This is a genomic window from Streptomyces roseofulvus (genome assembly GCF_039534915.1).
GTDB classification, from domain to species: Bacteria; Actinomycetota; Actinomycetes; order Streptomycetales; family Streptomycetaceae; genus Streptomyces; species Streptomyces roseofulvus.
This window is the reverse complement of record NZ_BAAAWE010000001.1, coordinates 8,059,393-8,117,063: the sequence shown is the minus strand read 5'-3', so window position 1 is coordinate 8,117,063 and position 57,671 is coordinate 8,059,393. Positions and strand designations below refer to the sequence as shown.

General features: G+C 70.8%; 42 protein-coding genes and 7 pseudogenes (1 of these 49 running past the window's edge). 13 read left to right on the top strand and 36 right to left on the bottom strand.

What is annotated here, in order from left to right; translation table 11 throughout:
- Positions 1-232: 232 nt before the first annotated feature.
- Positions 233-586: a galactose oxidase early set domain-containing protein gene (locus ABFY03_RS37430; protein ID WP_346172163.1), complete on the bottom strand. Its 354-nt coding sequence runs from the start codon at positions 584-586 to the stop codon at positions 233-235.
- A 639-nt stretch (positions 587-1,225) separates the two neighbouring features.
- Between ABFY03_RS37430 and ABFY03_RS37425 the strand changes: the two genes are divergently transcribed.
- The 3 genes from ABFY03_RS37425 (at position 1,226) to ABFY03_RS37415 (ending at position 4,592) form a co-directional block, all read left to right on the top strand.
- A complete protein-coding gene (locus tag ABFY03_RS37425; protein WP_346172162.1) occupies positions 1,226-1,765 on the top strand; it encodes an SUKH-4 family immunity protein in 540 nt (179 codons plus the stop codon).
- Positions 1,766-2,675: 910 nt separating this feature from the next.
- Entirely contained in the window at positions 2,676-3,848 is a 1,173-nt protein-coding gene (locus tag ABFY03_RS37420) for a hypothetical protein (RefSeq protein WP_346172161.1), read from the top strand.
- A 189-nt stretch (positions 3,849-4,037) separates the two neighbouring features.
- Positions 4,038-4,592 carry a hypothetical protein gene (locus ABFY03_RS37415; RefSeq protein ID WP_346172160.1) on the top strand — a complete coding sequence of 185 codons (555 nt, stop codon included), beginning with the start codon at positions 4,038-4,040 and terminating at the stop codon, positions 4,590-4,592.
- A gap of 56 nt (positions 4,593-4,648) precedes the next feature.
- On the opposite strand, the pseudogene ABFY03_RS37410 reads toward ABFY03_RS37415, so the two are convergent.
- Positions 4,649-5,146, bottom strand: a pseudogene (locus tag ABFY03_RS37410) (integrase core domain-containing protein); the annotation flags it as partial.
- Between the two features lie 42 nt (positions 5,147-5,188).
- Between ABFY03_RS37410 and ABFY03_RS37405 the strand changes: the two are divergent.
- Positions 5,189-5,392, top strand: a pseudogene (locus ABFY03_RS37405) (SDR family oxidoreductase); the annotation flags it as partial.
- A 56-nt stretch (positions 5,393-5,448) separates the two neighbouring features.
- On the opposite strand, the pseudogene ABFY03_RS37400 reads toward ABFY03_RS37405, so the two are convergent.
- From ABFY03_RS37400 to ABFY03_RS37365, 8 genes and pseudogenes are all read right to left on the bottom strand, one after another.
- Positions 5,449-5,628, bottom strand: a pseudogene (locus tag ABFY03_RS37400) (transposase family protein); the annotation flags it as partial.
- Positions 5,629-5,733: 105 nt separating this feature from the next.
- Positions 5,734-6,573, bottom strand: a complete 840-nt coding sequence (locus ABFY03_RS37395) for a hypothetical protein (RefSeq protein WP_346172159.1) — start codon at positions 6,571-6,573, stop codon at positions 5,734-5,736.
- 361 nt (positions 6,574-6,934) lie between these two features.
- Positions 6,935-7,294, bottom strand: a complete 360-nt coding sequence (locus tag ABFY03_RS37390; protein WP_346172158.1) for a hypothetical protein — start codon at positions 7,292-7,294, stop codon at positions 6,935-6,937.
- Positions 7,291-7,845, bottom strand: a complete 555-nt coding sequence (tpg, locus tag ABFY03_RS37385) for a telomere-protecting terminal protein Tpg (protein ID WP_346172372.1) — start codon at positions 7,843-7,845, stop codon at positions 7,291-7,293. Before tpg ends, ABFY03_RS37390 begins: the two co-directional genes overlap by 4 nt.
- A gap of 10 nt (positions 7,846-7,855) precedes the next feature.
- Positions 7,856-10,108, bottom strand: a complete 2,253-nt coding sequence (gene tap / locus ABFY03_RS37380; protein WP_346172157.1) for a telomere-associated protein Tap — start codon at positions 10,106-10,108, stop codon at positions 7,856-7,858.
- A 1,024-nt stretch (positions 10,109-11,132) separates the two neighbouring features.
- Positions 11,133-11,447, bottom strand: coding sequence for a hypothetical protein (locus ABFY03_RS37375; protein WP_346172156.1), 315 nt, complete (start codon positions 11,445-11,447; stop codon positions 11,133-11,135).
- Between the two features lie 404 nt (positions 11,448-11,851).
- Entirely contained in the window at positions 11,852-12,502 is a 651-nt protein-coding gene (locus ABFY03_RS37370; RefSeq protein WP_346171347.1) for a fasciclin domain-containing protein, read from the bottom strand.
- An 87-nt stretch (positions 12,503-12,589) separates the two neighbouring features.
- Positions 12,590-14,173 carry a molybdopterin-dependent oxidoreductase gene (locus ABFY03_RS37365; RefSeq protein WP_346172155.1) on the bottom strand — a complete coding sequence of 528 codons (1,584 nt, stop codon included), beginning with the start codon at positions 14,171-14,173 and terminating at the stop codon, positions 12,590-12,592.
- Between the two features lie 372 nt (positions 14,174-14,545).
- On the opposite strand from ABFY03_RS37365, the gene sigK reads away from it, so the two are divergent.
- The 3 genes and pseudogenes from sigK to ABFY03_RS37350 form a co-directional block, all read left to right on the top strand.
- Positions 14,546-15,148: an ECF RNA polymerase sigma factor SigK gene (sigK, locus tag ABFY03_RS37360; protein WP_346172154.1), complete on the top strand. Its 603-nt coding sequence runs from the start codon at positions 14,546-14,548 to the stop codon at positions 15,146-15,148.
- Positions 15,145-15,894, top strand: coding sequence for an anti-sigma factor (locus tag ABFY03_RS37355; RefSeq protein WP_346172153.1), 750 nt, complete (start codon positions 15,145-15,147; stop codon positions 15,892-15,894). The genes sigK and ABFY03_RS37355 overlap by 4 nt, the downstream gene beginning before the upstream one ends.
- A 117-nt stretch (positions 15,895-16,011) precedes the next feature.
- A pseudogene (locus ABFY03_RS37350) lies at positions 16,012-16,405 on the top strand (transposase family protein); the annotation flags it as partial.
- Between the two features lie 89 nt (positions 16,406-16,494).
- Here ABFY03_RS37350 and ABFY03_RS37345 read toward each other — a convergent pair.
- Both ABFY03_RS37345 and ABFY03_RS37340 read right to left on the bottom strand, forming a co-directional pair.
- On the bottom strand, positions 16,495-17,895 hold the full coding sequence (locus ABFY03_RS37345) for an SMI1/KNR4 family protein (protein ID WP_346172152.1): 1,401 nt from the start codon (positions 17,893-17,895) through the stop codon (positions 16,495-16,497).
- 302 nt (positions 17,896-18,197) lie between these two features.
- A complete protein-coding gene (locus ABFY03_RS37340) occupies positions 18,198-18,407 on the bottom strand; it encodes a hypothetical protein (protein WP_346172151.1) in 210 nt (69 codons plus the stop codon).
- A 1,184-nt stretch (positions 18,408-19,591) separates the two neighbouring features.
- On the opposite strand from ABFY03_RS37340, the gene fxsT reads away from it, so the two are divergent.
- Positions 19,592-21,862 carry an FxSxx-COOH system tetratricopeptide repeat protein gene (gene fxsT, locus ABFY03_RS37335; RefSeq protein WP_346172150.1) on the top strand — a complete coding sequence of 757 codons (2,271 nt, stop codon included), beginning with the start codon at positions 19,592-19,594 and terminating at the stop codon, positions 21,860-21,862.
- A 60-nt stretch (positions 21,863-21,922) separates the two neighbouring features.
- Here the strand turns inward: fxsT and ABFY03_RS38015 are convergent, their stop codons facing one another.
- Positions 21,923-22,147 carry a cyanobactin maturation protease PatG family protein gene (locus ABFY03_RS38015; RefSeq protein ID WP_386723663.1) on the bottom strand — a complete coding sequence of 75 codons (225 nt, stop codon included), beginning with the start codon at positions 22,145-22,147 and terminating at the stop codon, positions 21,923-21,925.
- A gap of 151 nt (positions 22,148-22,298) precedes the next feature.
- Between ABFY03_RS38015 and ABFY03_RS37330 the strand changes: the two genes are divergently transcribed.
- Positions 22,299-23,177 (top strand): MurR/RpiR family transcriptional regulator, encoded by an 879-nt coding sequence (locus ABFY03_RS37330; RefSeq protein WP_319007586.1) that lies wholly within the window; start codon positions 22,299-22,301, stop codon positions 23,175-23,177.
- An 86-nt stretch (positions 23,178-23,263) separates the two neighbouring features.
- Here the strand turns inward: ABFY03_RS37330 and ABFY03_RS37325 are convergent, their stop codons facing one another.
- From ABFY03_RS37325 to ABFY03_RS37305, 5 genes are all read right to left on the bottom strand, one after another.
- Entirely contained in the window at positions 23,264-24,559 is a 1,296-nt protein-coding gene (locus ABFY03_RS37325) for a cyanophycinase (protein ID WP_346172149.1), read from the bottom strand.
- A gap of 224 nt (positions 24,560-24,783) precedes the next feature.
- The gene (locus tag ABFY03_RS37320; protein ID WP_319007588.1) at positions 24,784-26,001 is read right to left on the bottom strand and encodes a M20 family metallopeptidase; all 1,218 of its coding nucleotides are present in this window, start codon (positions 25,999-26,001) and stop codon (positions 24,784-24,786) included.
- Positions 25,998-26,750: an amino acid ABC transporter ATP-binding protein gene (locus ABFY03_RS37315; RefSeq protein WP_319007605.1), complete on the bottom strand. Its 753-nt coding sequence runs from the start codon at positions 26,748-26,750 to the stop codon at positions 25,998-26,000. Before ABFY03_RS37315 ends, ABFY03_RS37320 begins: the two co-directional genes overlap by 4 nt.
- Before the next feature lie 8 nt (positions 26,751-26,758).
- Positions 26,759-27,724 (bottom strand): amino acid ABC transporter permease, encoded by a 966-nt coding sequence (locus ABFY03_RS37310; protein WP_346172148.1) that lies wholly within the window; start codon positions 27,722-27,724, stop codon positions 26,759-26,761.
- A 2-nt stretch (positions 27,725-27,726) separates the two neighbouring features.
- Positions 27,727-28,668 carry an ABC transporter substrate-binding protein gene (locus tag ABFY03_RS37305; RefSeq protein ID WP_319007590.1) on the bottom strand — a complete coding sequence of 314 codons (942 nt, stop codon included), beginning with the start codon at positions 28,666-28,668 and terminating at the stop codon, positions 27,727-27,729.
- 309 nt (positions 28,669-28,977) lie between these two features.
- Between ABFY03_RS37305 and ABFY03_RS37300 the strand changes: the two genes are divergently transcribed.
- Entirely contained in the window at positions 28,978-30,411 is a 1,434-nt protein-coding gene (locus tag ABFY03_RS37300; RefSeq protein ID WP_346172147.1) for a pre-peptidase C-terminal domain-containing protein, read from the top strand.
- Between the two features lie 172 nt (positions 30,412-30,583).
- On the opposite strand, the gene ABFY03_RS37295 is transcribed toward ABFY03_RS37300, so the two are convergent.
- From ABFY03_RS37295 to ABFY03_RS37230, 15 genes and pseudogenes are all read right to left on the bottom strand, one after another.
- Positions 30,584-31,972: an aspartate ammonia-lyase gene (locus tag ABFY03_RS37295; protein WP_319007592.1), complete on the bottom strand. Its 1,389-nt coding sequence runs from the start codon at positions 31,970-31,972 to the stop codon at positions 30,584-30,586.
- Positions 31,973-32,709: 737 nt separating this feature from the next.
- Complete coding sequence (locus tag ABFY03_RS37290; protein ID WP_319007593.1) at positions 32,710-33,414, bottom strand: class F sortase; 705 nt, start codon at positions 33,412-33,414, stop codon at positions 32,710-32,712.
- 96 nt (positions 33,415-33,510) lie between these two features.
- Positions 33,511-34,350, bottom strand: a complete 840-nt coding sequence (locus ABFY03_RS37285; protein WP_346172146.1) for a DUF4397 domain-containing protein — start codon at positions 34,348-34,350, stop codon at positions 33,511-33,513.
- Between the two features lie 1,129 nt (positions 34,351-35,479).
- On the bottom strand, positions 35,480-36,463 hold the full coding sequence (locus ABFY03_RS37280) for a phosphotransferase family protein (protein WP_319007595.1): 984 nt from the start codon (positions 36,461-36,463) through the stop codon (positions 35,480-35,482).
- Positions 36,464-36,539: 76 nt separating this feature from the next.
- Complete coding sequence (locus ABFY03_RS37275) at positions 36,540-37,025, bottom strand: hypothetical protein (protein ID WP_319007596.1); 486 nt, start codon at positions 37,023-37,025, stop codon at positions 36,540-36,542.
- Positions 37,026-37,372: 347 nt separating this feature from the next.
- Positions 37,373-38,149 (bottom strand): hypothetical protein, encoded by a 777-nt coding sequence (locus ABFY03_RS37270; protein ID WP_346172371.1) that lies wholly within the window; start codon positions 38,147-38,149, stop codon positions 37,373-37,375.
- A 172-nt stretch (positions 38,150-38,321) separates the two neighbouring features.
- Positions 38,322-41,081 (bottom strand): helix-turn-helix transcriptional regulator, encoded by a 2,760-nt coding sequence (locus tag ABFY03_RS37265; RefSeq protein WP_346172145.1) that lies wholly within the window; start codon positions 41,079-41,081, stop codon positions 38,322-38,324.
- 304 nt (positions 41,082-41,385) lie between these two features.
- Positions 41,386-42,318, bottom strand: a complete 933-nt coding sequence (locus ABFY03_RS37260) for an NADP-dependent oxidoreductase (protein WP_319007599.1) — start codon at positions 42,316-42,318, stop codon at positions 41,386-41,388.
- Between the two features lie 136 nt (positions 42,319-42,454).
- Positions 42,455-43,438: an alpha/beta hydrolase gene (locus ABFY03_RS37255; protein WP_346172144.1), complete on the bottom strand. Its 984-nt coding sequence runs from the start codon at positions 43,436-43,438 to the stop codon at positions 42,455-42,457.
- Between the two features lie 215 nt (positions 43,439-43,653).
- Positions 43,654-44,307 carry a hydrolase gene (locus ABFY03_RS37250; protein WP_346172143.1) on the bottom strand — a complete coding sequence of 218 codons (654 nt, stop codon included), beginning with the start codon at positions 44,305-44,307 and terminating at the stop codon, positions 43,654-43,656.
- 447 nt (positions 44,308-44,754) lie between these two features.
- Positions 44,755-45,939 carry a PP2C family protein-serine/threonine phosphatase gene (locus ABFY03_RS37245; protein WP_346172142.1) on the bottom strand — a complete coding sequence of 395 codons (1,185 nt, stop codon included), beginning with the start codon at positions 45,937-45,939 and terminating at the stop codon, positions 44,755-44,757.
- A gap of 726 nt (positions 45,940-46,665) precedes the next feature.
- Positions 46,666-46,857: pseudogene (locus ABFY03_RS37240) on the bottom strand (ATP-binding protein); the annotation flags it as partial.
- A 119-nt stretch (positions 46,858-46,976) separates the two neighbouring features.
- Positions 46,977-47,888 (bottom strand): discoidin domain-containing protein, encoded by a 912-nt coding sequence (locus ABFY03_RS38010; RefSeq protein ID WP_428838210.1) that lies wholly within the window; start codon positions 47,886-47,888, stop codon positions 46,977-46,979.
- A pseudogene (locus ABFY03_RS38005) lies at positions 47,871-48,653 on the bottom strand (Tat pathway signal sequence domain protein); the annotation flags it as partial. The gene ABFY03_RS38010 and the pseudogene ABFY03_RS38005, both read right to left, overlap by 18 nt.
- A 1,175-nt stretch (positions 48,654-49,828) precedes the next feature.
- Entirely contained in the window at positions 49,829-50,032 is a 204-nt protein-coding gene (locus tag ABFY03_RS37230) for an EF-hand domain-containing protein (RefSeq protein WP_189954746.1), read from the bottom strand.
- A gap of 297 nt (positions 50,033-50,329) precedes the next feature.
- Here ABFY03_RS37230 and ABFY03_RS37225 point away from each other — a divergent pair, with 297 nt between their 5' ends.
- Both ABFY03_RS37225 and ABFY03_RS38000 read left to right on the top strand, forming a co-directional pair.
- Positions 50,330-51,133 (top strand): hypothetical protein, encoded by an 804-nt coding sequence (locus ABFY03_RS37225; RefSeq protein ID WP_346172140.1) that lies wholly within the window; start codon positions 50,330-50,332, stop codon positions 51,131-51,133.
- A 381-nt stretch (positions 51,134-51,514) separates the two neighbouring features.
- Positions 51,515-52,086, top strand: a pseudogene (locus ABFY03_RS38000) (transposase); the annotation flags it as partial.
- 29 nt (positions 52,087-52,115) lie between these two features.
- Here the strand turns inward: ABFY03_RS38000 and ABFY03_RS37215 are convergent.
- On the bottom strand, positions 52,116-53,042 hold the full coding sequence (locus ABFY03_RS37215) for an NADP-dependent oxidoreductase (RefSeq protein WP_346172139.1): 927 nt from the start codon (positions 53,040-53,042) through the stop codon (positions 52,116-52,118).
- Positions 53,043-53,373: 331 nt separating this feature from the next.
- Entirely contained in the window at positions 53,374-53,766 is a 393-nt protein-coding gene (locus ABFY03_RS37210) for a RidA family protein (protein WP_386723604.1), read from the bottom strand.
- A gap of 1,129 nt (positions 53,767-54,895) precedes the next feature.
- On the opposite strand from ABFY03_RS37210, the gene ABFY03_RS37205 reads away from it, so the two are divergent.
- Positions 54,896-57,004, top strand: coding sequence for a GAF domain-containing SpoIIE family protein phosphatase (locus ABFY03_RS37205; protein WP_346172137.1), 2,109 nt, complete (start codon positions 54,896-54,898; stop codon positions 57,002-57,004).
- 252 nt (positions 57,005-57,256) lie between these two features.
- Here the strand turns inward: ABFY03_RS37205 and ABFY03_RS37200 are convergent, their stop codons facing one another.
- A protein-coding gene (locus tag ABFY03_RS37200) for a MerR family transcriptional regulator (protein ID WP_319007988.1) crosses the window boundary here: on the bottom strand, positions 57,257-57,671 show its 3' portion. Its footprint extends 59 nt past the window's final position; only the last 415 of its 474 coding nucleotides appear in the window; the start codon falls outside the window, past its right edge; it ends in the stop codon at positions 57,257-57,259.

Below are 57,671 nucleotides of genomic sequence, written 5' to 3'. Positions count from 1 at the left end.
GCCTGCCGCCCGGGCCGCGGGGCCCGGCTCGGCGCGAGCGCCCCGGCTGGCCAGGCGGTCCCGCACCTGAACCGGACGGAAGTCCTCGAACCTGGGAACGAGCACTCTAGCGCCGTAAAGTGACTGGGTTTTACCCCGAGGTGAACGAAGAATGATCAAGCCGCCCATAGCCGCTGTTCGGCCGTCATGCCGTTCGGCCGTCATGCCGTCCGGCCGTCACACGGTTCTGCCGTCATCCCGCCGCGGGGTCAGTGACGGTGATCAAGCGGGCGGTGCTGGGCACCCCCTGGGCGTCCAGGGCGAAGAGCACGTACGTGCCCGGCAGGACCACACCCTTGTCGGCCGGGAGGGACACCGTGTACGCGCCAGTGCCCGCGGGCGCGGAGGTCAGCGGGACGCGCCGCTGGTCGTTGTCCGTGGAGTGGGTCGCGGCCGCGGGCCGCATCAGGACGAAGGAGGCGACCGGGCCGCCGGTGGTGACGGTCAGCGCGGTGCCGGCCCCGGCGCGGGGTGGTACGCCGCCGGTGATGGCGGGCCGCGGTCTGGACGAGCCGTCGGCGTTGAGCAGGTACGGCGGTGTGAACACCGACCCGTCGACGCGGTTGGTGGCGACAGACGCAGCAGAACCCGAGAACTGCCCCGGCCTCCCTGACAGACGATCTTCATCGTGGACACCGGCCCCCGACCAGCGCGAGCACGACAGCATGCCCGCACACCGCCCCCGCGATCTGCAACTTCACGATGCACACCGCTCAATGCAGTTGCCTTTGCTTCTCGGGAGAGCTGTCTCCCTGCTACGCCCGCTGGCTGGCCTTCCCTTAGGCCGGCTCTGCGCCGGTCCCCGGCATGGAGCAAAGGTCTTTGTTGCCAGTGCAGGGCAAAGACGGCTGAAGCGTGTCCTGCCAGGGTGTGACGCATGAGCGAGAGCAAGCCGGCGAGAGGAACGAAGTGGGTTCTGCGGACGCCGATCGTCCTGGTCGGGGCGTTCGCGCGATGGGCGGGGTGCCGGCGAGTTTGGATGCATGGGAGGAAGCCAGAATCGGCCTTGGCTTCGACGGCGGACCAGGGAGGTTCGTCGCTACGGCCCGCAAACCTCGCCGCAGAGTTCCAGATGTTCCTCACGAGCACGATCGGATAGCTGAGCCGCCACGTGAGACAACCTCTTAAAGAAGCTGCACGGCAAGTGATGGAACGCACGACAGGATGAGATGGCGTGATTTTTTCCGTGACCCCCCAGCAGATGATCGACTCGTACGGGCTACAGAACATCATCTATTTCCCTCAGTCTTCTGCCGTCGAGTTCCACGCACCGTCTGCCACGCTCCTGAGCACTGCGGGACTCCCGCACTCCGAGGTTTTCACCTCCAAGGAAACGGTTCCGGACCCTCACCCGGGAACGGACTCCATCACACTGGGAAGCCGCTTCCGCCACCTCGGTATCCCGTGCCCCGACGAGAGCCGGGGATGGTGGACGCTCGGGTACCTATTCGAGTCCCTCTTGGCAGTAGACCCTAAGACCGGCAAGGTCTACTCCTTCCCTGAAGGGGAACCGGGGTACACCAATCTCCACCGGGACGTGGACTCTCTCCTGTTCGCGCTTGTCGAGTTCCGTAGACTCGAAGTGGATCACGATAACGAAGTTGATCCCGAAGAACTCTCTGCGCGCTTCAAGCAGGTGGTGGGCGCGTTCGATCCCACCCCCTTCGCCGACGAGAATTCGCAGTGGAACCTGTCACTGGAGGAGCTGCGGAACGGAATTTGGTAGGACGACTGGGATCTTTCGGTTTCTTATCAGCGCGGCACCTGAACAGGTACCGTCACAGTGAAATCGCAACGGCCTTCGATGTGGAGGTCGCACTGGCAGCGCCCGGCATTTTCATAACACGCTTCCTCAGAGCGGTAGTTGGTGACTCCGCGGGCGAAAACTCCACTACCGCCCTCCCGGAAGCCGCACCCCACCGGGGAATCTCCCACGGTCACGGTGGGGCGGCGTACAGGACCGTCGTCCCATCAGGCGGCGCGCCGATCCGCGAATCCCGCCGAGCGGGGGCCGGCGCGCAACCCGTCGGCCATGACACCCGCCCCGTATCACTCGCGCGAAGCCTGCCTCCGCTCAGCGCCGGAACCCGGCGCTCAGCTCCTCCAGCAGCCCTCAACCCGTACGGTGCTCGCCATGGGTGCCACGGCGCCGCCGAGCAGGCGGGCGACCGACCGGGAAGGTGCACCCGCCCGGCGGGCGTCCTGGTCCGCGGGCGACCCAGGAGCCGCACAGCAAAGGATCGACGGCCTCGGCCCAGCAGTACTCCATCGCCCGTGGTAGGGCCGTCCGGCGGCCGCGCTCCAAATCGCAGCGGCTCCAGCGCGCAAGGCGCACACGCCGCGCCTGGCTGTGCGGTGTGGAGGTCCGAGCGGACACGGGCGCCGCCGCCCGCACTGGCGAGCGCCTCCTGGAGGCGGTGCAGCCCGTCGGTTGCGAGACCGGGGGCGTCGTGCGGTTCAAGTGTGGCCCGGTGGACATGCCTTGGCGGCTGCCCTGCCGGGTCCTTCCGGATGCCCGGCATCGCGTGGCTCATAAATGAAGCTTATGCGCTCATAGGTCGGATAGGTCTAGGTAGGGATGCTTACGCGACATAACTTCCCTGTGTACGCGACTGCTTCACACGATCGAGGAAACCGTGCGTCTCAAGAAGATGGCTCTCGCCGCCACGGCCGGGATGGTGGCCCCCATGGCCCTTCTGGCCACACCAGCCACCGCCGAGGAGAACCCCCCGGGTCTCGCGACGGCAGACGGGGGCCTGAGCCAGGGCGTGGCCTCCGGCGAGGATGAGAAGCCTCGTCCCGCTGCAGCACGCGAGGAGGAACCGGATGCCCTTGCGGCAGGACCGGAGCCGGAGCCCTCCGGTCCTGCCCAAGCTCAGGAAGGTGATGCGAGGCAGGAGCAGCCGTCGGAGGTACGGCAGGATGCTGCAGCCTCGGCCGCCTCCCCCACTCCCCAGGCGCCGGTTCTGCGGGGCGAACGAGGCCGTAAGGGCCCGCCCCTCAGTATCGGAGCCTGGCCGCTCGAATCGGAGCCCGGCGAGTGGGGTGAGTACGCACTCACCCTGGACAACTCCAAGGGCGTCGTCGGCGAAGACAGCGCCTACGACCTCTCCTTGACCATCACCCCCGGAAGTGCGCCGGAAGGCGAGTTGCGCGAGGGTGACTGCGCGTTGCAGTTCTTCCGTGATGGCGCGTGGCATGACGTCGAGCTCACCTACCAGCCGGACGGCCGTGGCGCTCTGCGGGTGACCTTCCCGGAGCACAGCCTCCCGGCTGAGTTGGTCACCTTCAAGTTTCGTTTCCGCTTCAGCAAGAGCACTTCTCTGTCGCATGCAACGGTCAATAACGCGGTTCTCTGCTACGTGCGCGAAACCGGGAGACCATTTTCCCTGGCCCACAGGGCGTTCCGGACGAAGATCGTGCACCCCGGAAACGGCGAAGGCCCCGGAAGCGGCGAAGATCCCGGAAACAGCGAAAACCCCGGAAACGGCAGCGAGGATGGGGATGGCCCTGGGAACGGCAGCATTGACTCGGGTGGGACGGGGAGTCAGGGCGCGGCTGATGGCTCGGATCCCGTGCCTGGTGAAGGGGCTGCCCCATCGGTAGGTGACGCCCAGGCCGTGAGGGCCGCGGACGCCGAAGCCGGCGGGCAGCAAGGTACCGGGCCCGAGGACGCGCTGGCACGGACCGGCTCCGACGCCGCTACCCGCTGGACGCTGGGCGTCGGCGGTACCGCTCTTGCCGTGGGGGCGGCCTTGGTTGCGGGAACGGGGCGCCACCGCCGCCGTCAGGCCTCTGAGCGCATGTAAACAGCCTCGCCCTGCCCTGTGAGCAAGCCATCGACGGCACCCAGGTCACAGGGCAGGGCCAGTGGTGTGCTGCCCGCTGCCCAAGCAGTCAGTTCCAGCGCTCCACACAGGAGAAACAGTCCCAACTGCCCCGGTAGGGATGCAGAAGAACGGGACACGAGCCGGAATCACAGATGAAGGATCGAGTGAATGTTCGACAGATGGGGTGTGTGGGATGCGCTTCCGGAAAGCGAGCGGCGGCGGTGGTCGCTGGAGCCGTTCCAGCGTGTGGGCCCGCTACGTTTCGGGATGCGGCCCGAGGAGGTCACCGCGGCGCTCGGCGGCATCGCGAGCGACGACCCCTGGCACCACACGCGTGCGGCGCTGCCGCCGGAGCGGTGCGCCGCGGTCAGCGGGGAGTGCGGGGCGCTGGGGCTCACGATCTACTACGGCCTGGAGGAGCGGCTGCGGGGCATAGCGGTGGACGCCCTGCGAGGCCCTCAGGTCTATGCCGACAACGTCGCGCTGGTCGGCCGTGTGCCCTCGGAGCTCGAGCAGTGGATCGTCCACCGCGCCGAGAACCGCGAGCCCTTCTCCGAGCTGTTCTACGCAGACCTCGGTCTACCCGGATCACGGAGCCTCGGCGTGGTGATCTGCGTTCAACGCGCAGGGGACCGCCTGCTCACCCGACCGGTATTCCTCCCCGCCGAAGCCATGGATGCACCGGCCGGCTCCCTCCCCCCGGAGGCCTGGGGGACCCACTGAGCCGGAAGAAGCCGGCATACGTCTCCAGCTGCGCCGGCGAGCGGCGGGCCCACGGCCTAGGTGTATTGACCTGCAGTGTTGTTGACGCGGTTGATGGGTGGGTGTCCGTCGAGTGCGGTGTGGCAGCGGTGGTGGTTGTAGGTGTGGAGGAAGTCTGCCGGGGCGGCTGTCCGTTCGTCGTTCGAGGTGTAGGGCCGTAGGTAGGCCCACTCGTCGAGCAGGGTGCGGTTGAAGCGTTCGACCTTGCCGTTGGTCTGCGGCCGGTAGGGCCGGATCTTCTTGTGACGGATGCCGGCCGCGGTCAGGGTCTGGGTGAAGAGCTTGGACTTGTAGCAGGCGCTGTTGTCGGTCAGGACCCGCTCGACGGTGATGCCGAGGCCGGTGAAGAACGCGTTCGCGCGCTGCCAGAAGGCGATGGCGGTGTGCTGGCGCTCGTCGGGCAGGACCTCGCTGTAGGCCAGGCGGGAGTGGTCGTCGACGGCCGAGTGGATGTAGCTGTAGCCGATCATTGGTGTGCAGCTCTTGCGCTCGGTGGTGGTGGCCTGGCGGTTGCGGTCGCCGGCCGTCCTGCCGACGGTCCGCCAGCCGTGCCGCCGGGCGTGACCGCCAACGTGATCAACCCCGGACCGATCGACACCGGCTGGATGTCCGAGGAGATCCGCGAGCACTGCATTGGCCACACCCCGCTCGGCCGTCTCGGCACCCCGCAGGCCACCGCCCACCTCGTGGGCTTCCTGTGCTCCAGAGAAGGCGAGTGGGTCAACTGCCAGCTGCTGAAGAGCAACGGCGGCATCGCCTAAAGGGTGTTGCAGAAGGTCCGCTTCGGGCAGGCCGGAGGGGTGTTTGACCTGTCGGTTCACCCGGTACGGGCGAGGTTGTGCATGGCGGCGACGGCCTGGACGGCATGGTGGAGGCCGTCGCCTCTTTGACGGCAGTCGCGCAGGATCTTCCAGTTCTTCATCCGGGCAAACGTGTGCTCGACACGGGCCCTGACCCGTCGGTGCTCGGCGTTGTGCTCCTCCTGCCCGCGTAGGAGGGAATGCCCAGAACTGAGCCAGGCAGTCCTGCCGTACCTGCTCCTGGTGCGGCCGCGAAACGTTCCTCGAGCGTCGCCCGCCAGACCACCCCGCCGAGGCGTTCGTCAGGCTCGTTCAATTCCGCTGGCGTCCCTCAGGGTCCCCCGTTGGCCGTCCTGGGTCTGAACCTCCAGCATGTCGCCTCGCTGCGCCAGAGCGAGGTACCAGATCCCGGGTTCAAGGATTGCGGGTACTCCGTGATCAACGACCATCACACGTTGCTCGGGTACAGCGAACCAAAAGGGATCCGGTGAAGAGTGAGCCAGTGGAGCCGGGGCGGGGTACACACGGGGTGTCGTCTGGACTTGCGCCGTAGCCTGCGGCATCGGCTGCGCCGGATATCCGTAGCCCCTGCCGAACACCTCAGGAATGTCCGAACCTCGGATGTGGACGATCTGGCTGTACATCAGCCGGTTGAGGTCGGCTGCTGCCCCCTCAACAAGTTCAGCGAGCTCTGCCGGAGTCTTGTCGAGTGGCTGGCCGGCCTCCTTCTGCAGGAGCATCTTTCGGATCAGCGTGCTGCCCTCCGTGAGGGATGTGCGGACACTCGCCAGGGGCTGGATGTCGACGAGTTGGACTTCACTGGCGGCCATCCGAAAGAAGGCGGCATTCAGTTCGGCCAGAAGTGCGCGAAGGGTGCTGTCGAAGACGCTGATGTCGATCGCCCGGTCGGCCTCCAGATCCTGAATGACGTGCCCGAGGAAGAGCGCACAGGACCTGGAGGCCGTGCGTGTGGCTGCTGCCGTCTCAAGTGCCTGCACTTTGGCCTGCGCCTGCCTGTCCAGGGAGGCTCTTTGTTCGTTCGACCTCCGAGTGGAGCGCTGGACGAGTGCGGCACCCACTGCGGTGATGGCGGCGCCTCCGAGGACACCAACCACTCCGACGATCACTTCTAAGGCAGCCATCCAGGCATTCTGAGCGGCACGCCCCGCGGCGACAAGAGGATCCAGGGCAACGAAGCAGCCAAACGCCGGCGGCGGTCAAGTGCCGTGGGGCACGCCTTCGAGTAGCGATCTCGCGCCCACCGAACAGGTCAATCGGCTGGGTAGTCGCTACGGGAACGCAGCGTGCAGCGGACGCGAACGAGCGGCCCACCCACCTCGTTGCCCACAGCAACCGACCGAGGAACGGGTCATCACCATCGGGTCATCCGGGAGAGCAGCACTAGCCGATCTCACATCTCCTCACCAAGGCATTCGCCCTAGCGGGGGAAGGCGGCATCGCAGGTGTTCCAGGCGAGCCACTGCGACGCGTGCGGGACAGGACTCAGCCGGTGACGGCAGACAGGGGCCACTCGCCTTCCGTTTCCTTCGGGACGGATGGGGGGCTCTCGGCTCGGCACTGGGCGAGACCCCGGACCGAGGCGGCTTGTCCTCGCTGGTGCTGCCGGGCATCGGCCATGGACGCCAGGACGGTACAGACAGCGGAGACCGCGTCGGCCCATCCCCGCTCGTACTCCTCACGTCGACCTCCGGGAGCAGCGTCCGCCTCCTCGACGACCCGCAGCTCGTCACCGATGCCGGTGGCCGCGAGCACACCGAGCAGCTCCGCTTGCGCGCTGATGCCGCGAGTGGCATGGCCGCGCATCCGATGCCGGTCGGCCTGCGCGTCCCCGGGATCGGTCACAGGTCGAACTCGATGTGCTCGACGCCGAGCATGCGGACTTCTTCCAGGCTCGCCGCGCGGGTGCCGTGCTGCTGGAAGTACACGTCCTTCAGCGCGTCCGCGACGGCCTGGCGCATCTGCCGCTCGCCGCCGCGCTCCTGGGCGTCGAAGAGGCGGCCGGCGTGGTGCGGCGGCAGAGCGAGAGTGAGGTGACGCTCGCGGGCCTCGTCGGTCGTGCCGGCCGGGGCGGCGTAGCCGAGCTGGGCGCGGACGTCGATCATCACACCCTGGCTGGTCGCGGCCGTCTGCTTCGCCTTCGCCCGCACCTTCGGCTGCCATCGTTTGCGGACTTCGCCGGCCATGCGCGCGGCGAGGTCCGGGCGGGGCTTTTTGATCTGGTCCTTCACGTACCGCTCGACGGTGCGTTGGGAGATGCCGAGGAGCTGGGCGACGGCTTTGGTGCCTTTCATCTGCTTGACGAGGAAGCGCATCTGCGCGCCCGCGGACTGTGGCGGTTTACGGGTGAACGCCTTCTGGAGCATGTGGTCCAGGGCCTCGCCGACCGACCTGATCACCATGGGTCTACTCCCCCGTGTCCGGGCCGGCGGCGCCGGACTTGATGTAGCGGGCCAGGTTCAGCAGCGGCGCCTGGGCCTGCTCGCGCAGCTGCTCCGCCCACAGCGGCGACTGGGTGCCCTCGTGCTTGACCATGCCCGGGGACACCCCGATCCGGAACGAGCCGGGAATCGTCTTGCCGTCGGCGGTATACGGGAGGGCGTCGAGCGGGGAGGGGCCGTCGGCGGCGTACACCGCGCAGTCGGACAGGACCGCGACCGGGTAGGCGCCGGTGGCGGCCGCGAGGGCGACCATCTTGCGGTGCATGCCGATACGGGCGCGGGAGATGACGGCGGCGCGGATGTCGGGGCGCCAGGTCGGGCGCGCCAGCGCGGGCCACGGCTGGCCCGGGCGCCAGCCTCCGCCTCGGGCCTTCTCCTGGAGCTTGCCGATCCCGCCCTTCACCGTGTTCTTGATCGCGCCCAGCACGATCGCCGCCTCGGGGTCGCGGGTCTTGTAGCCGTCCATCGCGGCCAGGAACTCGGCCGGCGGCAGCTTGTCGGCAACGCCGAGGTCGCCCATGGTCGTCATGTAGGCGTCGCGCAGGCGCTGGTACCAGCCGTCCAGGTAGCGGCCGGCGTCCGGGCGGAGCCACGCCTCCAGCGGCTGGACCTGGTAGCCGAGTTCGACGGCGTAGGCGACGGTCGGGGTCGCGTACCAGGCGGGGCCTGCGGGGGCCTCGCCGGTGGGGGTGAAGGGGCTGGGCAGCAGGTCGCCGCGCAGGTCGACCCACTTCTTGCCGACCATGACGCGGCCGAGGTCGACGTGCGAGAGGTCGACCAGCCACGAGCCGGGCACCGCCGCATCGAAGGCAGGGTTGGTGGTGTGGACGGGTGGCTTGGCCAGACCGACCGGCAGGCCGTTCGCGGCGGCGGCGAAAGCCATGTTGACGTCGATGCCCACCAGATGCGGCTTCAGGCACTCCTCGTCGGTGAGTTCCCGCGCCCAGTCGTACGCCTCCTCGAAGAGACGCTCTTCGGGGCCGCGGACATGGAAACGGGGCAGGTGCGCGAGGACAGGGTGGCCGTCGATCGCCTCGCACGGCGCCGGATCCAGCGGTTCCTTGCCGAGCGAGCCGGGGTTGTAGGCGCTGTGCCGGCGGCCCTCGGCGTCCGGCGCCGAGGCGCGGGTCGGCGGGTGCAGCGCCGTCATGAGCTCCAGGCCGGTCACGGCCGTGGACCCGCGCGGGGTCATGACGCGGGAGGCGTACAGGCCCAGCGTCCGAGCCAGATCCTCCGGCGGCAGGTCGGCGGCATGGCCCCACGAACGGGCGTCCAGCGCCCGCCAGGACGGGATGCACAGCTGGACGCAGGCCCGCTGTCCGCCCTGAGCCGGGCGGTAGATCCTCGCCCAGGGGCCGAAACCGCGCCGGGTCAGCTGCCACTGCGCCCCGGCCAGTTCCTCCAGGACCGGGTGGTCGGCGGGCAGCCGGCCCGCGTCCCTCTCGTCGTCGGACAGCTCGACCGGCAGGCCGAAGAACTCCAGCGCCGCCGGGGCCAGAGCAAGCAGCGGATCCGCATCCCGGCCCCAGGGATCCAACCGCGGCGCGCCCAGACGCGCCTCGGTCAGCGTCCACTCCACCAGGGCCGGCAGGGTCCGGGCCGGGACGTCGAGGACCAGACCACCGGTGCAGTACGCGGAGACCTGACCGTCGGCTTCTGCGTCGATGACGGCGAGCGGCCCGTTCGCGAACCGCGGATCCACAGCCGCGGACCGCTGGGCAGCCGCAGCCGGACGACCACGCCCGGTGGCCGCGCGTACAGCGGGAGGCTTCGGCGCCGATACCGGGCGCGATGCGCTCGGCCGCGGAGGGGCCGGGGAGGGGCCCGGAGCAGCAGCCGCCACCGCCCGGGCCGCAGCGGGCGCGGGGACGGGCGTCGCCGTGGCCGGCCGCTCCTCGATGGCAGGAGCGGGGGTCTCGGTGGCCGGCCGCTCCTCGACGGAAGCGGGGGCAGGGGTGGGGGCGGGGTACTTCTTCGCCCAGCCCTCCAGCAGCGCCAGATAGGGGCCACGGCGAGGCGGACGGGGCTCGCTGCGGCCGGCCTCCCAGTTCTTCACCGTCTGCGGAGTCGTCTCCAGAGCACGCGCGAGCGCGGCCTGCGTGACACCGGCCGCTTCACGCAGCCGCGCCCGCTCAGCAGGCTCAGGGAACGCCGGACCTCCGGCCAGCAGCTCCTCCACCGCCCTGAACAGAGCCTCTTCCTGCAGGTCCTTCTTCACGCTCCACCTCCAGGGAAACCCTACCAATCTTTACCCCAGATTTATTGTCAGATTTGCGGCGTGTATAGCGAAAGAAGCGTTCAAAGCGCACTGCCCGCAAATCCAGTTGACCAGCGACCTCGCGCGGGGTGCGGCGGAGAGCAGACGGCCGGTGTGGCGGCGTACCTGCGGAGGCCGGACGGCCGCCTCCTGCTCACCGCTCGGTGGCAAGCACAGCCCCAACGCGCTATCAGGTTCCCTATCAGCAGACCCATTCACCTGGGAAATCAGCGGTCTGGCCCATCAGGTCCAAGGCCTCGCTCACCATGAGGAGTCCCGCTCACCACGACCCCGCGAACGCGTCCGCGGTGCCGTGCAGCGGCGCTAATCTCGCCCGTCCGCGCTCTTCCCGCCCGCTGACGGTGGCCGCATGAACGCCCTCCCGCCTCACGCGGCTCTCTCGCCGGTCACCCGTCGTGCGACTTCCGCTCGCCCGCTTGTTTTCGTCGCTCGATCGGTGGCTCCCGATCTCGCAGAAGAGGATCCGCTTGAGCGGTCGTCTCCTACGGCTCGGCCGAGTACGTGATCCAGGGCACGCGGACGGGATCTCGGGGGACCAGTTGCCGGGCCCCTCGTTGATGCCGAGGACTGGACTGGCCTGACCGCCTACGCCGGCCTCGGCCATACCGGAGTCCGGGTCGTGCACGGCCTCTGGGAACGCCGCACGCCCGACGCCATCGCCTCACCCCTGGCACCGATGCCGTGGCCTGGGCTGGCCGGCTGCTCAGGGCTGTGACCTGCGGTGGTAAGCGCGGTGGTAGGTAGCGTCCGACGGTGGCGAGTGCCCGTCCAGGTCCGTTTTGGTGCCTGGTGCAGCGGTCGGCTCCGCGAGGGCGAAGGCGATGTCGGTCGGCACAGTGGCGGCTGGGGGTGCCGTCGGGGGGGCGGTAGATGTGGCATGCCGGGCACAGGGGCCATCCGGCGTACTCGGCGCACAGGTCGATGCCGGCCTCCGGCGGTCGTCCGCACTCGGTGCACTCCGCCATCACCCGCCGGTGCGTCTCTTGCGCGGCGGCACTGCGCTGCGTCTCGTTCTGCTCGGAACGTAGGTGGGGGCGGCGGGCAGGGCGGTGCGGCGGGCGGAGATGACGGCGCCGGCGCTGATGCGAACCGGGCCCTCGAACGGGGCGGTATGCGCGGCGAGAAGGGTGTCTGCGGTCCAGGTGGTGTGGGTGAGCAGGGCGTCGAGGCGGCGGGCCTGGTCGGCCAGCGGCCGGCCCGCCAAGGCGAGGGCGGGCGCCTGGGCGCCGAGGCGGTACAGGACGTCGAGACCGGCCGTCCTCACCGGTCGCTCCCCCACGGGCTGTTCCTGCCGCTCTTCCGCGGCCGGTTCTCCTCCCGTACCCGCTGCGGTCCTTCGTCCGTCCGTCCTTCCGTCCCGCCATCCGTCTTCCCTCTGCCCTCTCCTGCCTGAGGGGAGGGACGGACGTGGACCCGATGGCTGAGCGGCTCACGTTCGGGGCAGCCCCGCGCGAGCCGGGAGCTCAGAAGCCTCTCGGGCGTGCTTCTCCTCGTCCACCCGGGGCGCAGAAGTCGCTCCGCGCCCAGAGGGCCCACGGTGGCGCCGGCGGCGCGGGTCGTCAGGTGCGCCCCTGCCGCGTCCAGGATTCTGATTCTGCTGGGCCGGGGCATGCCGATGGCCCTGCGCCCGTCCGCGAAGGACGGGTGCAGGGCCGCTGTGGCTTGCGGACCGTGCGCGAAGCCTTACTTGGGCATGAGGACGGTGTCGATGATGTAGACGTTGGCGTTGGCGGTCTTCACGTTGCCGCAGACCACGTTGGCGGTGTCGTTGACCTTGTAGGACTCACCGGAGCCGGTGGTGGTGATCATGCCCTTCTGGAGGGTCTCGAAGGAGCCGTTCTCCAGCTGCTTCGGCGTGAGCTTCTGGCCGACGACGTGGTAGGTGAGGATCTTGGTGAGGGTGGCCTTGTCGGCGAGGACCTTGTCGAGGTCGGCCTTGGGGATCTTGGCGAAGGCGTCGTTCGTCGGCGCGAAGACGGTGATGTTCTCGGCGTTGTTGAGGGTGTCGACGAGTCCGGCCTGCTTGACGGCGGTCACGAGGGTGGACAGGGCCGGGTTGTTCGACGCGGCGGTGGCGACCGGGTCCTTGGCCATGCCGTCGAAGGAGCCCGCGCCCTCCTTCGGCACGCCCGCGCAGGCCGGACCGAAGGGCTGGTCGTCGGTCATGTTGTCGCCCGCAGGGGTGCTCTCGCTGGTCTTCGCGGCGTCCTCGGCGCCCGCGCTCGGGGCGGCCTTGGTGTCGCTGCCGGAGTCGGAGCACGCGGCCAGGGAGAAGGGCAGCGCGGCTGCGGCGACGACGGCGATCGCGGTACGGCGGATCTTCATGCTGTTCATGACCAGTTGCTCCTTGGTGGTTCTTCTCTGGGGTATCGCGGTGGTTGGTCGTGCTGCCCGGGGTGGCCTTGCGGTCGTCCGGGTGGTCTAGGGGACGGTGACGAAGACGCTGTGCCAGCCGCTCGCCCCGTCGGGGATGGTGCGGGTGCGCTCTTCGGTCTGGACCTGTCCGGTGCCGTCGGTGGCACGGACGGTGAGGTTGTGTCCGCCGGGGGAGGCGTTCCAGCGGTAGGACCACTGGCGCCAGGTGTCGACGCCTGCCTGGGCGGCGAGATCTGCGTCCTGCCAGGGCCCGTCGTCGACGCGGATCTGAACGCGGGTGATGCCGCGTCGCTGGGCCCAGGCGACGCCGGCGACGGTGACGGTGCCGGCGGCGGGGCGGGCGAAGGGGCGGGGAGTGTCGATGCGGGCCTGGGTCTTGATCGGCGCGCGGCGGGCCCACTTGCGTTTGACCCAGTAGGGGTCGTAGGCGTCGAACGTGGTGAGTTCGATGTCCTCGATCCACTTGCAGGCCGAGACGTAGCCATAGAGGCCGGGGACGAGCATGCGGACGGGGAAGCCGTGGTCGAAGGGGAGCGGTTCGCCGTTCATGCCGACCGCGAGGATGGCGTCGCGGCCGTCCATCAGGTCCTCGACGGGGGAGCCGAGCGTCATGCCGTCCACGGAGCGGGCCACCAGCTGATCGGCCCGGCCGCCCTTCGACGGCGGTCGGACGCCGGCTTCCTCAAGGAGGTCGGCGAGGGGTACGCCGAGCCAGCGGGCGTTGCCGATGTAGGGGCCGCCGACCTCGTTCGAGACGCAGGTCAGGGTGATGTCGCGTTCGATGAGCGGGCGGGCGAGAAGCTGGTCGAGGGTGTAGGTGCGGGGGCGGGTGACCCCTGTGCCGCGGATGCGCAGCCGCCAGATGCCCGCGTCGACCCTGGGAACGGTCAGGGCGGTGTCGACGCGGTAGAAGTCGGCGTTGGGCGTGGTGAAGGCCGTGATGCCGGGAACCTTCAGCTGGACACCGGCCGGTACCGCCGGCGCCGGGGAGGCGGGCTCGGGAAGCACCAGGGTGCGCCGGGAGGCGACGGCGCCCCGGCCCTGCCGGCCGGTGAAGTACCGGCCCAGCGCGCCGGCCGATGTCGCGGCGACCGCCGTGACGCCGGCCGCGGTGAGGAAGCCGCGCCTGCTCCACGCCCCAGGGCCTGCCTGGCCTTCCGGGGCGGAAACGGGGGCGGCTCTGGCCGCCACCACGTACAGGACGAGGGCTCCCGCGACCGCTCCGGCGATCGAGGGCAGTGCGTCACCGGTTCCGGTGGAGTCGGGACGGCTGAGAGCCGCGGCGGCGCCGACGATCCCGAACAGCAGCACCCCCGCGGCACCGGCACGACGATGGGACACGGCCAGGATGCCGAGGCCGATGGCGATGAGGACCAGAATCAGAAGGATCCCCAGCTGGAGAACAGTCTTGTCGCTCTGTCCGAACGTGCGGATCGCGAAGTCCTTCACCGCGGCAGGCGTACGGTCGATCACCGCGCTGCCCACCACGGTCACCGGCCCGGCCGCCGGCCGCACCAGTCCGGCCACCAGCTCGGCCACGGCCAGAGCCGTGTACGCGGCCAGGAGTCCGGCCAGTGCGCCGAGGCCGGCGCGGACGAGTCTGTTGCGGAAGCTGCTCACGTGCTGCATTCGGCAGCCCCCCGCCCGGCGGATTGGTCCCACCCCCGAAAGAGTGAGACGGCTTGCCGGTGTCGGCCTTGCACGGCGGGCATGGAGGCGGCGGCGCGGCCAGGGTCACCGCAGGCGGAGCGGGCCTGTGGCGGGCGGCGCCTCGAACGGGCTTCCCCCGGGACGCCGTGGGGAACGAAGCGACCCCATCCGTACGCCCGTCCGCTACGAAGAATGGTCGACGCACCCAACGGTTTCGGTGACCGGACCGCCCCCAGGCGGTCCGGCCCGATCGAGCGACGACACAAGGACCGGCATGCGATGCACACCCCGCCCCCCGAAGGCCGGCCCACGCCGTCCCTTCGCCTTCTCCCCACGACCGGAGCGGCGCAGGTGAATCAGCCGCTTCCCTTCGCCGCCGGCCACAACGGCCGCCCCGCCCCCACCGACCTCACCGACCTCACCGACCTCATGGGCAAAGTGGCGCGCGGCGACAAGCACGCCTTCTCCGCCCTCTACGACGCCCTGGCACCCCTGGTCTTCGGCATCGTGCTCAAAGTCGTGCGCGACAGGGCGCAGTCCGAGGAGGTCACCCAGGAGGTCATGATCGACCTGTGGCGCCAGGCCGCCCGCTACCGGCCTGAAACCGGCGCGGTGGGGGCGTGGGCGGCGACGATCGCCCACCGGCGGGCCGTGGACCGGGTCCGCTCCGCCCAGGCCGCAGCCAACCGCGAGCAGGCCCAGGCCGCCCGAGAGCACACCACCGCCTTCGACGAGGTCGCCGAACAGGTCGAGACGCGCCTGGAGTCCGAACAGGTACGCCGCTGCCTGCGCGGCTTGACCGAACTCCAGCGCCAGGCCGTGACCCTGGCCTATTACCAGGGCCTGACCTACCGTGAAGTCGCCGAAACCCTGCGCACGCCTCTTCCCACCATCAAGACACGCATGCGCGACGGGCTCATCCGGCTCCGCGACTGCATGGGGGTGACCACATGAACCACCACGCCACCGACGCCCACACCCTCGCCGCCGCCTACGCCCTGGGCGCTCTCGACGACACCGAACGCAAGGACTTCGACGCCCACCTCAAGACGTGCGAGGCATGCCGACAGGAAGCGGCCGAGTTCCAGGCGACCACAGCACGCCTGGCGGCAGCCGTCGCCCAGCCGCCGCCCCCGGAAGCCAAGGCACGGGTCATGGCCTCCATCGACGGCGTACGCCAGCTGCCCCCACGCATCCCCGCCGCCAGTACGGCGCCCGTACTCGGCGGCATGCTGCGCCGCAGGGCCGTTCCCCTGGCGCTCGCCGCCAGCGTGGCCGCGGCCGCACTGGGTGGCGTCGCGGTGTGGCAGACGCACAACGGGCAAGGCCTCGAACGGCAGGCACGACAGGCCCAGCAGCAGCTCGACGCGGTCAGCGCCGTGCTGGCCGCCCCGGACGCACGCACCGTCCACGGCAAGGCCGCCAACGGAGCCCTGACCACCGCCGTCTCCTCCAAGCAGCAGAACAAGGCCGTCTTCACCGCGGCCGACCTGCCCGCACCCGGCACAGGCAAGACCTACCAGTTGTGGCTCGACCACGACGGCACCATGCGCCCGGCCGGACTGATCGACCACGACGGCACCGTGCCCCTCACCGGCGACCCCGCCGACGCAGCCGCCATCGGCCTCACCCTCGAACCCGCAGGAGGGTCCCCCCAGCCCACCACCGAACCCCTGCTCCTGATGCCCCTGCCCACCTGACCGGGGGCGTACGAGGAGCAGCGGATCCTTCCGAGCAGTGACCACGTCACTGCTCGGCCGTCTTCGGCGCGTGCGGAGGGGGAGGAGGTAGAGGCGGCGTTCCAGCGGGGCTCGGCAGCACGTCCGGCCGACGCGGTCGACCGGCTGTGGATCGTGGACGGCACCCTCATCCCGGTCCGCGACCGGAAGACCGGGGCGTCCTCACGTAACCACCGGTTCTCGGCGAACGTGCAGGTCATCATCGACGCCGACACCAAGCTGGTCATCGCCGCAGCCCGGCCGGCACCCGGCAACACCGCGGACGCGGAGCACCTGCCGGGACTCCGGCCTGGCCAGCATCTGCAAGGCCGCGGCGGTGCTGGCCGACGTCGCCTCCATCCACACCAGGCTCGTCGTCCCAGACCGCAAACGGTCGGGCAGGGCCCTGCTGCCGGGCGAGGAGGAGGACAACGACGAGCACCACAAGGTCCACGCCGTCACCCACATCCACAACCTCACCGTCGCCGCATGACCAGACCGGCCACAAACCCGGCTCTGACCTCCCCGGACACGATCTTCGGCAACACGTTTCAGAGGAGTGGAAAGCCTGGCACTACGGGCCTACGCAAGGGGTCCGAGGTTTCCTTCCAGGACAGTCTGGATGATCTGGGGCCGGTCCCAGAGAGCCAGAATGTCGTTGGCGATGGCCACAATGGGCAGGGGGTCGTGGTCGCCGTACGCCTTGATGGACGCAGCCAGCAAGCTCCGGGGGACGGCGCCGGCATCCAGAAGAACACGCCAATCCTGTGGGCCGAGTTCCAGGAATTCCAGGCTGGTGAGTTCAGCGATCTCCAGCGGGTCGGCGAGCGTGCCGGCGTACGCGGCGAGGGTGCGCAGGCGGGGCAGCCCGATGACCGGGGAGAGGCTGAACGGCGCGCCGTCCCACACCCCGATCGAAAGAACTTCCAGGCCGGGGTGGGCGGCTTCCCGGATGCTCTTGATGCTGGCGTGGTTGACGTGGGCCACGAGCGGTGGCTCCGCCGTGCGGTGCCGGCGCTCGTGCGTCTTCCGGTCCAGGACCCAGTCGGTGAGCGAGTCGGCCAGCAACTCGGCGCCGACGCTCTCCTCGTGGCTGAGCATGATGATCTGCCCGGTGTGTCCGCGGGGGCCGGGCGTCAGGTCGACCGCCAGCTGGTCTCCTCCGCCGTTCTCGCCGAATACGATCCACCCGGGTGACCCGACGACGCCCTGGACCGCGGCGTCGGGTCGCGTGACGACCGCCTCCCTGGCAGCGTGCTCCCAGCGGCAGTGGCGGGTCGACGCTTCGGCGATGTACAGGTCGTCCACGGAGGCGAGTTCGCAGCGCACCGCCTCGAAGACACCGTTCGCCGTCTCGTAGTCGTCGCCCCAGTCCTCCCATCGCGCCCGGGTCACCCGGTAGAGCACCTTGAGTTCCTCGGGCAGGCAGACGCCCAGGCGTGCTTCGGCGGCGGCGATCTCCTCCTCCGTCGCGCCGATGGCGTCGGGGAGCCGTTCCCGCAGCGTGCGCTCCAGCAACTTCGGGTCCGCTGAGGAGGCCGGCCTCGCTTCGTGAGCCGGATCGGGGAGTCGGCGCCAGGGCTCGGGAAGGGAGCCCTCGATCAGGATGAGCGCACCGGGATGAGGGTTTCCGATCCCGGGTTCCACCGCCGGGCTGGGGCCGAGCAGACGAAGCACGGTCGTCCCGGTCGGTTCGATCTTCGCCGAGAACGAGACGTCGTCGACACCAGCCTCCGCCATCGCGGTCTGCACCCTCTCCACCGCGTCAAGCTCATCCTGTATGTCCTCGGTCTGAAGGGCTCGACCGGGCGGTGGCACCGGGCGCGGGAGCGCCAGACTCCAACCCCTTCGCCCGATGCGACCCGCCACGCGCAGGGAATCGGCACCGGCCTTGCCCGCCTTGGCGGCCCGCAAGAGCCTCAGCACGGGCTGCCAGGTCGCGAAGTCACGTATCAATTGCCCGGGGGGCTTCTCAGTAGCCATGCGCAGACCGTACGCGGGGCGGCTGACACCCGGAGTCCCAGGAGGGGCTGCTCACAAAGGGGGGCAGCCGGACTCGCAATCCATGGATCGGAGTCACCGCGTACGGCCCCGTCCGACCGCGCGCCCCACGAAAGTCGGCCGCAACCGCCGGCAAAGCGCGCGGCCCCGCGCCGTGCGAAGTACGCGGGACCGCACGAGAACACGCCCATCGGGGCGCCTGGCCACCGTAACCGCCCAGGCCCCTAACGGCCCGTCGAGGGCCTCCGCAGGTCTGACGTAACGCCCACCCGACCTGCCCGCGGTCAGGGATCAGTCAGCACGGCCCGCTGCACGGCTCCCTCCAGTGCCCGCAGCCAGCGCGCGAAGTCGTCGTCCCGGAGCCCCGCCCGCACCGCCTCCAGCGGGCGGGCCGCCCACTCGACCTGACACGGCGCCTGGTTGGCCTCCTCCGCTCGTCGTACATCCAGGCCAAACGGGGGGTACTCCTGGTAACTCTCGTACGCCTTCACCATCGCGCGCACCAGCTCGGCGGCCCGCTCGACCGACTCCGGGGTGCGGCCGCCGGCGTTGCTGAAGCAGGCTGTCTCGAACAGGCGCCACGCCGCCAGCCACCGGCCCTCCAGCCGCGAGCAGGTGCGGCTCGATTCCGAGCATCAGGGGCCATCTCGCTGGTGATCTCGGCCCGCAGGCAGGCATCGCTGGGCGCACCCGTACCGCGTGCTCGGCGGTCCTGCCGGGAGGGGGACGCTGCCGAGCCTGCAGAGTTCGCCGGAGCGGTCCAGCTACGGGTCGTGCTCTTGCTTCCTGGGTGAACTTCTGCTCGCAGTCGCCGCACATGATCGTGCGGCGTCCAGGTCTTCGGGGATACGCGGATCACCGTCGGCGGCTCGCACGCGCAGACGGCCTTGACGTAGTTGCGGTCCTCCTCCGTGCCCCTGGGCTCCACCTCGGCGCCGGCGCTGGCCTGCCTGCGTGTGCTGCCCCCGCCGGTGCCGCGGAGGGACCAGGAGGGGACACAGCTCACCTTCAAGCAGCTCCCCCCGGGCCTCAGGCTCCCCGGCGGCGTCCGAGAAGTCCCGAGCGAGGGCAGGGGAAGGGGAATCCGGAAGCGTCCCTTCGACGGGCGTACGTCCCCACGAGCAAGGGCCGGACGCGGCTCCGTCCTCCTCTCCCTGACGGCATCCCCCAGGCCCCGCCTCGGGCTCGGCGGACGCGAGGGCGCCCCCTCGGCAACCCGGGAAGTGACTTGTCCAGCCGACTGGGTGACTATGAGCGGTATGACGACGTGGCAGCGGAAGTGCTGGTGGGGTCTGGCCCTGATCGGGGCCGGAGCAGGGGTGGGACTGCTGGTGTGGGTGACGGTGTCGCACCCAGAAGGTTCGGCTCAGGGCTGGGGCGTCGTCGGCGCGGTGGCAGGACTGGTCGCGGCCGGCGCGGCACTGTGGCAGCTCCGCACGTCGGCCTCCAGCACTCCTGCACCGACGGCGGGGCCTGCCCCCGCACCGCCGACGCCCGTGGTTGCGGAGCGGGGTGCGATCGTGGCTCGGGGGAACGTGACCCGCTCCTCGACCCACTACTCCGGCACATCCCCGGCGCCATCCCACCCCGCCACACCACATGCAGAGGGACTGGCTGGTCGGGACGGTGCAATCGCAGCCGGTGGCGACATCGAGGACTCGACCACGGAGTACCGCTCGTGATCCGGAAGCGCCCCGCGTCCACGGAGCAACCCACAGCACCGGTTCAACTGAGCGGGGTTGGAGGGGCGATCGTTGCCGGCGGCGACGTCACCGGTTCCGTGGCCCAGCACGTCGAGGCCCAGCAGGCATTCGTGCTCTCCCCCGACGCTCACGGCCCGATCCCGGCTGATGCAGGAGGACGTGGAGTATCCAACATTCCGGCCCTCGCCGCGGGAGGGTTCGTCGGACGCGCCTTCGAACTCGCGGCTCTGAACGAGGCGTTCACCGGGGCGGGAGAGGTGCTCGTCCAAGCGGTGCACGGGCTGGGCGGGGTGGGCAAGTCGGCGCTCGCCGCCCAATGGGCCGCCGGTCGGCACGAGACGGTGCGATGGTGGATCACGGCCGACACCGCGCCCGCGGTCGACTCGGGGGTAGCGGCTCTGGCCCGGGCCCTGCAGCCCGGTCTGGCCGGCCTCCCCGCCGAAGTGCAGACCGAGCGCGCGATCCGGTGGCTCGCCAACCACCCAGAAAGGTGGCTGCTGGTGCTGGACAACGTCGAGGTCCCCGCCCACATCCGCCCGCTGCTGGACCGGATCCGCGGCGGGAGAGTGCTGGTCACCACCCGTCTGGCCAGCGGCTGGCACCACCACGCCACCGTCGTCCGCCTCGGCGTCCTCAACCCCGAAGACGCGATCGAACTGTTCACCCACATCCTCGATCAGCACGGCACCCGCGACCACACTGGCGCCCACGAGGTCTGCGCCGAGCTGGGGCACCTCGCCCTGGCCGTCGAACAGGCCGCGGCCTACTGCGCCGAAACCGGCGCCAGCCCCCTCACCTACCTGGAGCGGCTCAACTCCGCACCCGCGGCGATGTACGCCGCCGTCGCCGAGGGCGGCGACTCCGCACGCACCTGCGCACGCATCTGGCGCCTCACACTCGACCGCATCAATACCACCACCCCACTCGCAGGCGACCTGCTGCGCCTGCTCGCCTGGTACGCACCCGACCGCATCCCCCGTGATCTGCTGGCGCCGCTGGCCATCTCCATCGAGGTCGATGCCGCGATCGGCAAACTCGCCGCCTACAACATGATCACGGACAACCACGACGGCACCCTCACCATCCACCGCGTCGTCCAGACGCTCGCCCGCACCCCCGACCCCGACGACCCCCATCGCCACCCCGACGACATCGGCCACGCCCGCGACCTGGCCGCCGCGCTCCTCGCCACGGCCTACCCCGGCAACGCCGACGATCCCGCGAACTGGCCCCGCTACCAGACGCTCCTCCCCCACACCGACGCCCTCGCCAGCCACCACCCCGCCAGCGATGACACTCCCGCCACTGCCCGTGCCCTCGACCGCGCGGCCGCCTATCGGCAGGGCCAGGGCGCACTGTCTCTGGCCGTGCCCGGCTTCCAGCGCGCACTTGCCGCACACGAGCGGCTGCTGGGTCCGGACCACCTGAGCACGCTCACCTCACGTAACAACCTCGCCGGCGCGTACGAGTCGGCCGGCGATCTGGGCCTAGCCACCCTGCTGTACGAGCAGACCCTCGCCGAGCGAGAGCGAGTGCTGGGACACGACCATCCCGACACCCTCATCTCGCGCAACAACCTCGCCTACGCGTACCAGCAGGCGGGAGACCTGGATCGGGCCACACCCCTTTTCGAAGAGACTCTCGCCGTGCGAGAGCGTGCACTGGGACGCGACCACCCCGACACCCTCACCTCACTCAACAACCTCGCCGGCGTGTACCAGTTGTCAGGTGACCTGCGCCGGGCCATCCCCCTTCTTGAAGAGACCATCGCCAACTGCGAACGCGTACAGGGACACGATCACCCCGACACCCTCATCTCGCGCAACAACCTCGCCTGTGCGTACCAGGAGGCAGGCGACATGGACCAAGCCATCCCCCTGCACCAGCAGACCCTCGCCGAGCGAGAGCGAGTACTGGGCCCAGACCACCGCGACACCCTCGTCTCGCGGAGCAACCTCGCCTTCGCGTACCAGGATGCAGGCGACATGGACGAAGCCATCCCGCTGCACCAGCAGACCCTCGCCGAGCGAGAGCGAGTACTGGGTCCAGACCATCCTGACACCCTCGTCTCGCGCAACAACCTCGCCTTCGCGTACCAGGAGGCAGGCGACCTCGACCAAGCCATCCCGCTGCACCAGCAGACCCTCGCCGACGCCGAGCGGGTGCTGAGTCAGGACCACCCGCTCGTGCTGCTGGTGCGGTCGAACCTGGAGCAAGCGTGTGACGAGAGGGGCACGCTTTCGTGACCCCTGAGACCCGCCCCACAGGAAGTGGGCGGAGCCTTGCGCTGGGAGTGGGCGGGGCGACTACCGGTCCAGGAACTGGCGCACGGGTGCCAAGCTGACGGGGAGCTCGTCGCTGACGTCGATCGTGAACTGGTACACCTGCTCGGCGCGTTGGTGATTCTCCGGATCGAGCAGGGGCCTGACGGTGGACGGTGTCGTCGGACCCGCCGAGTGGGGGCGACGTTCGCCTGGAGCGGCGCGCGCCAGGGGCGACGGTGTCCCGCACGGTGGCCCCGCGCGGGACACCGTCGCGTCGCTTCTGGGGACTGGGCAGATTCCGTAATAGGCGGTACATTTGATCCCTGAAACTCGCTGATCTGAAACGTGGCAAGCCGGAGGAAGCGGCCTCGACGGCTGCCGTCAGCCTCGGTGGTCCCACGCCACGGAAGGGAACACCATGAGCCCCACGCTGGCCGACGAGATCCGCAGCCGGCTCGGAGAGCTGAGCCCCGCGGAGCGCAAGGTCGCGCGGGTGCTGCTGGCGGGGTATCCGGCCGCGGTCTTCGAGACGGTCGCCACGATCGCGGAGCGGGCGGGCGTGTCGGCACCCACGGTGCTGCGGTGCGCCTCCCGGCTGGGTTACCGGGGATTCCCCGACCTTCAGGCCGCTCTCCGCTCCGAGCTCGACGCCCGCAACGCCTCGCCGATCACGCTCTACAGGGCCGTGGAGACGCCGGAGCACGAGCGGACGGAGGCTCCGCAGGAGGCCGCCGCCAGCCAGCTCGGCAAGCGCTCCTCACTGGTGCGGCAGGCCGTCGCCCAGACCTTCGACGAGGTGGCCGCCCACGAGTTCGAGGACGCCGTCGGGCTCCTCTCCGACCCGCGCCGTCGCGTGCACGTGGGGGGCGGACGCTTCACGCACCTGGTGGCCGAGTACCTCGGCCTGCACCTGATGCAGTTCCGCAACCAGGTGGGCTTCCTGCCGCACAAGGACGTGGAGCGGACCTCCTACCTCACGCAGCTCTCCCGGCGCGACGTCACCGTGCTGTTCGACTACCGGCGTTACGAGGCTGACAAGACGCTCATCGCCGAACTGGCCCGGGAACGGGGCGGCAAGGTCATCGTGTTCACCGACCCGTGGCTCTCCCCCGCCGCCGCCCACGCCGACGTCGTCCTCATCACCCAGGTCTCCTCGGATTCGCCCTACGACAGCCTGGTACCGGCCCTGGCGGTCGTCGAGGCCCTCGTCGCCGCCGTCCTCGACCGGGTCGGCGGCAGCGGCCACGAGCGGATGAAGGAAGCGGAGCGGGTCGCCCGGCGCACCGGCCTGTTGTGAGCGGCCCGCTCGACGACGCGGCCCGGCTCGACGACGCGTAGGAGCCGGCCCCCTCCCGGGGCTGGCTCCTTGTCGCGTTCGGCCGGTCAGCGCGGCGCGATGTCGATGCGCAGGGAGAGGAGCGTACGGGCGTCCGTGCCGTCGCCGGTGAAGGCGGCGAAACCGCGCGCCTTGGTGAACGTCACCGTGAACCGCGGCCCGCTCTCGAACGTGGTCGCGGTCGCGCTGGTCTGCGCCCGCGTCGAGGCGAGCGCCCGCGCGGTGGTCCGGAAGCCGTACGGGACGCTGTCGGGATTGGCCAAGGAGGAGAAGACGTCCGCGTTGGCGGGCACGGGCGCCGTTCCGGCGGGGTTCAGGGGCTGCTTGGACGGGTCAACGCGCGCGGTCCAGGTGCGCGCGTCGTACTGGTCTCCGTCCGTGAGGTAGCTGTAAAGGGCCCGTCGCAGGGACCAGCCGTCCCCGGAGTCGTGGGCGCGGGCGTCGCGCAGGTCCAGGACGGCGACGCCGTTCGGACCGAGGACGCTGAGGTGCTCGCGGGAGCTGCCCGGCCGGTCGACGACGAGGGCGGTGTTCTCCTCCAGGGCGTAGACGCGGTCGTGGCCGGTGTCGGAGGCGAGGCGCAGGGCTCGGCCCTCGCGTCCGTAGGCGCCGGTGTGGGTGTCGACGAGTCCGGAGCGGAGGAAGCCGAAGCCGCCCCGGGGAAGGTACCCGAGCCGGGTCGGGTCGTCGAAGTAGCCGGGTGCGCTGCCGTCCCGGAGGGCTTCGTACGATTCGCCGCCGGTGACCATGTCGGGGCCGGAGGCGATCTGGGCGCCCGCGGAGGATCCCGAGACGACGGCGCCCCGGGCGAGCTTGGCGCGGATGGCGGCCAGGACCTTGGAGTCCTGGTGCGCGTCGCCGCGCAGGAGGGTGGTGACGTAGCGGTACTGGTCGCCGCCGCCGAAGAAGAAGCCGGTCATGGAGTTGACCTGGGCGACGACGGCGTCCGCGTCGGCGTTGGCGACGTGGTCGATGTCCAGGGGGATCCACTGGGCGTCCGCGGCGCCGTGTCGCTTGAAGACCTCGGCGTAGTACGCGCCGTTGCAGGCGGAGTTGCTGCACCGCTCGGGGTCCCCGGCGTGGGGGTCCTGGCTCTCGGGAACGGACGCGGCCGTGATGATCCCGATGCGGGCGCCGGGGCCGCCGGCCCTCTTGATGATCTCACCGTAGACCTGGGTGTTGCTCTCCTTGAGGGCTCCGCCGATCAGGACGAGGGACCCCGCCTGGGTCCGGGCCCTCGGGGTGTCGGCGAGGGCGGAGGAGGAGACCGTGAGAAGGGAGACGGCGAGGGCGCCGGCGAGGACGGTGCGGCGTGCGGGTGCGGGTGCGGAAGGGACGCGCATGGTGCCTCCGTTGAGGGTCGGATGGTCGCGGGACGGTGCGGGAGGGGCGTGGCCGGGGTCGGTGGCGGGGCACCTCGGCGGGGTCGGCGCCGTACCCGCGGCGGAGGGGAGCGGGGGCTTCCCTCCGCCGCGCGTCGAGGTCGGCGCCGCGGCGGCGCCGGCGTCTTCAGAAGGCGCCGGCGTCGTTCAGGAGGTGCGGCGTCGTTCAGGAGGTGCGGCGTCGTTCAGGCGGTGCCGGCCGTGCCCAGGGAGGCGATCAGGTCGGCGAGGAGGGCGACGCGCTGCGGGACGCTGGTGACGTCGAGCCACTCCTGGGGGGTGTGGTCGGCGCCGCCGACCGGGCCCAGGCCGTCGAGGACGGGGATGCCCGCACCGGCGATGAGATTGGCGTCGCCCACACCGCCGGTGGCGGCGGCGCCCAGCTCGATGCCGGCCGCCCGGGCGGCGGCGCGCGCGTGGTCGAACATCCGCCGGGAGGCGGGGGTGTCCTCCATCGGCGGGCACACATCGAGTTGCTCGACCTCGACGGTGACGCCGGGGACGCCGGGCTGGTCGGCGGCTTCGCGGATGGCACGGGTGACCCGCTGGATGTCGGCCGTCGTGGCGGCGCGCACCTCGATGCGCAGCTCCGCCCGAGGGCAGACGATGTTGGCGCGGGTTCCGGCCCGGACGACGCCGACGTTGACCGTGACGTCGTCCCAGTGGCCGTTGAGGGCCTGGAGCGCGACGGTGAGGTGGGCGGCGGCCAGGGCGGCGTTGGCCCCGCGCTCCGGCTCGATGCCGGCATGCGCGGCCCGGCCGGTGACGGTGAGACGGAAGTCGGCGACGCCCTTGCGGGCGATGACGAGGTCGCCGTTCTCCCGGGCGCATTCGAGGCCGAGCCCGAAGTGCGCGCCGGCGGCCGTCGCCTCGATCAGCGGCCGGCTGGCCGGCGAGCCGATCTCCTCGTCGGGGGTGGCGAGCAGGACCAGCTCGTCGTACGCGTCGACGCCGAGGGCGCCGAGGATCTCCAGGGCCGTGAGTCCGGCGAGCAGGCCGCCCTTGTCGTCGCTGACGCCGGGGCCGTACGCCGTGGAGCCGTCGACGCGGAAGGGGCGAGCGGCCGCGGTGCCGTTCTCGAAGACGGTGTCCATGTGGCCGGCGAGGAGGATCCTGCGGCCGCCCTCCGACTCGGGCAGCGTGCCGCGGCGGCGGCCGACGAGGGCGTCGCCGGTGCGGTGTCCGTCGGGCGTCGCCGGGAAGCGGACGCGTTCCACGGTGAACCCGATCCGTTCGAGCCTGCGCTCGATCCAGTCGGCAACCTCGTTGACGCCTTCGGCGCTGTAGGAGCCGGAGTCGACGGAGACGAGCTCCTCCAGGTCGCACAGGTAGTCGGCGCGGCGGGCGCGGGCCAGTTCCAGGAGGTCGTCGAGCCTCTCCTGGCGGCGGGCGGGGGCGCTCACAGGACCTTGGACAGGAAGGCGCGGGTGCGCTCCTGCTCCGGCTCGACGAGCACCTGGCGGGGGTCGCCCGATTCCACGACGACGCCCTCGTCCATGAAGACGGCGGTGTCGCCGACCTCGCGGGCGAAGCCGATCTCGTGGGTGACGACGACCATCGTCATGCCGTCCGCGGCGAGCTGCCGCATGACGTCCAGGACGTCTCCGACGAGTTCGGGGTCCAGGGCGGAGGTCGGCTCGTCGAAGAGCATGAGCTTGGGCTTCATGGCGAGCGCCCGGGCGATCGCCACCCGCTGCTGCTGTCCGCCGGACAGCTCGGCGGGGTAGTGGTGCCCGCGGTCGCCGAGGCCGACCTGGTCGAGGAGGGCGTGGGCGTGCTCCCGGGCGTCGGTGCGGGAGACTCCCGCGACCTTGACGGGGGCCTCCATCACGTTCTCGACGGCCGTCATGTGCGGGAAGAGGTTGAAGCGCTGGAAGACCATGCCGATGTCGCGGCGGCGGTCGGCGACCTCGCGTTCGCGCAGCTCGTGGAGCTTGTTGCCCTGCTGGCGGTAGCCGACGAGCTCCCCGTCGACGGTGAGCCGGCCGCCGTCGACCTTCTCCAGGTGGTTGATGCAGCGCAGGAAGGTGGACTTTCCGGAGCCGGAGGGGCCGAGGAGGCAGCAGACCTGGCCGCGCTCGACGGTGAGGTCGATGCCCTTGAGGACCTCCAGTCTCCCGAAGTGCTTGCGTACTCCTTCGGCGCGCACCATGGGGGTGCTCATCGGTTCTGCTCCTTGCTGTTCTTGCCGAGCCGCTCCACCGTTCCGCCGAGCAGGCGCCGGAAGGGCGAGACGTGTCCGGCGCGGGTGGTGCCGCGGCCGTAGCGTCGTTCCAGCCAGGCCTGGGGCACGCTGAGCAGGGTGACGAGGGCCAGGTACCAGATGCTGGCCACCACCAGCATGGGGATGACCTGGTAGTTCTGGGCGTAGACGTCCTGGATGTTGGACATCAGGTCGTGGGCGGAGATGACCGAGACGAGCGCGGTCATCTTCAGCATGTTGATGGTCTCGTTGCCCATCGGCGGGATGATGACGCGCATGGCCTGGGGAAGCACGATCCGGCGCATGGTGAGCGCGGGACGCATGCCCAGCGAGTGCGCGGCCTCCGCCTGGCCGGGGTCGACGGACTGGATGCCGGCGCGGACGATCTCGGAGGCGTAGGCCGCCTCGTTCAGGCCGAGGGCCAGGAGGGCGGCGATCGCCGGTGTGAGCAGCGCGTTGGTCTCGGCCTGGAAGAAGGTGATGTCGGTGAAGGGAACGCCGATCTTCACGTACGTGTAGAGCGCCGCGGCGTATCCCCAGAAGATGATCTGGACGAGCAGGGGGGTGCCGCGGAAGACCCAGACGAAGGCGTTGGCGAGGCCGTACAGCACGGGGCTGGACGAGAGCCGCATGACGGCGATCAGCGTGCCGAGGGCCAGGCCGAGCAGCATGGCGGCGGCGGTGAGCCAGAGCGTCGTCGCGAGACCGTCGAAGATGAGGTCGGCGAAGAGGTAGTCGCCGACGACGTCCCAGCGCAGGTTGTCGTTCTTGGCGAGGGAGCCGATCAGTCCGACGAGGGCGAGGACCGAGGCGACGGCCGCGATCCAGCGCGCGTAGTTGCGGACAGGGACGATCTCGAGTTCCCCGGTGGGGGGCTGGTCCGTGGCGGTGGTGCTCTGCGGGACCCGGGTCGTGCCGGCCATCTTTAGTCCACCGCCGCGTTCTTGGTGGCTTCCTTCACCGCGATGGAGGGGACGCCGTACTTGTTGTAGATCTTGATCAGGGTGCCGTCGTCGATGAGGGACTGCAGCGCCTTCTGGATGGCGTCCGTCAGCTCGGGCAGCTGCTTGCTGATGGCGATGCCGTTGGGCGAGGCGTTGTAGCCGCCGGGCGCGGCCGGGTCCTCGACCAGGTCGAACGCCTTGCCCGCGTCGGCGGTCTTGGCGACCCAGCCGGCGGCGGGCTTGGTCAGCACCTGGGCGATCACCTTGCCGGAGCGCAGCGCGAGCTGGGCGTCGGAGTCCTTGGGGAAGGTCTGGATGTCGATCTTCCCCTTGCCCGCGCCGGTACATGCGGCCTGGTGGGACTTGAGCAGGTCGAGCTGGTTGGTCGCGGCCTGCACGGCGACCTTCCGTCCGCACAGGTCGTCGAGGGTGGTCACCTTCGCCGGGTTGCCGTCGCCGACGAGGATGCCGGAGCCGGACTGGGAGTAGTCGACGAAGTCGACGACCTTCTGCCGCTCCTTGTTGTCCGTGATCGCGGACATCGCCACGTCGAACTTGCCGGCCTGGATGGCCGGGACGATCCCGTCGAACTTCTGCGGAGCGAAGGCGAAGCGGACGCCGAGCTTGGCGCCGAGGGCCTGGCCGAGGTCGTAGTCCAGCCCCGTCAGCGCGGTCTCCCCCTCCTTCACGTACATCTCGAAGGGCGGGTACGGCACGTCCGTCGCGACGCGCACCTCGCCGGCCTTCTTGACCTTTTCGGGGAGCAGGTCGTGCAGCTTCTGGTCCTTCACGATCTCCACGCCGCCGATGACGACCTTGCCCGACGGGGCGGCGGGCTCGTCACCGCCACAGGCGGAAAGGGACAGGAGCATGGTCGCCGCCACGGCGGCGGCGGCCGCGGGGCGCGCGATAAGAGCGTTCATCGCCTGGAACCTCTCGGTGGTTATCTGCCTGCGGAATCTGACCGCCCGGCACTGCTGCGAAGTTACAGAGGAACCCATCCGATGGCTAGATGTAAGTCCTATTACGTTCATGTAACGAGGACTTCGACCTCATCGCTGGGATGGTTTGGGCGTTTTTGGCGCGCCTTGACGGCTCGATCGCGAGGGGCGGGGCGCCGTTCCGGACTTACATCTTCCCGATCAAGGCCGTTACTTGTATGTTCCGCTACCAATCCCGTGGCCCTCGTCCGACGGCCGCGGCATCGAGTCACCCCCTTTCCAGGAGTGCACATGACACACCGCCCCTTCAGGGCCCCGGCGGCGGCCGCCGTCGTCCTCACCGCGATGGCCTCCGTCCTGATGGCACATCAGCCGGCGCAGGCGGCAGCCGACCGCATCCGGCTCGGCAGCGCGTCCGACGTCAGCCGCAGTACGTGGAACGGTCCGGCGTTCACGATGAACGGAGCCGGCGGCATCGTGACGGCCTCGATGACCCGGGCCATCAACGAGATCCGCGGCGGCACCGGGAGCCTCGACGTGGTCGTCGTGGCCGGTTCGGCGCCGACCTCGGGCAGCAAGACCCCGGAGTGCGACACGATCACGGGCCTGACCGGCGTCAACTCCTGTACGACGTGGACGCTGACGACGGCGTCCGACGGCAACAACAGCCAGATGAACACCGATGTCCGCAACGCCGAGTTCGTCTACTTCGCCGGCGGTGACCAGTGCCGCTACGCCGCCTGGAAGGGCACCGCCCTGGAAGCCTCCGTCGAGTCGGTCGTCGCCAAGGGCGGCGGCTCCGGCGGCGGCAGCGCGGGCCACCACATCAACAGCCCGATCGTCTACGACGCCTGCAACGGCAGCGTCACCAGCGCGGAGGCCCTCGCCAACCCGTACGATCGGTACGTCAGCTTCACCACCGGCATGTTCGAGTGGGCGAACTACGGAGCCGTCATCAACGACTCCCACTTCGTGACCCGCGACCGCATGGGCCGCACCATGTCCTTCCTGGCGCGCGCCGTGAAGGACGGTCTCGCGCCGGGCGGCTCCGCCTGGGGCGTCGGCGTGGAGGAGGGCGGCGGCTCGCTGTTCCTCGACCGCAACGGCATGGCGACCCAGTACGGCAAGGACGCCTACGTCGTCCTCGCCGACCACCAGCCGGAGCAGGCCGTCGAAAGAAAGCCCCTCACCTACAGCGGCTTCAAGATCTGGCGTCTGACACCGGGCTCCACCTTCGACTTCAAGAACCGCCCCACCTGCGGCTACTACCTGCGCAGCGTCACGAACGGCGTGACGGACGCCGATCTCTACAACGGGACGCCCCTGACCGACTGTGGCACCCAGGGCGGCGGCGGGACCACGGTCACGGAGAGCGAGCCCAACGACACGCGCGACACGGCGGACGACGCCACCGCGCTCGCCTCGCCCGGCACCCTCACGGGCAGCATGAAGTCGACGAGCGACCGCGACTACTTCAAGGTCTCCGTGGCGGCCGGCCAGACGGTCTCGGTGAGCTGCGCCGTGCCCACGGCCTACGACGCCGACGTGTACTGGCTCGACGCGAACGGCAGCACCCTGACCCGGTCCGTGAACGACGGGGCGGGCACCGACGAGTCGCTGTCGTTCACCAGGACCGCGACCGGGACAGGCACCTACTACCTCGACGTGGAGGCATACAGCGGCTCCGGCACCGCCACCTACGCCTGCACCCTCACCAGAAGCTGACGCTCTCGCCCCGCGGGGCCCGGCACGCCAGACCGGGCCCCGCGGGAGTCCCGCACCGAACATGACGCACCACATGTAACGTCCCGGCCGGGCCCAGCCCGGCCGGGCCCCCCCTGGCCGGGACTCCCCCTGGCCGGGACTCCCCCTGGCCGGGACTCCGCTTTGCCGGGACCTAACACGGGCGGGCGAGCCGCCACGGGTCGAGCAGCTCGTCGAGTTCGCCGTCGGTCAGCAGCCCGTCGCGGGTCGCCAGCTCCCGGACGGGAAGCCCCGACTCGCGGCACTCCCGGGCCAGGGCCGTGGACCGCTGGTAGCCGATGACCGGGTTCAGCGCGGTGGCGAGGCCGGCACTCCGCTCCACCATGGCGCGCAGGCGCTCCTCGTCGGCCTCGATGCCGACGACGCAGCGCTCGGCCAGGAGCCGGCAGGCGGCGGCGAGCCGGTTGGCCGAATTGAGCAGGTGGTGGACCATCAGGGGCTCGAAGGCGTTCAGCTGGAGCTGCCCCGCCTGAGCCGCCGCGCAGACCGCGGCGTCCGCGCCGATGATGTCGAAGCAGACCTGGTTCACGGCCTCGGGCATCACCGGATTCACCTTGCCCGGCATGATGCTCGACCCGGCCTGGAGCTCAGGCAGCCGGATCTCGCCGAGGCCCGCCCCGGGGCCCGAGGCGAGCAGCCTGAGGTCGTTGCAGATCTTGGACAGCCGTACGGCGAACTGGCGGAGGGCGCCGGAGAGCCGGACGAATGCGCCGACGCCCTGCGTGCTCTCCACCAGGTCGCGGGCGGGCCGGACCGGCACGGACGCGACGGTTTCGAGATGGGTGACGGCCAGCCGGGCGAAGCCCTCGTCCGCGTTGAGCCCGGTGCCGATCGCCGTGCCCCCAAGGTTCACTTCGAGGAGGGAGGCGGCGGCCAGACCGATGAGGTCGGCGTCGTCCCGTACGGTCAGGGCGAACGCGTCGAACTCCCGGCCCAGCGTCATCGGCACCGCGTCCTGGAGCTGGGTGCGCCCGAGCTTCACGGTCTTCGCGAAGTGCCCGCCGCGGTCGCCGAAGGCGTCGCGCAGCACGGTCATGGCGTCGAGCAGCCGGCCCGCGGAGGCGTACACCGCCAGCTTGGCCGCCGTGGGATACACGTCGTTGGTGCTCTGGGAGCGGTTCACGTCGTCGTTGGGGTGCAGGTGCTCGTAGCGGCCGCGCGGGTGCCCCAGGATTTCGAGTGCCCGGTTGGCGACGACCTCGTTGGCGTTCATGTTCGCCGAGGTGCCCGCGCCGCCCTGGAAGACGTCCACGACGAACTGGTCGTGGAGGCGGCCCGTGCGGATCTCGCGGCACGCCGCGACGACGGCCCGGGCCCGTTCCTCGGGAAGGGTCCCCAACTCCAGGTGGGCCAGCGCGGCCGCCTCCTTCACCGCGGCCAGCGCGACGACGAGTTCGGGGTGCGACGAGAGCGGAATGCCCGTGAGGGGGAAGTTCTCCAGCGCACGCAGGGTGTGAATGCCCCAGTAGACGTCTTCCGGTACTTCTCGCACACCGATGAGATCGCGCTCTTCGCGTCGCATGTCCGCCCCTCGCTGTCGGCACGGGCGACTCGCGCGCCGCCCGCCATGAAGTATCAGGCATTACAGATCGGACGCGCAACAGCATATTCGAATCAGCCGTTACGAATCCGGGGCTAGCGTCGGTCATGGCCCAGAGCCGCAGCGGGTCAGCCGGTCTCGGTGCCCCGGACGAGGCTTTACCGGGGTGGTCCGGTTTGCCGTCGTACGGCTGGACGGAGACATCCACGACGGAGTACTGGCGCAGGCCCATGGCGTCCGGGACCGGCAAGACGCCACGGCCGCCGGGGCCTAGGACGCCCACGGAGACGAGCTTGGTGTGGCTGCTGTCCATCACGGGGACGGGCGCGGGCGGGCGGCTGCGGCACGGCTCTGGGGGCGGAGTTCGGCGGCGATGGCCTCCCACGTCCCGTCCGGCGGGTCGATCAGCTCACCGTCCGGAGGGGACGGCGGGCGACGCGGCGACGAGACGGAGGAGGCTCTCCTACTCGCGGCGGAAGGCGTCGCATCAGGTGGAGGGAGACCGAGGGGTCGGTCTCCTCTCTGAGGGCCGTCATCGCCAGGATCTCCTCATCGGTGTGCTTCACCGTCCACCTCCCACCTCCTTTTGAGACGCACCAGGCCACGCCGTGTAGGTCTTCACCGTTCCGAGCGGAAGGTGACGTCCTTCGCCTCCTCGGCGTCCCCGAGCGTGCGCGCGGTGACCGCGTGGAAGCCCCGGGCCGCGCTCCACTTGGCGGTCACCGGGGCACCTCCGCGGCCGTGACGACGAGGTTGTTCTGGTAGCCGCCCTTGTCGGGCAGGTACGGGCCGGCGCACGTGACGAGGTTCAGTAGCGCGGGCCCGTCCCGGTCGAACACCGCGCTGCGCACCAAGGCCGCCTTGGTGAGGGTGCGGCGGGCGGTGATCTCGTACGTGAGGGTGGTGCCGTCGTCGCGCACCACCCTCACCCGGTCGCCCTTCCGGACCTCGGTCAGGCCGTACAGCACACCGAGGCCGAGGCCCTTCGCGTCCACGTGCCCCACGACCACCGAAGAGCCCCGATCGGCTCCGGGAGCGGGCGAATAGCGGTACCAGCCGACGCGGTCAGGATCCTTCGGCACCTCCATTTGCCCGTCGTCGGCGACGCCGACCCGGTCGATCGGGGCACGCAGGCCCAGCCGGGGAATCACGAGCTCGCGCGGCGCCGGGACCGCGACCGGGGTGGGAGCGGGGGCGGGGGCGGCCGGAGCTGCGGGAGTCGTGGCGGTGCGGGAGAGCGCGGGGCTCGCGGGCGCCTCCGTCTTCGGCGGAACGGTGGCGTTCGGCGCGGCCCCGAAGTCGCCGGAACCGGCGGGACGGTCGGCCCGGGTGGCCAGGAGGAGCGCCGCCGCAGTGAGGGCGACGCCGAGCAGAGCCATGACGACACCGAGGAGGGTGCGGCGTTGCGCGCGGGCCGTGCCCATAACCGGCCTTTCCGGTCAGGCGGCCGTCCGGTGCCGTCAGCCACGCGGGCTGACCGCACCGGACGGCCGGCGGGGGTCGGGGAAGGTGCTACCGGCTCAGGCGGCGTCGTCGCGGCGGCGCAGCAGGTATCCGGAAGCGCCCAGCGCGACGAGGGCGCCGAGGGAGAGAACGCCCAGCACGCCTTCGTTGTGCGCGACCGCGGCCTCTCCGGTCTCTCCTGCGGGTACGCCGCCGGGCGCGGAGTGCATGCCGGTGATGCTCTGGGTCTTGAGCGCGAGGTTCTTGTCGGTGGCGCTGCCCCAGGCGTAGACGACGGTGTTGCTGCCCTCGGCCAGGTCCAGGGTCGCCGGACCGATCGCCACCGTGTCCGTACCGGCGAGGACGACGTCGGCGGAGACCGATCCGGCCGCCACCTCGCCCTTCGCCTCCTTCGGGTTCTCCAGGTTCTTGAAGACCGCGGTGCCGTCGGCGCGGACGTCCACCGCGGGAGCGGCGGCGACGTGGCGGACGGTCACCCGGGCCTTGCCGGCGGGGACCTTGGACGTGTCGTTGACGAAGGCGTCCAGCGCGGGCTTGCCGTCGGCGGTCAGGTGGGCGACGAGCGTGGCGTTGGCCCCGGCGGGGACCTCTACCGTCTTCTGGATGGCCGGGGTGCCCTTGGGACCCTCGCCGTCCTTGAAGATCTTGATGTCGTAAGAGCCCGGGTCCAGCTTCAGCGGGTCGGTGAGCGTGCCCGGGGCGAAATCGGGGAGCAGCTCCTTGTCGCCCGCGTAGACGTCCACGGTCAGGCCGGGGACGCCGTGGAACACAGACACCGTGGCCTGTTCGCCGGCAGCCTGCGTCTGGGCGAAGGCGGGAGCGGCGGCGGTGGCGGTGGCGGTCAGGGCGACGGCGATACCGGCGGCGAGAACGGCACCAGTAGAACGCGTGTTCATGACGTTGATTCCGATCGTCCGGTCGAGAAGGTCTCGAGGCCTCTGTATGTGGAGGCATTCCGCCGGGCCCCGTCGATCGGTTTCACTCGCACTCGAATCTCGTAGCGGATACGGCCGACACACCCCGAACGGCGGCAGGCCCGACCGCACCTGGTACTGCAACGGGGCTTTTCCCGATGCCTGGGCAGGTCCTCGGGACGACCGCAGCCCGAGCGTACGAGTCATGCAGCGCACGCCGGTCGAGCCGCAGCTCAGCGCCGTTTACGTCGAGCACCCGCTATGTCACCTTCTGCATATGAAGGGTGACCGCGGAAGGCTGCAAGGTCGACGGCACCCGCTGCCAACCGATGTGCGGCCAACTGATCAGCAACGACGACTGGAGGGAGATCCGGCCACCAGGTCGTGCGTCTCTTCCTGCGCTAGCGCCACCGCCCCGCAGGAGCGGGACTTCGACGCCAGGGTGACCCGGCTCACCTCACCCCTACCCATCCGCACCGCTCATCCGCAGTGCCGTCCAGGGGGCGGCCAGGGCTGGCGCGCGCGAAGCCAAGACGGCTGCCACCCTGCGGACCTGTCCCAGCTCCCGGAGAGCTGCGCTCGCCCTCGCCGGCGGGCGCGGATGGCAGGGGGCCGGAATCGAGCGTTCAGCGGCTCGTGACGTCCACGGCCCCGTCCTCCGGGGGGCGCGAGCCAGTCGCCAAGGGGGTATTCCGACAGCGGCTCCCGCCAGGAGAAACCGGGCGGGAGCCGCTGTACGACCGGTCAGCGCGCGTCGGGGGGATGGTCCGCGCGTGCCGGTCCAGGAGGTGTTCCACTTCGCTCGGTCAGACCGCCTACCCCTGCGCGCCGCGTACACACCGAGGACGCCTGGGCCGGTCCTTGCCGAGGACCGCAGGGCCCGGACGTCTTCGTCTGGGAGCACGAGACCGACAGCCGCCGCTGGGTGGCGCACAACCTGCGCGACTACCTCGGCCGTTCGCTGCGCGCCAGTGGGGACGACTGGTGCCGGCTGTAGATCACGGCCGAGTGCGGATCCGGATCCGCGAAAGGCGGAATGACGCCTGGCCGCACACGGCTTTCACCCACGGCGCAGGAGTCCCGCTCGTGGGCGTTCGCCCGGCGATGAGGTTCAGGCATAGCGGCTGAACAGGGATTCGATGTATCCCTCCAGCCTGTGAGCCAGTACGCCGGGTGTGAGGTCGACGCGGCCCAGTTCACGCCAGGGGACAGCGACCTTCTCCGCGTCCGGAGCGAATCCCAGCGCGTCCAGCAGCCGCCAGTAGAGATGGGCAGTGCCGTCTTCAGTCAAGGTTCCCCCTGCGGCGACGTAGCGATCGGCAAAGCGCATACCGGCGGGAATCCCGTGCAGCAGAGCGAGGGCCGTCGAGCAATGAGCCACGTCCAAGTCGGCCGGCCCCCAGGAGGTCTCCACCCAGTCGACGACCCCACTGATCTGAAGATCATCACCGGTACCCGTGAAGAGGACGTTGCCGGGATGGAAGTCCCGATGCAGGAAACGCCCCTGATAGGCCGGGGGATCCTGGCGGATGACGTCGACAGCCCGCTGCCAGAGCTCGGGCCGCTCGGTCGCCGCGGGCGGAGTCACCCGCTCGGGGGCGGCCCACGCCTGGTAGGTGCGAGGCCGTTGTTGCGCGGTCACCGCCAGCTGATGGATCCGCACCAGTTGCCGGGCCAGCAGGTCAGCGCGGTCATCAGCACCCCGGTCGTCCAGGCGCACGGTCCCTGGCAGCAGGGACATCAGCAAGGAGGGGTGATCGCAGTACCGCGCCGTCGCATCCACCGCCACCAGCTTGGCCGAGGGCACGTCCGTGTCACCGAGAAGGCGCAGGACAGCCGCCTCACGGGTCAGCAAACCCCCCGCGTGCCGAACGAAGAAGGGCTTGACGAAGGACCGAAGGACAAGGGAGCGCCGACCACCTGGACCCCGGAGGTCAATGCGGCGCATCTCCGACGTCCAGCCGCCGCGCAGGCGCACGACATTGTCGATCTGCTCCGCCTCGGACAGCCCCTTCTCCACCCAGGAGCGCGTGGCACCCCAGCCTTGACCGCCAAGATTCGCGCCGATGCCCTCGGCCCCCTCACCCGAAACCATGCCGGCAGACTATCCGCCCCCAGCCACCGCATCCCGGGCGAGCGGGGCGAGCATGTCTCTTGGCGAAGGCCGAGCCCTACGGGGAGAACGCGTAGGTCCGGACAGGGTCGAGGTGCAGTTCGTAGGGCCCGAAGCAGTCGGCCGCGAGAGTAGCGACCGGAGCGCCGCAGGGGCAGGCTCGGTTGAGGCCCTCGTCCCCTGCCGGTCCGCAGCACCCCGTGCTGTTCTCCCCGTTGGGCAACGGCTGGAGGCCGGTGGCGTCGTCGGGGTGCACCAGTACGGTCTGTCGGCTGCCCGCGGAGGTGACGAAGCCTTCCTCGCGGCGGATCCGGGGCCCCCGCGGCTGAGCCGGCCTGGGGTTCTTCTGATCGTCCTGTACGACGTAAGGGGGTCCCCAGGGCTCAGGATCGATCGCGTAGCGGCCCCGAGGAACGGTGGAAGGTGCCAGGCGCGTCTTCTTGTCCCGGTCACGCTCGCCGACGGCAAGGTCGGGGACAGCGGCAAGCTCCGCCAGCTCCGGCGTGATCGCGGTGCCGCACTTGGCACAGAGGAAAACGGTCATACCCCCGTTGTAGTTCTCCAGCCTGCTGCTTCGCATCCTCGTTTCGCCGGTCGGGGTCGATGCGCGCGTCGAGGGCGGGCGCCGGGATCCGTCATCGCGCGGGTTCATCTCCCCAGTCATTCAACAACGACGGCTTCTGGTGCTGCCGCTGAACGGGCCTGCAGCTCATTGCTGGTGATCAGTCCCGCGCGGGAGGTCGCCCCCGTGGAGTGCCTGTGCCGGCAGTTCACACCATGCGACGCGCCCGTTCTCCCGGGCTCACCGGTGCCGTGTGCGGGCGGCGGATTCCGGGAGCCGCGCACAGGTGGGAACCGTGCGCGGTGAGCAGAGTGCCGGGGCGGGCCCGATCAGTCGGCCGGCGTCTTGCGTGTCATCGCGGCTGCCTCGGTGATGGCGCGTTGTCTGAGATCGCCGAACAGTTGCATCGTGGCGGCGGCCAGGACGTCGTCCCCGCCCACGGTCCGCTTGTCCCCGTGGCGGGTGGACAGGGCGAGGAGGGGGTCCTTGAGCAGCGGGGCAGGGGCCGGCTCACCCGGTACCACCAGACTGACCGTCCCGAACCGCTTGACTCCGCCCTCGCGGACGACCATGGCCGCGTCCCGGGCCAGGGCCGTCAGGAACACGCTCGCGATTCCGTCCAGGTCGCGGACCATCGCCGATACCGCCCTCACGCCCCGGCTCCTCAGCAGCCTTCTCACCCCAGCCTCGAACCGGTGGGCGCCGGCCACCCCACTCGGTGTACGCGCCCCGCGGCGCTCACGAAGAGACACGACCGCGCCATCGGCGTTGCGCACCTCGCCCATCAGGCCGTGAAAGGTCGGGCTGTGCAGGTACCACTCCGATCCCACGTCCACCTCGACGTTCCGGTCGATCGCCGAGACGAGGTCCTTGGGAATCAGCTTCATCCTGGATTCCTCGGCCGCCGCGCTTCTCGCGGCGTCGACGATCTCCGTCAACACGGTCCGCGTCACCGACGCGGCGGCCCACGCGGCCTGCCGGGAGACGTGCAACGAGGTCGCGTGCCTGAACACCGCCCTGACGAGCTGAGGCTTGAACGGCAGGTCGGTCACGACGCAAGCGGTCCGCGGACGGCTGCGCTCGGCGCGCAGTGGTTGAGTGGTCATCGAGAAGGTGCTTTCTGCTGTCGGATCTGTCACGGGTCCATGCCGCACCGGGCGGCGGGTCCATGGAACTCTGCGAAGGGCGCCCAGCCGACACACGGAGTACGCGGCGCGTCGAGGCGTGGCCGGTGAGCAGGGCCTCCAGCAGGGGCTGGGTGTTCGGGGTCGGTGCCGGTCAGTCGGCACGCCCTACCGCCAGGGGGAGGTCGCGGAGCTGGCGGCGGGAGGTGATGCCGAGCTTCTTGAAGACGTTCCGCAGGTGGGCGTCGATCGTGCGCGGGCTCAGGAAGAGCTGGGTGGCCACCTCCCGGGAGGTGGCGCCGGTGGCGACGAGCCGGGCGATCTGGAACTCCTGGGGGGTGAGCGGGTGTGGTGTTCCGGTCCCCCGCGCAGGCACTCGTTCGCCGGACGCCTCCAGTTCGCGCGCGGCTCGTGCGGCGAACGCGCCGGCACCGATGGCGGCGAGTTCCTCGTGCGCGGCGCGCAGTTGAGCACGGGCCTCGGTGAGGCGTTCCGCGCGCCGCAGCCACTCCCCGTGGAGGAGTCGCGCCCGTGCGAGGTGGACGGTTCCTTCGCTGCGGCCGAGCTGGACGATGGCTTCACGGTAGAGCTCGTCGGCGGCCGGCCCGTCGGTGAGCAGCGCTCTGGAGCGCAGCTCCACCCCGGTCGCCCAGTGGGTGCCGCTGGCCGCGGTGCGTTCGGAGAGGCGTTCCAGCACCGGGACGGCCAGGTCCCGGCGGCCGGCTCGTACCGCGGCCTCCACGAACTCGACGGGCACCCAGGAGTTGAAGCCCGGTTCGTCGAGGTCGCACGCGGGACGCGACGCCTGCACCGCTGACTCGTACTGGCCCAGACCGTTGTACAGGACGGCCCGGGCGTACTCCGTGACATTGGCCAGCCGGCCCTCTCCCCGTTCGTGCGAGGCGCGTGTCGCGACATCGGCGAAGGCGGCGGTCGCGGTCTCGTCCCCGCGCCAGGCTGCGAGGGAGACGTCGACGTACACCACGGGGGGAGCTCCGGCGTCGACCGCGATCGTGTGCGTCTCGTCGACCAGGGCCGCCGCGTGGCTGAACTCCCCGGCGTGGATGTGCGCGAGGGCGCGGAAGCTCAGCAGGACCGGCAGGTCCGCCAGGGCGCCGCGCCGTCGGGCGAGGGCGATCTGCCGGTCGGCCAGCGTGCGCCAGGCGGCGTCGTCCCAGAGGTCCATCGCGGCGTTGCAGGCCATCCACACCTCTCCCAGCCCGTATTCGTCGCCGTTCCCCGTACGGCGGTAGGCGTCGATGGCTCGGCGCAGCAGCGGGGCGGCCGGGGCACAGCCCTCGCTCACCTGGGTGGCCAGGCCGTCGAGGAGCAGGTCGAGAGGGCGAGCGGGACCGTCGAGGGGCGGCAGGGCCCGTGCCGCGCCGGCCGCGTCGAGAAGGCGTGCGCCGTGGGCGAACCGGCCGACGAACACGGCCGCCGCAAAGGCGTCGAGTACCAGTTCGCGGGCGGCGGCCGGGTCGCTGTGGGCCGTCACCTCGGCGGCCCGCAGCAGCTTCGTCACCGCTTCGTCGTCGCGTCTCCTGTCGAAGGAGACGCGGGCGCGGAGGGCGGCTGCTTCCGCCCGCCGGGGCGTGTCGTCCGCCCTCAGGTCCGTCTCGGCCATCGCCACGAGGTCCAGAGCCGCGTCGGCGGCGCCGGTGTCCCGTTTGGCACGGGCGGCGGCCAGGGCTCGGGTTGCGCGGCGGTCGGGGTCCGGTGTCAAGGCGGCGGCCCGTTCGAGGAACGCGGCGGTGGCAGCGATGCCGCCGCGTGCCCGGGCACGTCCGGCGGAGCGTTCGAGCGAGGCGGCGACGTCTTCGTCGGGGCCGGCCGCCGCCATGGAGCGGTGCCAGGCCCGTCGGTCGGGCTGGTCGTCGTCGGTGACCTCGGCGAGTGCCCGGTGCACCGCGCGGCGGTCTTCCGGGAGCGCGGTGCGGTAGACGGCCGAACGCACGAGTGGGTGGCGGAACCTGACCCATGGGCTGACGGTCAGCAGCCCGGCGTCCTCGGCCGGTGTCGCCGCTTCGGGATCGACGCCGAGGAGGCGTGCGGCGCGGTGGAGGAGGGAGGGCTCCCCGATGGGTTCGGCTGCCGCGGTCAGCATCAGGAGGCGGGTCGGGGCGGGCAGTGCCTCCAGCCGCGTCCTGTAGCTCGCTTCGACGCCCCCCGGTGCGGGCTCCGTCGCGGGCAGCGCGAAACCTCCCGCCAGGTCGGCCGTCTGCGGCAGTTCGAGCAGTGCCAGGGGGTTGCCCCCCGCCTCGGCGACGATCCGCTCGCGCACCTGGCGGTCGAGCGGTGCCCGCAGCCGGGAGTCGAGCAGCCCTCGGGCGTCGGCGTCGGTGAGTCCCCCGAGCCGCAGTTCCGGTAGCCCCGCCAGTTCGTCACCGCCCGCCGGCTCCCGGACGGCGAAGACGACCGTGATTCGGTCGTCCTGGATCCGCCGGGCGACGAAGGCGAGGACCCGCGCCGAGGCCCGGTCGAGCCATTGGGCGTCGTCGACGAGACAGAGCAGGGGTTGCCTCGCCGCTGCCTCGGAGAGGAGGTTGAGCACCGCGAGACCGAGGTGGAACCGGTCCGGTGTGCCGGTGCTCAGCCCGAAGGCCGCCTCCAGCGCGCCGCGCTGGGGGTCCGGCAGCCGCCGCAGCACACTCAGCATGGGGGCGCAGAGCTGGTGGAGGGCGGCGAACGCGAGTTCGCTCTCGAACTCGGCCCCGGACACCCGCAGGGTACGGACTCCTGGTGCCGTCCTCGCGTAGTCCAGCAGAGTCGTCTTGCCGATGCCCGCTTCGCCGCGTACGACAAGGGTTTCGCCCTGCCCCGCGCGCGCCCGGTGCAGGAGTCGGTCGATCACCTGGGCCTCGTGGGAACGGCCGAGGGGTACCTGGCGTTGCGGCGGCAGGTGGGGGGTGGGCATCGAGGGTCCTCCGCCACCGTGGCACCTCGGTGTCCGGCCTCCGGGGGGCGGGGCGTCGGGCTTGCCCGGGACGGCCGCCGAAGCCACACGGCACTGTCTCGGACAGCGGTGATACCCCCTGGTCAGGAGCCTATGACATGGCTGATGGACCGTCAACGAGGGGGGTGCGCGGTCCGGTGCGGGTGTCGTCACGCGGGTCGCGGTGGGGCGCGCCACCGGGGGTCGGGGAGGGGGACAGGGAGGGGGACGGGGCCGGTCGATGCGCACATCGTCTGGTCCCGCCCCTGCTGCGCGTCTCCTGGGGTCAGAAGGTGACGGTCACCTTGCCGCGGATGTGTTTGGTGGCGAAGTCGGTCAGCGCGCGACGGGCTTCGGCGAAGGGGTAGTCGGCACCGATGGTGGTGCGGAGTTCACCGGTGACCGCCAGCGCCGCGAGCGAGGCGAGCCTGCCCTCCGGGGTGGTGGTCCCGCCGTAGACGGCGGTGACGCCGCGCTCGAAGGCGGCCGGTCCGCGCAGCGGGGAGACCAGGCGGCCGCCGCCGCGTACTGCCGCCGCGGTCCTCGCCAGCGCGGGCCCGGCGTTCGCCAGGTCGAAGACGACATCGACTCCGCCCGGTACCAGTCGCAGCGCCTCCTCAGCGATGTCCGTGTGCTGGTAGTCGATGGGGTACCTGGCTCCCAGGCCGGCCAGGAACTCCTGGTCGTCGTTGCGCCCGGTGGCGAGGACGACGAGGCCCGCCCGGTCGGCGAGCTGCACGAGGGAGGAGCCCACTCCCCCGCTGGCCCCCACCACGAGCGCGGTGTCGCCGGCGGCGGCCCCCGCGAGGTCCAGGAGCGCCGCCGCGGTCAGGGCCGCGGTCGGGAGTGCGGCTCCTTGTGCCGCCGTGAGGCCGAAGGGACGTACGGCCGCCGCGGCGGTGGCGTTCACCAGCGCGTACTCGGCCAGTGCTCCGGAGTGGACGCCGTTCCAGGCGATGACGGACTCGCCGGTGCCGAAGCCGGTGACACCGGCGCCGACGGCCTCGATCACACCGCTGACGTCGACGCCCGGGACGAACGGGTGGCGCACTGGCAGTGCTCCCCGTGCCTCTCCGGTGATGAGCACCTGGTCGACGGCGTTGAGGGCGGCCGCCTCCATCCGTACCAGAAGCTGGCCCGGGCCCGGCACGGGGTTGGGCAGATCGGTGAACTCCAGGCTTTCCAGAGGTCCGTACGTGTGCGCGACGAGCGCTTTCACAGTGTTCTCCTCGGTCGCCCCGTCGTGGGGGCGGGGTCGGTGAGTGGGATGGTCGTCCGGTGAGGTGCGGGCCGGGCCGGCCGGCGCGGCCCGGTGACGCGCGTGTGCGACGGCGTACCGCGAGGGACCCTTCGAGTCACAGGGCCAGGGTGCGCTGTAGCCAGCGCACCCGGGCCGCCCTTGCCTCACCGGACAGCGTGGCGTGCGGTACGAAGGCGTCGAAGCCGTGGAAGGCGCCGGGCCAGACGTGGAGTTCCGCCTGCCCGCCCGCCTGCCAGATCCGTGTCGCGTAGGTGACGACCTCGTCGCGGAACGTCTCGGCCGAGCCGGCGTCGATGAAGGCCGGGGGCAGCCCGGACAGATCCGTCGCCCGCGCCGGCGCCGCGTAAGGAGGGACGTCGGGGTCGCCGCGCAGGCCTCCGAGCAGAGCGCTCCAGCCGGTGTTGTTCGAGGTGCGGTCCCACACGCCTCTGCCGGCCATCTGACGGCCGGACGGGGTGTCGTCGCGGTCGTCGAGCATGGGGCAGACGAGCAGTTGTCCCGCCGGTTGCGGGCCGCCCCGGTCGCGCAGGAGCAGGGACAGGGCGGCGGTGAGCCCGCCGCCCGCGCTGGCACCGGCGACCGCGAGCCGACCGGGGTCGATCCCCAGTGCGCGGGCATGCCGCGTGATCCACAGCAGACCCGTGTGGACGTCTTCCAGCGCCGCGGGGTAACGGTGTTCGGGCGCCAGCCGGTACTCGACCGAGACGAGGACCAGGCGCAGGTCCTCCACCCAGTCCAGCATCTCGGCCAGGAGGCTGCGGTTGTCGCCGAGGACCATCCCACCGCCGTGGGTGAAGTAGACCGCCGGCAGCGGTGCCGTTGCCCCGGCCGGGCGGCAGATCAGCAGCGGGACACCGGGCGCACCGGCCGGGCCGGGCACGGTGCGCTCCTCGAACTCGACGGCACCGCCCCGGCGCAGGTCCTCGTCGGAGGGTCGGGTCGCGGCAAGGGACCGTCGTAGGGACGGGATCATGCCGGGCAGGACCGTGGGCGGCATGATCGCGGAAAGGGGCCCGAGCGCTTCGGCCAGTTCCGGGTCGAACGGGGGCGGTGGTCCGGTGCTGCTGTCGGGAGTCATGACGAACTCCTGCTCGGTCGAGGGGGTGAGGGGTGCGGCTTCCGGGCACGGGCGAACGGGTCGTGGCGGACACGACCGGACCGGACCGGACCGGCGACGGACGGACGGACGGCCAGGTCCCCGCCGTAGGCCGGCCCGCCCTCCTGTCCGGGCGTCGCGGCCGCCCGCTGGGCCGAGGGGAGGAAGCCGCTCCCCCGGGCCCCGGGGGGCCGGTGTCACGCCTGGTCGAGTCCGAGGAGCTGGAGTTCCCAGGCGAGGCTCGTGCCGAAGCTGCCACCGTGCTGGAGCATGATGTCGGTGATGCCCGGGACCGTCTTCTCCCGGGCCCAGTCCCGCTGCCACTCCGATATGACGGTGCCGGCGCAGGTGGGGACGACACCGGCCTGGATCATGCGCTGTACGCCGCGCTCGTGGGCCTCGGTCGTGGTGGCGCCCGAGGCGTCCGTCACGGCGAAGACCCGGTAGCCGTCGGCGATGGCGTGGACGGCGGGCCAGGCCAGGCAGATGTCTGTCCACAGGCCGGCCATGACGAGGTCCTTGCGGCCGGTCGCGGCGACGGCGTCCACGACGCGCTGGTCCTCCCAGGTGTTGATCGCGGTGCGGTCGATCGGCTCCTGGTCGGGAAAGACGTCCTGCAACTGGCGGATGATGCGGCCGCCGCGGTCCTCCACCACGGTGGTCAGGATGGTCGGCACGTCGAACAGCTTGGCGCCCTTCGCCAGGGCGGTGACATTGTTGACCACCAGGTTGGTGTCCGCGCTGCCCATTCCCGCGAACTGGGCGCCCTGGTGGTCGATCAGCAGCAGCACCGACCTCTCGGGAGTGAGCAGGGCGTCGAGGCCGGTGTAGGTGATGCCGTTGGCTGCCATGGAGTCTCTCCGGTGTCCGTATCGGTCGCGGCGCTCGCTTTCCGCCGCTGAACCGAAGTTCTCACGCGGCCGGCGGCCTCGGCATCGGTGATGATCGCCTACAGCCGTTGCCTAGTACTGGAACGGTTTCTGCTGTGACGGTAGGCAGGTGGGCCGTCGTCTCGTCGTGGGCGGGGAAGTCCGGCACCAACGCACCGGGTGCACCGGGCTCTCCGTCGCCACCAACCCGGCCCGCCTCGCCGAACGCAGCGAGGGCCTTCGAGCCGCCCGAGCCACCGACCGGAAACGCATGGCCCAGCTCGACGGCTCCGCCCGCCGTCCACGCGAACTCGGAGTGCCCACCAGCAGCTCACGCCTCTGGTCTGCCAGTTCCGGCGTGCTCCGGCCTGAGCGGTGAGGCAGGTCGGTGGGTTGTCCAGAACCGGGCACAAGCCCGGTCGGCATGGCCTACAAGCTGCGGGCCGGGGTGGGGCCGTGCCAGTCCAGGCACAGGACGGTGGCGTCGTCCCGGGGCGGACGGCCGTCATAGGCATCGCTGACCGCGCTGACCAGAGTGCGCACCACTTCGCGGGGATGGTCGGCGGCGGTCTTGCGCAGGAGGTCCGGCAGGTCGACGCTTCGGGCGTCCCGTTCCTGCATGCCGTCCGTGAGGAGCAGCAGGCGGTCACCAGGTCGCAGGTCGAGGGGTTGGACCTGGTAGGCGCCTTGGATGACGACGCCGAAGGGCAGGTTCACGGTCAGGCTCAGTTCGCTGACTGCGCCGTCCCGCAACCGCAGCGGCCAGGGGTGGCCGGCGTTGACGAGCTGGGCGCCGGTGCCGTCGAGGGCGATGCGCAGGAGCTGGCCGGTGGCGATGCTGTCCCGGCCGTGGTCGAGGAGCGCCCGGTGGACTTGGCGGGCCTGTTCGGCGAGGTCTTCACCGGCGCGGCGGGCGCCGCGGGAGGCGTTGACGAGGAGGGTGGCCATCAGGGATGCGCTGACGTCGTGGCCCATCGCGTCGGTGATCGACAGGTGCAGCGTGTGGGTGTCGAGACTGTAGTCGTACGTGTCGCCGGCGATGTCGGAAGCGGGGACCAGGGCACCGGCGAGGGTGAACTGGGGAGCTTCGCAGGCGGAGGCGGTGGGGAGGAGCTGGCGCTGGATCTCGGCGGACAGGCTCACGTCCGTGGTGCGGTTGCCCCAGTGGTAGAGGTCCGTGAAGCGCCGGTCGGTGACGATGACGTACGCGAGCGCGTGCGCTGCCTCCTGGATCTGCTCCAGCACGTCCGGAGGGGCGTCGGTGAGGAAGAGTTCCAGGACGCCGATGGCGTCGCCGCGGTTGGTGACCGGTGCCAGGACCCGCTGCCCTCCTGGGCCGTCCGGTGCCCGGAGCAGGCGCTGGCTGCGCAGGACCTCGTCGTAGACGCCGCTGCCGGCCAGGGGAACCTGCTCGGCACGGTCTTCCTGCTGCCGAGTGGCGGTGTCGTGGACCCGCAGCAGGCGTCGGCCGACGACGTCGACGAACAGGAACGACACATACCGGGCGCCGAATCGCTGTCGCAGATTGCGCGCCACCACATCCAGCGAGTTCACCGGAGCAGCGGCCTCGGCAGCCGCCAGCACCTGCTCCAGCCCCATCCGGTCACCAGCCACGTCAGCCTCCAAAGGGTTGCGGGCTCTCCTTCCCGTTCGGCCGAAACAATCACCATGCGGACATTCTCGGCAACCCCGACACGCATCGTAAGAAGGTCACCCCGCACCGATCTCGTCGCTCGCGGTGAAGCCCGGAAGCGCCTTCACGTCACGTAACACCCGGGACGGGTTCGCTCACAGCCCCGCGGGCCGCGGTGCCCCGGTCGCGGGGCAACCACGCCCTCATCGAGCTGCAGGCCCCGCCATGCCTCGATAACGGTGACCATGATCTGGACCGTGATCGGCCGGACAGGACCTCATCGACAGGTCCCGGAGCATGGGCGCCCTGAGCAGATGCTCCAGCCCGGCCCACTCGAAAGAGGGGCGGGTCTTCGACGGCGGTGAGGCGAGCCATTCGTTCGATGGAGTGGACACTTCCATCCTGGTCCGTGCCGTCGACAAGGCGAACCCGGATGGCAGTGCCCCTTGGTTCCTGACGGTCCGGACCTGCGTCCCCGAGGGACGAATACGGCGTGATGACGGAGGTCGTCGAATGGCTTCTTCGCCGGGCGACCACGGAGGGTTGGGTCGGATTCCTCCGCGACTCGGCCCGGGATGACGTCCAGCACATCGTGCGGCGTCAGGAGGGCTTCGAGCTTGTCGATACCCGCACGGCCACGACCCAGATCCGCGTCCGCCGGCCGGCTTGATGGCCCGCCCGCGGGCGGGCCATCTGGGACAGGCCGGTCAGCTGGCCGTATCGGCGGGTCCGGTGCGGGTGTGGGTGGCGGCAAGGCGGCAGGAGTCGTTGCAGCTCTCGATGGTCGCGCCGTTGAAGCTGAGGCGGTCGACGACGGCCGCGCGCAGGCGCGGGTCGGTGAACGTCCTCGTCCAGCCACCGAAGGAGTCGTTGGAGGCGGCGGCGGCGCTGGCCTTCTCTGATGACGAGGACTTGTCGCCGCCGCCGGCCATGGCGGGCACAGCGCGGTGCGCCGGCCGGCATCCAGGGCGCCACCGGGCCGTACGGGTCCGGTTCACGCGGCGGGTCACGGGGCGGGTCACGAGGACCGTTCCCACAGCGCGGGGCTTGTGGAAGGCTCCCAGCCCGGCTGCGACGTGTGGGCCTGCAGGCAGCGGTAGCCGTTCCCGCCGTAGGTGACCTGGTCTCCCACGGCGTAGGCGGCACCTGCCTGCCAACTGCCCGGCGAGGTCGGGCTCTGAGTCGGGGATGGGGTCGGCGTCGGGCTCGGGGAGCCGGGAGTGCCGTAGACCTTGAGCTCGTAGAGCGAGTAGCCGTACGGGGTGGCCCGCTGGGTGCCGTAGACGCGGACATGACGTGCGTCGCCCGTCACCGCGATGTCGTCGGTGCCGCCGTCGCCTCCTGTGACGGTGGCGAGGTCGGTCCAGGTGGCGCCGTCGGCGGAGGACTGGATCCGGTAGGCGGAGGCGTACGCGGCCTCCCAGTCGAGGCGGACCCGCGACAGCGCGGCGGTGGTGCCGAGGTCGACGCGGAGCCATTGGGGGTCGGAGCCTTCGGCGGAGGCCCAGCGGGTGGTGCTCTGGCCGTCGACGGCCAGGGCGGGCTCGAAGCCCGGGCCCTCGGTGGAGGATGCCGTGGCCGGCCGGCCCTGGGAGAGCAGCGTCTCGGTACCTGGTGCGGGGGCGGTGGTGACGGAGAGGGGCGCGGACGCCGCGGAGCGGTTGCCGGCGGCGTCCCTCGCCCTGACGGTGTAGCTGTACGCGGTGGCTGCGGCGAGGCCGGTGTCGGTGTAGGTGGTGCCGGTGACGGTGGCGGCGAGGGTGGTGCCGCGGTAGACCTCGTAACCGGTCACGCCGACGTCGTCGGTGGCCGCGTTCCAGGCCAGCGAGGCGCTGTCGACTGTGGTGCCGGTCGCCCGCAGTCCGGCCGGGACCGTCGGCGGCTGGGTGTCGGCGCCAGGGGTGCCGCCGGTGAGCTGGTAGGCGCGCATGTTGCGGAGCAGCAGGTAGGTGTCGCGCAGGGAGCCGGAGGTGTCACCGAGGGAGCGATAGATGCCCCACTTGGGCCGCACCCGGTCGGCGAGGAAGGTGTCGACGCCGGTCTTGGTCGCGTCGACGACCGTGGTGGTGCCGTTCTTGACCACCCACCGCACCGAGCCCGCGGTGCCGTCTCCGATCTTGATCTCGTACTCGATGTCGATCCACTTGTTCTGGAGGGGCTCCAGGTTGGTCCTGCCGACCAGGACGTCCCCGACGATGACCTTGTGCTCGATGGTCTGCACGCCGTTCACGCGGCGCAGTGAGGTGACGGTGATCGGGGAGCTGCCGGTGCCGGGCTGCTTGGTCTGCATGATGTGGGTGAAGCTCGTCGTGGCCATCAGCGAGCTGGGGATGTACATCGAGTACGTCACCCGCCAGGTCTCGCCCAGCTTCCACTGGAGGTAACTGGAGGACGAGGTCCGGTTGCCGGTGACCTCGTGACGCTGCCGGTCGGTGGACGTGTCCCGATCCACCATGTGCATGTCAAACCGATACGCACCGTTGACGGCCTTGATGTGCGGCCCACCCGCGGGGTGCGAATCGGCCCGGTCGTCCTCGATGGTCTCGAAGGCACCGAGACCCTGGACTGCCGGATCGGGAGACCATCGGAGCGTCCAGACGGGTGCGGCTCCGGCAGACCCGGAGGAGAGCAGCGGGCCGAGCAGGGCCAGAAAGACCGCGGCCAGCAGGACCGGCAGTGCGCGGCGATGCTTCATGCGTCACCCCTTGGGTGAGGTTGTCAGGTACGCAGCATGCTGCCCGAGGAGACGGGTGACAGTAAAGCTTCCTAACAAACAACGTGCGGGAGACGTGCACACCAGAGCAGCGAACGGCCCGTCACCCCTGGCCCGCAGCCGCGTGAGCGCGGGTCTACGACGGGGAGTGGACCGGGCAAGGCGCCGCCATCCTCCCGAGGAGGACCACCCAGCCCTGCCCGGGACAAGGCCACGAGCGGGAGCATCACCTCCGAACTCGGATCACCGTCCCGCCTACGGGGACGTCGGCGGAGTGGGGCGCCGCCTCCCGCTCGATTCCCTCGGTCAGCATGGCGTCGTGCACGGGCAGGAGCCACCTCGTCCGCCGAGGCCGGACGGCCCGACCGCCGGCACCCGCGGCGCCTCGGCAGGACCCGGCCCGCCGCGTACGCCGCCGGCGCCGCGAGCACCCGCTGCCCTGACGGCGGCCGACGGCCTCGACGGTGCGGTGCCCGAGCCGTGTGGCGTTCGTTGGTACGGCGGGATGCGGTCGGGACGCTGACCGACTTCGCCCTCGGGGCCGGAACCCTGGTTGCGTCGGCTGACTACGCCGAAACCCGAAAGGTGACCCGGTCGGGACCGCCGCCATGGCGGTACGCGAGCGGCGACCTACGGCGAGGGCGCGGAGACAGACGTCCAGCTGCTGTCGCCGCGGGGGCCAGAATCCGAGCCTGTCGAGCATCCACCGGGCGGTCGCCGAGCAGGAGAAGCGGCAGGCGCACCCGGAGGCGTCGCCCGAGCGCATGCCGCCCTCGCCGCACTCCGGAGCGTCACCGAGGAACCGGTGCCGGCCGCCGCGCTGCCCGCACCCCGAGGCGGGAGCGGCCGGTGACGACGCTGTGGCGGCAGGTCCTGGCTCGCTCACCGACGAGGCCCTCGGCGACGCCGAGCGGGAGCAGATCGTGTCCCGAGGGGCCGCCCAGCGTGGCGTACTCCCCCGCCCCACCAGTCCTCATTCAGGCCCGGGTCGCACGCGACGGCGTCCGGCAGCGAAGGCCCTGGCCGCTCGGGGACGGCCTGCGAGGCTGAATCGTCTTCGAGGCCTCCGCGATGTGCCGGGGCCTCAGGGAAACCCGGCGCGCGATGCGCGGGGCGCCTGGAGCTGAACCCAGGCGCCCGCACTGTTCGGCGTGACGCTACTTCAGCAGAGTGCGGAACTCGTCGAAGTCGAGGACGCCGTCGTGGTTCGCGTCAGCCGTCATGGCCTTCTTGACCTCTTCCGCGAGGTGCCCATGGGCGCCCTCGGCCTTGAAGCCCTCCGCCAACTCAACGATATTGATCCGCCCGTCGCCATCCGTGTCGATCTCGTCGAACAGCGCCCTGAGCTCGGCCTCGTTCACGGTATACCTCTCTCACGTTCACGGGCCCCAGAGGCCCACATCCCACCACCCTGCCACACCGTCGAGGGCACGCTGACGATGACAGCACGATCACTGTGCTTGCCCAGGACGGAGCTGGTACCGCTCCCCCGCCCTTGCCGGCGACCGCACGGTGACCACCGTCGTACCTGACGCACCACCACCACTCACACGAGATGCTGCGTTCCGAGGGTGACGTCGCCCCGACGGTTTCCCCGCAGCGTCGTGGGCGACGGCTTAACTCGGCTTCTTCCGCAGTAAGTTCGGCATGATGTGCGCGTGACAGCGTTCAGACAGTACTTCGAGGACAACCCCGAGATCTTCGCCGCCCTGATCGCCGCCATCGCCATCCTCGGCGGCCTTCTCGGCAACATCATCAGCGCCAAGTTCCAGGCCACCAGCGGTCGGGACCAGGCGGTGGCGGCCCGTGAGGCGGCGCAGATCGCTGCTGAGGCTCAGCGAGTGGCAGCGCTGTGGAGTGTCCGGCAGCTACAGGTTGCCGAGTTCATTCGCAGCGCCCGCGAAATGATGGTGGTCTGCAATGGTATGTATCGGAGCGATGACGATGCCGAGAGTCGGCGCGCTCGCGTGGATGCCGCATCCAGAGAGCTGGCCTTGCGGGAAGCGGAGATACGGTTGGTCGCCCCCGCGAAGGTTGCGCAGGCGGCGACCGAGGTAGCCAAGGCGACACAGAAGGCATACCTGGGCGCGATGCGCTGGGGCCCTCTTGCCGGTGGCCGGGTCGCGCTGAAGCGCCTCTGCAACAGCGAGAACGACGCGGTTCGACATGAGGCCCGGGCGGCCATGAGAGTTCTCGATGACGAGGGTTCGAGCTGGATCGTACGGCGGCAGGCGCTGTCGACTGTGGACGGTCTTTCTGGGGAGCACATTCGTCGGCTGAGTGAGCCGCCCGCGAAACCCACGCAACGCATCGTCGAGGGCATGCATGCGCATCAACGCGAGGTTGACAGGAAGTTGGCCAAGCTCCTCGAAGCCGCCCGCGTGATGCTGCGCTCCGACGACGACGCCCTCCCAACGATGCCGGCGCCGGAGCAGCGCCGCCGATGGCGGCGAGCGGCGTAGGTCAGGCCAGAACGTCACGGTCGGATGAAACCGCTGAGGCCTGTCGTTCGTCGGCCTGTCTCAGACTTCCAGCGCGACGGGCTGAACCGCCCCCCAGCGGACGGCGACAGGCATGGGCAGCAGCCAGCAGGGCAGCGGGAACGAAGCCGGCGCTGCAGAACCACCCGGGACGCCGCCCATACCGCCGGACCCCGCCCGCGACACCGCAAGGGGACCTCGGAGGGCCCCGGCCGTCGAGCGGGCGGTTAGTCCGTCTCCTTGGGATCATCTGAACGTTGGTTGACGCGTGTCGTTGACCGACGCTCGGTGGACGAGGATCGAGCTGTTGGACCTGCTCGAACACTCTGGGTAGGGGAAGGGCCCGCCTATGACCCGTCGCGGAAGTGGGCCGCCGACGGCACCTGGCGGAGGGTCTTCCCCGCGCGGCTCGCCCAGGTCGACGCCGAAGGCGACCTCGACTGGGTCGTCACGGTCGACTCCTTCATCGTCCGGGCTCATCAGCACACCGCCGGGACCCGTCAAAAAGGGGCCCGGGCCGGCGAGCCGGACCACCATGCCCTCGGACGGTCCTGCGGCGGACTGACCACAAAGGTTCTCCTCGCCGCGGACGGTAACTGCCGGCTGCTGGCCTTCGTCCCCACGCCCGGGCAGGCCGGTGACGCACCGGCGTTTCCCGAGGTGATGGCCCGCCTGCGGGTGCCCCGACCCATCGGCCGACCCAGGATCACGCGGACGTGATCGTGACCGCCAAGGCCGACTTCTCCCGAGCGATCTGAACCCATCTCCGCCGACGCGGGATCGGGCCGATCACGCAGCCCTCCGGCCAGACCGCGGACCCCAAACGCCGCTGCCGGCTCGGCGGCCGTCCGCCGACCTTCAACCGCGTGGCCTGCGAACAGCGGAACACCGTCGAGCGGTGCATCAACAGCCTCACGCTGTGGCGCGGCCAGGCCCCCGCTCAGACAAGGCCGCCACCCTCCGTTCAGGCGACGGTCAGGACGACCTTGCCGCGGGTGCGGCCGGAGCCGACCAGCTCGTGGGCCTTGGCCGCTTCTTCGAGGGGGAGCGTCGCCGAGACGTGGGGACGGATGCGGCCGGCGTCGATCAGGGTGGCGATCGCCTCCAGGGAGGCGTAGTCCGGTTCGACCGAGATTCCGGCGAAGCGGCGGCCCTCGTTCTCGATGCGGGCGGCGAGCTCGGTGTTCCAGTGTTCCATGATGCTGACCAGGGTGCCGCCGGGCTTCAGGACGTGCAGCGCGCGCTCGCCCTCGGAGCTGGAGTCGAAGACGACGTCGACGTCCGTGACCGCTTCGGTGTAGTCGGTGGTGCGGTAGTCGATGACCTCGTCCGCGCCGAGCGCGGTGACGAACTCGTGGTTGGCGGCGCTCGTCAGGGCGGTGACGTGCGCGCCGTGTGCCTTGGCCACCTGGACCGCGAAGTGGCCGACGCCGCCGGCCGCGCGGTGGATCAGGACCCGCTGGCCTTCGGTGACCCGGGCCGCGTCGACCAGGCCCTGCCAGGCGGTGAGGGCGGCGAGCGGCACGGCGGCGGCCCGCACGTGGTCGAGTGAGGCGGGCTTGCGGGCCACCTGCCGCGAGGGCACCGCGATGTACTCGGCGTAGCCGGTGGCGGCGCGCGGGAAGAACGGCATGCCGAAGACCTCGTCGCCGGGCTTGAAGCGGGCGCCGGGGCCGGCTTCCTCGACGACACCGGAGATGTCCCAGCCGACACCGAACGGCGGCTCGCCCAGGAGCGGGTAGGCGCCGGAGCGCACGGCCACGTCGACCGGGTTGACGCCGCTGGCGTGCACGCGGACCAGGACCTCGCCGCCGAGCGGGGCCGGCTTGTCCCTCTCGGCGAGCTCGAGGACCTCGGGACCGCCGAAGGACTTCTGGATGACAGCACGCACGATGAACTCCCTGTAGCCGTAGTCGTCTTGGGGCGCCCGCCCCGTTGACCTCCACACTAGGAAGATCGAACGAGATGCTGAATATCCTTCAGTCTCCGAAAGATGTCCGAGCGTTCACAGCGGCCGAGCGAGGAGACAGCCCGGCGGCAGCGTTCGCCGTATGCAGCGGGTGCGCCCCGACAAAGGAGGCCGCCCTTCCGTCACCCTTCGCTGCTTCCTGCCTGACTCCTGGGCGCCTCTGTCCCGCTCATGGGCGGGGACGTAGCCCATGTCGCCCTTCCGGCCCAGAACGAAAAGGTCGCCTCCGCGGGAGCCGGGTGAGCCTCCCTGCCTATGGCTTGAGATCGAGACGGACGAGGGCGCCGATCTCGACGAGTTGGTCCGGCAATGCCAAGTCGAGGACGCCCATGACCGTGCTGGTGGGCCGGTGCTCGCCGAAGTACTCCGCATGGAGTCGTGCTGTGGTGTCGAAGTTCTCGCGCAGGTTGCGCACGAGAACCGTGGTCTCTGCTATCTGACTCCGCTGAGCCCCGAACTGTCGAAGGACCAGGTCCAGATTCTCCAGCGCGGTACGGACCTGCAGCTCGAAGTCGCCGGTACCCACGAAGTTGCCATGCCGGTCATGCGACAGCTGCCCCGATACGTAGACGGTGTCACCGACCTGGATGGCCTGGCTGTACCCGTACAACGCCTCCCACGGCACACCGAATCCGAATGCCTTCATCTGAGGCCCCATCACTCATCTCCCTGTCGCCGCACTTGGGGCGCGAGTTGCCCCTTGCGGAAAGAACTTATGGGCCCGCGTGAACGAAGTTTGTCTGTCAGTGTCGTCGCAGCGTTCTCTTCGCGCATGAAGCCTGGCTGCAGTGGATCCGTAGACCCTCGGGGTGCCGATCGAGCGGCGGTCGTAGTCGCTGGTCGGGCTGGTGACGGTCGGGGCAGGAGGCTGGGTGCGGATCGCGTCCGGCCGGCGTTGAATTGCGGGTCGGTCGATTATGGGGCTGTAGGTGAGCAAGAGAGGCAGGGAAGAGTCGACGGGGCGGGCGGCTGTGCCCCGCTCGGTGCGTTGGCGTAGTCGCGCTGGGGACCGCCCGGTGCTGAGGGGGCGCCGGTCCACGGAGCCCGGAGCCCCCTCAGCTCTTGGCGCAAGACCTTCCTCAGCCGCGGCGGCTGGACAGCCGCGCTGCACGAAGCTGGCCCTCGGCTCCGGGGTACGGCTGTTTCGGTGCCCCTCCGATGCCGGACGCCTTGCCGCTGAGATGTGGGCGACGCGAGAGCGAAGGACGGAGCGAGGTGCTGTCCGGTGACGGGGTGCCCTTGATTCCGCGGGGAGCGACGCGACGGCGTGCGGTGCCGGTTCTGGTTCCGGTTTCGGCGCCGCCGCGACGCCGACGCCGGGCAACAAGGCGGACGCGGGTGACTGGCGCGGGTCGGACCTGCCCACTCTGGCGGCGGGCACCGCGGTCATCGCGGACGGCGCCTACCTCGGCACCGGCCTGCTCGTCCCGCACTGCCAGAGAGCTGGTCGCCCCATCCCCCGCAGGCAGGAGGAGGGCAGAGCCGAGCGCCGAAGGGTGCGAGCCCTTGTCGGGCACACCTTCACTCGGATCGAGAACGGGAAGACCCGCACGACTGTCGACAGCGAGGCGGCGCAGTTCACCATGCCCTCCAGGACGCTGCCGCCCCGCACAACCTCGCCGTGACACGGTGAAACAGCAGGACCGGTCCCATCGCGCCCGCGCGACACTCGACACCCGTATTGTCTCTTCATGACCCTTTGCTCCGCTTATGTCTGCTTGGGTTGATGATGTCGGCTGCGAGAAGGGAGCGTGCGGTTGTCGGAGCCTACGGCGATGGGGCGGCGTCTGCTGGATCACCTCCTGCTCGAGGCGGTGCGGGACCTGGGGGCGCATGCCGCCGGCGTGTACGTGCTCCCGCCCGGCGAGGAGGTGCTCACACTGGAGGTCATGACCGGGCTGCCGGCAGAGTTCGCCCAGCCTTGGCAGCGGATCTCCCTCGGCCACCCGGTGCCGGTGACCGACGCGGTGCGGACCCGTGACCTGGTGTGGGTGGGGTCGCAGGAGGAGCTCGCGCGCCGTTACCCGCGTGCCGCACTGGTGCTGCCCTACCACTTCGCGCTCGCCGGGGCGCCGGTGGTGCACGGCGAGCGGGTGATGGGGGCGCTGCTGCTGTTGTGGCCGGGGCCCCGGCACGACCTCGTACCCGCGGTCCGATCCGGTATCGCCTCGGCGTGCGCCTTCCTCGGCCATGTGCTGGCCGCGGCCCAGCAGGCCGGCCAGCCGCTGACCCCGCGGGCGGCCGCGCGAACCCTGGCCCGCCCGGGAGCCGGCGAACCGACGGCGCCGGGGAACGCCGCATCCGGATACGCCGAGCGGCTGCCCGAGCCCGGAGTGGCACTCGGCCTGGACGGACGGGTCACCTTCATCACCGGCGCCGCTGCCCGGCTGGTGGGCACCGACGGTCAGCGGCTGCTCGGCGCGCTGCCCTGGGAGGCGCTGCAGTGGCTGAACGACCCGGTCTACGAAGACCGCTATCGCACAGCTGTGATCAGCCGCCGCCCCACGTCCTTCGTCGCGAGGCGGCCCGACGGCACGTGGCTGCGCTTCGAGCTGTTCCCCGACGACACCGGCATCAGCGTCCGCATCACCCCCGATCCCGGCCCGGGCGGCGAGACGACCGCCGGGGCGCCGCGGGCCGAGGCGGCGGGCGCCCCGGCGGCGCCGGTGCGGGTGGGGGCGCTGTATCATCTGATGCACCTGGCCGGAGCCCTGAGCGAGGCGGTGACCGCCGAGGACGTGGTGCGGCTCGTGGCCGACACGGTGCTGCCCGCGTTCGGCGCGCAGGCCCTGGCGATGTTGGCCGCCGAGGGCAGCCGGCTGCGGATCGTCGGCTACCACGGCTACCCGGCAGAGGCCATGGACCGCTTCGACGGCACCCCGCTCACCTCGCCCACCCCCGGCGTTCGGGCACTTACGGAAGGTGCGGCAGGGTTCTTCGCCTCACGCGAGGAACTGGAGCGCGCCTACCCGGCCCGCGCCCGGCGGGAAGACGGGATGGCGGCCTGGGCGTTCCTTCCGCTGATCGCTTCCGGTAAGCCGGTCGGCACCTGTGTACTCGCTTTCGCCCAGCCCCACGTCTTCGCACCGGAGGAGCGGGCCGCACTCACGTCGCTGGCCGGGCTGATCGCCCAGGCCCTGGACCGCGCCCGTCTCTACGACACCGAGCACGCCCTGGCCCAGAGCCTGCAGACCGGCCTCCTCCCGCACACCTTGCCGGCCGTGGCCGGGCTGGAGCCGGCGGCCCGATACCTTCCCGCCACGCACGGCATGGACATCGGCGGCGACTTCTACGACCTCATCCGTCTCGACGCCCACACCGTGGCCGCGGTCATCGGCGACGTGCAGGGCCACAACATGACCGCCGCCGCCCTCATGGGCCAGGTCCGCACCGCCATCCACGCCCACGCCACCGCCGGCGCCCCGCCCCACGAAGTCCTCGCCCGCACCAACCGGCTGCTCTGCGACCTCGACCCCGGACTCTTCACCAGCTGCCTGTACGCCCGGATCGACCTCGCCGCCCACACCGCGTGCCTGGCCACCGCCGGCCACCTGCCACCACTGCTACGCCACCTCGGCGGCGCCACGACGGTCGTGGAGCTCGAGCCCGGACTGCTGCTCGGCATCGACGCGGACGCCACGTACCCCACCCGCACCGTCGCGCTGCCGCCCGGCGCAGTGCTGGCCCTGTTCACCGACGGCCTGGTCGAAACCCCCGGTCAGCCTCTGGACACCCGCATCGCCGACCTCGCGCACGACCTGGCAACCGGCCCAGCCGACCTGGACGCCCTGGCCGACACTCTCACCGCACCGGTACGTTCCGCCGCTGACCGTACGGATGACGTCGCCCTGCTCCTGCTCAGGCCGGTTGCACCGCACAGGTGATCCGGCTGGGCTCGGGCTCCGGCCGCATCTTGCCCGGGCTGATCGACTCGCTGCTCCTGTACGAGTACGGACAGGCGCGAGCCCCGGGCCGGCCACGGCGGTCGCTGCGAACGACCTCCGCGCCGCGCTATTGAGGAAGCGGGCACGCGGCTTGGGCCTTCACCATCGCACCCGCCTTCGCCCGGGTGACGACCACCGCCTGTACCTGTTCTGCCTGCCTCGCGTCCGCCTGGGGCGCCGACGGGGCAGGGGTCAGCCTTCCGGGTGGCCCTCGTAGACGCGAATCTTGTACTCGGTGATCTCCAGCGCCAGGCCCAGCTCACGGATCTGCCGCGCGATGCGGGCTTGCTGGTCGAGCATGATGCGGCGGCGTTCCGGGATGGTGCTCGGGCCCTGCTCGACGAGCAGGATGTAGCGCTTGAGGTCGGTCATGGTCATGCCGGACAGTCGCATCCGGGTCAGAAAGACGAGGCGGCGCAGATCGAGCGCGGAGTACTCGCGGTACCCGGAGGCGTTGCGGCCGGGCCGCACGAGTCCCTCCTGCTCGTAGTACCGGAGGGTGGGCGTCGACAGGCCGACCAGCCGAGCGGCCTCAGCGACGCTCTTGGGCATCGCCGAGGTCTCGATGGTGGCGTCGTCGAGCAGGTCGTGCAGCGCATCGATCGCC

Coding starts and splice junctions, on each gene's coding strand:
- ABFY03_RS37415 (WP_346172160.1), top strand. CDS start 4,038: ATGTTCGACAGATGGGGTGTGTGGGATGCGCTTCCGGAAAGCGAGCGG.
- ABFY03_RS37395 (WP_346172159.1), bottom strand. CDS start 6,573: ATGGCTGCCTTAGAAGTGATCGTCGGAGTGGTTGGTGTCCTCGGAGGC.
- ABFY03_RS37370 (WP_346171347.1), bottom strand. CDS start 12,502: ATGAACAGCATGAAGATCCGCCGTACCGCGATCGCCGTCGTCGCCGCA.
- ABFY03_RS37365 (WP_346172155.1), bottom strand. CDS start 14,173: ATGCAGCACGTGAGCAGCTTCCGCAACAGACTCGTCCGCGCCGGCCTC.
- ABFY03_RS37355 (WP_346172153.1), top strand. CDS start 15,145: ATGAACCACCACGCCACCGACGCCCACACCCTCGCCGCCGCCTACGCC.
- ABFY03_RS37345 (WP_346172152.1), bottom strand. CDS start 17,895: ATGGCTACTGAGAAGCCCCCCGGGCAATTGATACGTGACTTCGCGACC.
- ABFY03_RS37340 (WP_346172151.1), bottom strand. CDS start 18,407: ATGGTGAAGGCGTACGAGAGTTACCAGGAGTACCCCCCGTTTGGCCTG.
- ABFY03_RS37330 (WP_319007586.1), top strand. CDS start 22,299: ATGAGCCCCACGCTGGCCGACGAGATCCGCAGCCGGCTCGGAGAGCTG.
- ABFY03_RS37325 (WP_346172149.1), bottom strand. CDS start 24,559: ATGCGCGTCCCTTCCGCACCCGCACCCGCACGCCGCACCGTCCTCGCC.
- ABFY03_RS37315 (WP_319007605.1), bottom strand. CDS start 26,750: ATGGTGCGCGCCGAAGGAGTACGCAAGCACTTCGGGAGACTGGAGGTC.
- ABFY03_RS37310 (WP_346172148.1), bottom strand. CDS start 27,724: ATGGCCGGCACGACCCGGGTCCCGCAGAGCACCACCGCCACGGACCAG.
- ABFY03_RS37305 (WP_319007590.1), bottom strand. CDS start 28,668: ATGAACGCTCTTATCGCGCGCCCCGCGGCCGCCGCCGCCGTGGCGGCG.
- ABFY03_RS37300 (WP_346172147.1), top strand. CDS start 28,978: ATGACACACCGCCCCTTCAGGGCCCCGGCGGCGGCCGCCGTCGTCCTC.
- ABFY03_RS37295 (WP_319007592.1), bottom strand. CDS start 31,972: ATGCGACGCGAAGAGCGCGATCTCATCGGTGTGCGAGAAGTACCGGAA.
- ABFY03_RS37290 (WP_319007593.1), bottom strand. CDS start 33,414: ATGGGCACGGCCCGCGCGCAACGCCGCACCCTCCTCGGTGTCGTCATG.
- ABFY03_RS37285 (WP_346172146.1), bottom strand. CDS start 34,350: ATGAACACGCGTTCTACTGGTGCCGTTCTCGCCGCCGGTATCGCCGTC.
- ABFY03_RS37280 (WP_319007595.1), bottom strand. CDS start 36,463: ATGGTTTCGGGTGAGGGGGCCGAGGGCATCGGCGCGAATCTTGGCGGT.
- ABFY03_RS37275 (WP_319007596.1), bottom strand. CDS start 37,025: ATGACCGTTTTCCTCTGTGCCAAGTGCGGCACCGCGATCACGCCGGAG.
- ABFY03_RS37270 (WP_346172371.1), bottom strand. CDS start 38,149: ATGACCACTCAACCACTGCGCGCCGAGCGCAGCCGTCCGCGGACCGCT.
- ABFY03_RS37265 (WP_346172145.1), bottom strand. CDS start 41,081: ATGCCCACCCCCCACCTGCCGCCGCAACGCCAGGTACCCCTCGGCCGT.
- ABFY03_RS37255 (WP_346172144.1), bottom strand. CDS start 43,438: ATGACTCCCGACAGCAGCACCGGACCACCGCCCCCGTTCGACCCGGAA.
- ABFY03_RS37250 (WP_346172143.1), bottom strand. CDS start 44,307: ATGGCAGCCAACGGCATCACCTACACCGGCCTCGACGCCCTGCTCACT.
- ABFY03_RS38010 (WP_428838210.1), bottom strand. CDS start 47,888: ATGCGCGCCTACCAGCTCACCGGCGGCACCCCTGGCGCCGACACCCAG.
- ABFY03_RS37210 (WP_386723604.1), bottom strand. CDS start 53,766: ATGAAGGCATTCGGATTCGGTGTGCCGTGGGAGGCGTTGTACGGGTAC.
- ABFY03_RS37205 (WP_346172137.1), top strand. CDS start 54,896: ATGGGGCGGCGTCTGCTGGATCACCTCCTGCTCGAGGCGGTGCGGGAC.